The sequence below is a fragment of the Micromonospora sp. CPCC 205554 genome (assembly GCF_036902745.1).
Classification (GTDB): Bacteria; Actinomycetota; Actinomycetes; order Mycobacteriales; family Micromonosporaceae; genus Micromonospora; species Micromonospora tulbaghiae.
In genome coordinates this window covers 57,672-114,483 of record NZ_JBAKHP010000017.1, presented here as the reverse complement: position 1 = coordinate 114,483, position 56,812 = coordinate 57,672, and the positions used below count along the sequence as shown (strand labels likewise).

Annotated in this window: 52 protein-coding genes and 1 pseudogene (2 of these 53 only partly in view); 17 read left to right on the top strand and 36 right to left on the bottom strand. The window is 74.7% G+C overall.

Annotation, left to right across the window (positions count from 1 at the left end; genetic code table 11):
* Together V6U82_RS20800 and V6U82_RS20795 are read left to right on the top strand one after the other, a co-directional pair.
* Positions 1-124: the final stretch of an aldo/keto reductase gene (locus V6U82_RS20800; RefSeq protein WP_334463669.1), read on the top strand. The gene continues 743 nt to the left of window position 1, outside the view; the window shows 124 of its 867 coding nt (coding positions 744-867); its start codon lies beyond the left edge, outside the window; it ends in the stop codon at positions 122-124.
* 95 nt (positions 125-219) lie between these two features.
* Positions 220-1,815 carry a GMC family oxidoreductase gene (locus V6U82_RS20795; protein WP_334463667.1) on the top strand — a complete coding sequence of 532 codons (1,596 nt, stop codon included), beginning with the start codon at positions 220-222 and terminating at the stop codon, positions 1,813-1,815.
* A 103-nt stretch (positions 1,816-1,918) separates the two neighbouring features.
* Here the strand turns inward: V6U82_RS20795 and V6U82_RS20790 are convergent, their stop codons facing one another.
* From V6U82_RS20790 to V6U82_RS20775, 4 genes are all read right to left on the bottom strand, one after another.
* Positions 1,919-2,722: a lipase family alpha/beta hydrolase gene (locus V6U82_RS20790; protein ID WP_334463664.1), complete on the bottom strand. Its 804-nt coding sequence runs from the start codon at positions 2,720-2,722 to the stop codon at positions 1,919-1,921.
* A 167-nt stretch (positions 2,723-2,889) separates the two neighbouring features.
* Positions 2,890-3,153, bottom strand: a complete 264-nt coding sequence (locus tag V6U82_RS20785) for a DUF6244 family protein (protein WP_013287536.1) — start codon at positions 3,151-3,153, stop codon at positions 2,890-2,892.
* Between the two features lie 169 nt (positions 3,154-3,322).
* Complete coding sequence (locus V6U82_RS20780; protein WP_334463661.1) at positions 3,323-4,102, bottom strand: hypothetical protein; 780 nt, start codon at positions 4,100-4,102, stop codon at positions 3,323-3,325.
* A 238-nt stretch (positions 4,103-4,340) separates the two neighbouring features.
* Positions 4,341-6,860 (bottom strand): FtsK/SpoIIIE domain-containing protein, encoded by a 2,520-nt coding sequence (locus V6U82_RS20775; RefSeq protein WP_334463659.1) that lies wholly within the window; start codon positions 6,858-6,860, stop codon positions 4,341-4,343.
* Positions 6,861-7,044: 184 nt separating this feature from the next.
* Here V6U82_RS20775 and V6U82_RS20770 point away from each other — a divergent pair, with 184 nt between their 5' ends.
* Entirely contained in the window at positions 7,045-8,457 is a 1,413-nt protein-coding gene (locus V6U82_RS20770) for an alkaline phosphatase PhoX (RefSeq protein ID WP_334463656.1), read from the top strand.
* A 190-nt stretch (positions 8,458-8,647) separates the two neighbouring features.
* Here V6U82_RS20770 and V6U82_RS20765 read toward each other — a convergent pair whose 3' ends face one another.
* Positions 8,648-9,241: a TetR/AcrR family transcriptional regulator gene (locus V6U82_RS20765; RefSeq protein ID WP_128138487.1), complete on the bottom strand. Its 594-nt coding sequence runs from the start codon at positions 9,239-9,241 to the stop codon at positions 8,648-8,650.
* 262 nt (positions 9,242-9,503) lie between these two features.
* Here V6U82_RS20765 and V6U82_RS20760 point away from each other — a divergent pair, with 262 nt between their 5' ends.
* Positions 9,504-10,964 (top strand): MFS transporter, encoded by a 1,461-nt coding sequence (locus V6U82_RS20760; RefSeq protein WP_334463649.1) that lies wholly within the window; start codon positions 9,504-9,506, stop codon positions 10,962-10,964.
* Between the two features lie 210 nt (positions 10,965-11,174).
* Here V6U82_RS20760 and V6U82_RS20755 read toward each other — a convergent pair whose 3' ends face one another.
* From V6U82_RS20755 to gltB, 4 genes are all read right to left on the bottom strand, one after another.
* Entirely contained in the window at positions 11,175-13,853 is a 2,679-nt protein-coding gene (locus tag V6U82_RS20755) for a hypothetical protein (protein WP_334463646.1), read from the bottom strand.
* 115 nt (positions 13,854-13,968) lie between these two features.
* On the bottom strand, positions 13,969-14,754 hold the full coding sequence (locus V6U82_RS20750) for an SGNH/GDSL hydrolase family protein (RefSeq protein WP_334463644.1): 786 nt from the start codon (positions 14,752-14,754) through the stop codon (positions 13,969-13,971).
* Positions 14,755-14,977: 223 nt separating this feature from the next.
* Positions 14,978-16,483, bottom strand: coding sequence for a glutamate synthase subunit beta (locus tag V6U82_RS20745; protein ID WP_334463641.1), 1,506 nt, complete (start codon positions 16,481-16,483; stop codon positions 14,978-14,980).
* Entirely contained in the window at positions 16,476-21,143 is a 4,668-nt protein-coding gene (gene gltB, locus V6U82_RS20740; protein WP_334463639.1) for a glutamate synthase large subunit, read from the bottom strand. The genes V6U82_RS20745 and gltB overlap by 8 nt, the downstream gene beginning before the upstream one ends.
* A 145-nt stretch (positions 21,144-21,288) precedes the next feature.
* Between gltB and V6U82_RS20735 the strand changes: the two genes are divergently transcribed.
* Entirely contained in the window at positions 21,289-22,131 is an 843-nt protein-coding gene (locus tag V6U82_RS20735) for a GNAT family N-acetyltransferase (RefSeq protein WP_334463635.1), read from the top strand.
* Positions 22,132-22,222: 91 nt separating this feature from the next.
* Here V6U82_RS20735 and V6U82_RS20730 read toward each other — a convergent pair whose 3' ends face one another.
* Both V6U82_RS20730 and lgt read right to left on the bottom strand, forming a co-directional pair.
* Positions 22,223-23,410, bottom strand: a complete 1,188-nt coding sequence (locus tag V6U82_RS20730) for an FAD-dependent oxidoreductase (RefSeq protein WP_334463632.1) — start codon at positions 23,408-23,410, stop codon at positions 22,223-22,225.
* Positions 23,411-23,421: 11 nt separating this feature from the next.
* Positions 23,422-24,633, bottom strand: a complete 1,212-nt coding sequence (gene lgt, locus V6U82_RS20725; RefSeq protein WP_334463629.1) for a prolipoprotein diacylglyceryl transferase — start codon at positions 24,631-24,633, stop codon at positions 23,422-23,424.
* 102 nt (positions 24,634-24,735) lie between these two features.
* Between lgt and V6U82_RS20720 the strand changes: the two genes are divergently transcribed.
* The gene (locus V6U82_RS20720; protein ID WP_334463627.1) at positions 24,736-25,287 is read left to right on the top strand and encodes an NUDIX hydrolase; all 552 of its coding nucleotides are present in this window, start codon (positions 24,736-24,738) and stop codon (positions 25,285-25,287) included.
* Positions 25,288-25,489: 202 nt separating this feature from the next.
* Here the strand turns inward: V6U82_RS20720 and trpA are convergent, their stop codons facing one another.
* The 3 genes from trpA to trpC are packed head-to-tail and all read right to left on the bottom strand — an operon-like array spanning position 25,490 to position 28,362.
* The gene (trpA, locus tag V6U82_RS20715; RefSeq protein WP_334463626.1) at positions 25,490-26,293 is read right to left on the bottom strand and encodes a tryptophan synthase subunit alpha; all 804 of its coding nucleotides are present in this window, start codon (positions 26,291-26,293) and stop codon (positions 25,490-25,492) included.
* A 4-nt stretch (positions 26,294-26,297) separates the two neighbouring features.
* A complete protein-coding gene (trpB, locus tag V6U82_RS20710; RefSeq protein WP_128138752.1) occupies positions 26,298-27,524 on the bottom strand; it encodes a tryptophan synthase subunit beta in 1,227 nt (408 codons plus the stop codon).
* Positions 27,525-27,558: 34 nt separating this feature from the next.
* A complete protein-coding gene (trpC, locus tag V6U82_RS20705; RefSeq protein ID WP_194801305.1) occupies positions 27,559-28,362 on the bottom strand; it encodes an indole-3-glycerol phosphate synthase TrpC in 804 nt (267 codons plus the stop codon).
* A 444-nt stretch (positions 28,363-28,806) separates the two neighbouring features.
* Between trpC and V6U82_RS20700 the strand changes: the two genes are divergently transcribed.
* Entirely contained in the window at positions 28,807-29,082 is a 276-nt protein-coding gene (locus V6U82_RS20700; RefSeq protein WP_302907751.1) for a hypothetical protein, read from the top strand.
* Here the strand turns inward: V6U82_RS20700 and V6U82_RS20695 are convergent.
* From V6U82_RS20695 to V6U82_RS20675, 5 genes and pseudogenes are all read right to left on the bottom strand, one after another.
* Positions 29,075-29,632: a Trp biosynthesis-associated membrane protein gene (locus tag V6U82_RS20695; protein ID WP_334463623.1), complete on the bottom strand. Its 558-nt coding sequence runs from the start codon at positions 29,630-29,632 to the stop codon at positions 29,075-29,077. The genes V6U82_RS20700 and V6U82_RS20695 overlap by 8 nt on opposite strands.
* Complete coding sequence (locus tag V6U82_RS20690) at positions 29,629-31,182, bottom strand: anthranilate synthase component I (protein WP_334463621.1); 1,554 nt, start codon at positions 31,180-31,182, stop codon at positions 29,629-29,631. Before V6U82_RS20690 ends, V6U82_RS20695 begins: the two co-directional genes overlap by 4 nt.
* A complete protein-coding gene (hisI, locus tag V6U82_RS20685; RefSeq protein ID WP_334463693.1) occupies positions 31,179-31,592 on the bottom strand; it encodes a phosphoribosyl-AMP cyclohydrolase in 414 nt (137 codons plus the stop codon). Before hisI ends, V6U82_RS20690 begins: the two co-directional genes overlap by 4 nt.
* Positions 31,593-31,772: 180 nt before the next feature.
* Positions 31,773-32,423 (bottom strand): annotated as a pseudogene (locus V6U82_RS20680) (phosphoribosyl-AMP cyclohydrolase); the annotation flags it as partial.
* Positions 32,424-32,585: 162 nt separating this feature from the next.
* Entirely contained in the window at positions 32,586-32,975 is a 390-nt protein-coding gene (locus V6U82_RS20675; RefSeq protein WP_013287558.1) for a MerR family transcriptional regulator, read from the bottom strand.
* A gap of 110 nt (positions 32,976-33,085) precedes the next feature.
* On the opposite strand from V6U82_RS20675, the gene V6U82_RS20670 reads away from it, so the two are divergent.
* The 3 genes from V6U82_RS20670 to V6U82_RS20660 are packed head-to-tail and all read left to right on the top strand — an operon-like array spanning position 33,086 to position 35,153.
* The gene (locus V6U82_RS20670) at positions 33,086-33,808 is read left to right on the top strand and encodes an ABC transporter ATP-binding protein (protein ID WP_334463618.1); all 723 of its coding nucleotides are present in this window, start codon (positions 33,086-33,088) and stop codon (positions 33,806-33,808) included.
* Positions 33,805-34,560: an ABC transporter permease gene (locus V6U82_RS20665; RefSeq protein ID WP_334463615.1), complete on the top strand. Its 756-nt coding sequence runs from the start codon at positions 33,805-33,807 to the stop codon at positions 34,558-34,560. The genes V6U82_RS20670 and V6U82_RS20665 overlap by 4 nt, the downstream gene beginning before the upstream one ends.
* Positions 34,557-35,153 (top strand): TetR/AcrR family transcriptional regulator, encoded by a 597-nt coding sequence (locus tag V6U82_RS20660; RefSeq protein ID WP_334463613.1) that lies wholly within the window; start codon positions 34,557-34,559, stop codon positions 35,151-35,153. The genes V6U82_RS20665 and V6U82_RS20660 overlap by 4 nt, the downstream gene beginning before the upstream one ends.
* A 52-nt stretch (positions 35,154-35,205) precedes the next feature.
* Here the strand turns inward: V6U82_RS20660 and V6U82_RS20655 are convergent, their stop codons facing one another.
* Positions 35,206-35,937 (bottom strand): DUF2470 domain-containing protein, encoded by a 732-nt coding sequence (locus V6U82_RS20655; RefSeq protein ID WP_334463611.1) that lies wholly within the window; start codon positions 35,935-35,937, stop codon positions 35,206-35,208.
* A 67-nt stretch (positions 35,938-36,004) separates the two neighbouring features.
* Between V6U82_RS20655 and rpsD the strand changes: the two genes are divergently transcribed.
* Positions 36,005-36,613 carry a 30S ribosomal protein S4 gene (rpsD, locus tag V6U82_RS20650; RefSeq protein WP_128138294.1) on the top strand — a complete coding sequence of 203 codons (609 nt, stop codon included), beginning with the start codon at positions 36,005-36,007 and terminating at the stop codon, positions 36,611-36,613.
* 28 nt (positions 36,614-36,641) lie between these two features.
* Here rpsD and V6U82_RS20645 read toward each other — a convergent pair whose 3' ends face one another.
* On the bottom strand, positions 36,642-38,423 hold the full coding sequence (locus tag V6U82_RS20645; RefSeq protein WP_334463610.1) for an ABC transporter ATP-binding protein: 1,782 nt from the start codon (positions 38,421-38,423) through the stop codon (positions 36,642-36,644).
* On the bottom strand, positions 38,420-40,288 hold the full coding sequence (locus V6U82_RS20640; protein ID WP_334552789.1) for an ABC transporter ATP-binding protein: 1,869 nt from the start codon (positions 40,286-40,288) through the stop codon (positions 38,420-38,422). The genes V6U82_RS20645 and V6U82_RS20640 overlap by 4 nt, the downstream gene beginning before the upstream one ends.
* A 193-nt stretch (positions 40,289-40,481) precedes the next feature.
* Between V6U82_RS20640 and V6U82_RS20635 the strand changes: the two genes are divergently transcribed.
* From V6U82_RS20635 to V6U82_RS20625, 3 genes are all read left to right on the top strand, one after another.
* Positions 40,482-41,111 carry a TIGR03085 family metal-binding protein gene (locus V6U82_RS20635; RefSeq protein ID WP_128138296.1) on the top strand — a complete coding sequence of 210 codons (630 nt, stop codon included), beginning with the start codon at positions 40,482-40,484 and terminating at the stop codon, positions 41,109-41,111.
* Positions 41,112-41,239: 128 nt separating this feature from the next.
* Positions 41,240-42,190, top strand: coding sequence for a terpene synthase family protein (locus V6U82_RS20630; RefSeq protein ID WP_334463605.1), 951 nt, complete (start codon positions 41,240-41,242; stop codon positions 42,188-42,190).
* Positions 42,191-42,328: 138 nt separating this feature from the next.
* Positions 42,329-44,155 carry an AMP-dependent synthetase/ligase gene (locus tag V6U82_RS20625; RefSeq protein ID WP_128137452.1) on the top strand — a complete coding sequence of 609 codons (1,827 nt, stop codon included), beginning with the start codon at positions 42,329-42,331 and terminating at the stop codon, positions 44,153-44,155.
* Between the two features lie 63 nt (positions 44,156-44,218).
* On the opposite strand, the gene V6U82_RS20620 is transcribed toward V6U82_RS20625, so the two are convergent.
* Both V6U82_RS20620 and yczR read right to left on the bottom strand, forming a co-directional pair.
* Complete coding sequence (locus V6U82_RS20620; protein ID WP_145751842.1) at positions 44,219-45,490, bottom strand: low temperature requirement protein A; 1,272 nt, start codon at positions 45,488-45,490, stop codon at positions 44,219-44,221.
* A 114-nt stretch (positions 45,491-45,604) separates the two neighbouring features.
* A complete protein-coding gene (yczR, locus tag V6U82_RS20615; protein ID WP_145751839.1) occupies positions 45,605-47,056 on the bottom strand; it encodes a MocR-like transcription factor YczR in 1,452 nt (483 codons plus the stop codon).
* Between the two features lie 59 nt (positions 47,057-47,115).
* Here yczR and yczE point away from each other — a divergent pair, with 59 nt between their 5' ends.
* Entirely contained in the window at positions 47,116-47,751 is a 636-nt protein-coding gene (gene yczE, locus V6U82_RS20610) for a membrane protein YczE (protein WP_091420707.1), read from the top strand.
* Between the two features lie 116 nt (positions 47,752-47,867).
* Entirely contained in the window at positions 47,868-48,329 is a 462-nt protein-coding gene (locus V6U82_RS20605) for a hypothetical protein (RefSeq protein WP_128137455.1), read from the top strand.
* Between the two features lie 8 nt (positions 48,330-48,337).
* Here the strand turns inward: V6U82_RS20605 and hisF are convergent, their stop codons facing one another.
* The 12 genes from hisF to hisD all read right to left on the bottom strand — a co-directional run bounded on the left by hisF (position 48,338) and on the right by hisD (position 56,470).
* On the bottom strand, positions 48,338-49,105 hold the full coding sequence (gene hisF, locus V6U82_RS20600) for an imidazole glycerol phosphate synthase subunit HisF (RefSeq protein WP_128137456.1): 768 nt from the start codon (positions 49,103-49,105) through the stop codon (positions 48,338-48,340).
* 87 nt (positions 49,106-49,192) lie between these two features.
* Positions 49,193-50,194 carry an NADP-dependent oxidoreductase gene (locus tag V6U82_RS20595; RefSeq protein ID WP_128137457.1) on the bottom strand — a complete coding sequence of 334 codons (1,002 nt, stop codon included), beginning with the start codon at positions 50,192-50,194 and terminating at the stop codon, positions 49,193-49,195.
* Positions 50,191-50,616, bottom strand: coding sequence for an organic hydroperoxide resistance protein (locus V6U82_RS20590; RefSeq protein ID WP_091045350.1), 426 nt, complete (start codon positions 50,614-50,616; stop codon positions 50,191-50,193). Before V6U82_RS20590 ends, V6U82_RS20595 begins: the two co-directional genes overlap by 4 nt.
* A gap of 1 nt (position 50,617) precedes the next feature.
* Positions 50,618-51,064 (bottom strand): MarR family winged helix-turn-helix transcriptional regulator, encoded by a 447-nt coding sequence (locus V6U82_RS20585; RefSeq protein ID WP_120568842.1) that lies wholly within the window; start codon positions 51,062-51,064, stop codon positions 50,618-50,620.
* A 78-nt stretch (positions 51,065-51,142) separates the two neighbouring features.
* On the bottom strand, positions 51,143-51,529 hold the full coding sequence (locus V6U82_RS20580; protein ID WP_334463589.1) for a RidA family protein: 387 nt from the start codon (positions 51,527-51,529) through the stop codon (positions 51,143-51,145).
* Positions 51,530-51,564: 35 nt separating this feature from the next.
* Entirely contained in the window at positions 51,565-52,293 is a 729-nt protein-coding gene (priA, locus tag V6U82_RS20575; protein WP_018785235.1) for a bifunctional 1-(5-phosphoribosyl)-5-((5-phosphoribosylamino)methylideneamino)imidazole-4-carboxamide isomerase/phosphoribosylanthranilate isomerase PriA, read from the bottom strand.
* 19 nt (positions 52,294-52,312) lie between these two features.
* Entirely contained in the window at positions 52,313-52,633 is a 321-nt protein-coding gene (locus V6U82_RS20570) for a hypothetical protein (protein WP_334463581.1), read from the bottom strand.
* 46 nt (positions 52,634-52,679) lie between these two features.
* A complete protein-coding gene (hisH, locus tag V6U82_RS20565; RefSeq protein ID WP_302907729.1) occupies positions 52,680-53,300 on the bottom strand; it encodes an imidazole glycerol phosphate synthase subunit HisH in 621 nt (206 codons plus the stop codon).
* Positions 53,300-53,461, bottom strand: coding sequence for a hypothetical protein (locus V6U82_RS20560; protein WP_216936508.1), 162 nt, complete (start codon positions 53,459-53,461; stop codon positions 53,300-53,302). The genes hisH and V6U82_RS20560 overlap by 1 nt, the downstream gene beginning before the upstream one ends.
* A gap of 5 nt (positions 53,462-53,466) precedes the next feature.
* Positions 53,467-54,078 (bottom strand): imidazoleglycerol-phosphate dehydratase HisB, encoded by a 612-nt coding sequence (hisB, locus tag V6U82_RS20555; RefSeq protein WP_334463577.1) that lies wholly within the window; start codon positions 54,076-54,078, stop codon positions 53,467-53,469.
* Positions 54,075-55,148, bottom strand: coding sequence for a histidinol-phosphate transaminase (locus tag V6U82_RS20550; RefSeq protein WP_334463575.1), 1,074 nt, complete (start codon positions 55,146-55,148; stop codon positions 54,075-54,077). The genes hisB and V6U82_RS20550 overlap by 4 nt, the downstream gene beginning before the upstream one ends.
* Positions 55,145-56,470 (bottom strand): histidinol dehydrogenase, encoded by a 1,326-nt coding sequence (gene hisD / locus V6U82_RS20545; RefSeq protein WP_252449271.1) that lies wholly within the window; start codon positions 56,468-56,470, stop codon positions 55,145-55,147. Before hisD ends, V6U82_RS20550 begins: the two co-directional genes overlap by 4 nt.
* A 108-nt stretch (positions 56,471-56,578) precedes the next feature.
* Between hisD and V6U82_RS20540 the strand changes: the two genes are divergently transcribed.
* On the top strand, positions 56,579-56,812 hold the beginning of the coding sequence (locus tag V6U82_RS20540; RefSeq protein ID WP_120568837.1) for an LON peptidase substrate-binding domain-containing protein. 471 nt of this gene lie beyond the right edge of the window; the window shows 234 of its 705 coding nt (coding positions 1-234); its start codon is at positions 56,579-56,581; its stop codon lies off the right edge, out of view.

Sequence of the window (56,812 nt, the reverse complement as noted above, 5' to 3'; positions counted from 1 at the left end):
CCGGTCGCCGGTGATGCTGCCGATCCCCGGTACGTCGTCGGTGACCCACCTGGAGGAGAACGTGGCGGCGGCCGAGGTGGAGCTGACCGACGACGAGTTCGAGGCGCTGGCGAAGGCCGCCTGACCCGGACGCCGCCTGACCCGGACGCCGCCCGGCCCTTTCGCGGAATGTGATCGAGCAACTACTGTCAGAGGGATTCTCGCGAGTGGGGGTCCGCTGTGGAGGAGTTCGACTACGTCATCGTGGGGGCCGGCGCGGCGGGGTGCGTGCTGGCGAACCGCCTCACCGAGGATCCGGGGACACGGGTGCTGCTGCTGGAGGCGGGCGGCTGGGACCGCAGCCCGTACGTGCGGGTGCCGAAGGCGTTCTCCCGGCTGATGGACGACCGGCGCACCGCCTGGCACTACCCGGCCACCACCGGGCCGGGCCGCCGGGAAATCTGGCAGCGCGGACGGATGATCGGCGGCTCGACGTCGGTCAACGGCATGATCTGGAGCCGCGGCGCGGCCCGGGACTGGGACGCCCTCGCACCGCTGGGCTGGGGCTGGTCCACCATGTCGCAGGTGTTCCCGCGGCTGGAGGACCACCCGCTCGGGCCCGCCCCGCACCGGGGCACGGGCGGCCCGGTGCGGCTGTCCATCGCCACCGGCACCGACCCGCTCGCCGAGGAGATGGTGGCCACCGGCGCCGAGCTGGGCTGGCGCCGCGCCGACGACCTGGACGCCCACGACGACGACGAGCGGATCGGCTACCCCACCGCCACCATCCACGCCGGACGCCGGGTCAGCGCCGCCGACGCCTTCCTGCACCCGGTGCGACGCCGGCCCAACCTGACCGTCGAGGTCGGCGCCGTCGTCCTGCGGGTGCTCGTCGAGGGCGACCGGGCGACCGGCGTACGGGTGGCGCACGGCGGCCGCGAGACCGAGTACCGGGCGGCCGGTGAGGTGATCCTCGCCGCGGGCGCCCTCGCGACCCCGCACCTGTTGCAGGTCTCCGGCATCGGGCCGGCGGACACGCTGCGCGCGGCGGGGGTGCCGGTGCTGCTGGACCGGCCTCGGGTCGGCGCGGGGCTGCGCGAGCACCGCTCGATCGTGCTCCAGTACCGCCTCGCCGAACCCGGCGGCCACAACATGACCATCGGCAGCCCGCTCGGGCAGGCCCGGGCGGCGCTGCGCTGGCTGCTCACCCGGGGCGGGCCGCTTGCCCTGCCGGTGCTGGACGTGGCGGCCCACCTCAAGTCCCGCCCGGAGCTGGAGCGCCCGGACGCGCACCTGTTGATGGCGCCGTTCTCGGCCGCCCCGCCGCGCCCCGGCAAGGCGCTGGAACTGGAACGGGAGCCGGGCGTGATGTGCCTGGGCACCGTCACGCGGCCGGACAGCGAGGGCAGCCTGACGATCACCGACGCGGACCCGCGTACGCCGCCGGCCATCGTGGCGAACTACCTCACCACCGGGCACGACCGGCGGGTGGCGGCGGACCTGTTCCGCCGGATGCGGGAGTTCTTCGGCACCGGCCCGATCGCGAAGCGGATCCAGGCCGAGACGGTGCCCGGGACGGCGACCTCGACCGACGCGGAGATCGTCGAGGCGGCCGTGGCCCGCGGCTACTGCGGCTACCACGCGATCGGCACCTGCGCGATGGGCGCCGGCGACGAGCACGTGGTCGACCCCGAGCTGCGGGTGCGCGGCGTGGACGGGCTGCGGGTGGTCGACGCGTCGGTGCTGCCGGTGATGGTGGCCGGCTGGACCAGCGCCCCGGTGACCGCGCTGGCCTGGCGGGCCGCCGGCCTGATCACGGGACGGGACGCGGACTGAGCGCCGGCCCCGACGCCGCACCGCGCGGGGATCCGGCCGGCCCGCGCGACGGGTCCGGCCGGACGTGCCCGGGTCCGCGCGGCGGCGGGCCCGGGCACGTGTGTCAGACCGCGAAGCAGTTGGGCCGGACCGCGGCGCCGGCGAGCACCTGGCGCACCGCCGTGTACGTGGTGCCGTCGAGCACCAGCCCCAGGTGACCGACGACCCGCAGCGGGCACCACGCCTGCACCAGGATGTTCGTCGCGCCGTCGGCGAGCACTGCGTTGTCGACCGGCCGGACCAGCTCGTCCTGCCAGGTGCGCACTGTCGACCAGCGCACCGGACCGGGCGTGTCGTCCCCGGCGTTCAGGTCGGCCAGGAAGCTCGACCCGATCGTCATCTGCTGGCAGGCGATCACCCCGGCACAGCTGCCCAGCCCGAGGAAGGCGACCAGGTTCGCGACGTACGTGCCGTACTGCGGGCTGCCCAGGCTGACGTACTGGTCGACCGTGGTCGCGCCGCCGAGGTACTTGACGTACCAGCGGCTGACCAGGCCGCCCTCGGAGTGGCCGACCAGGTCGACCCGGGCCGCGCCGGTGGCGGCGCGTACCCGGTCCACGTAGGACGACAACGCCCGGGCGGACTCGCGGATGTCACCGAGGCCGAGGTTCGGCAACTGGAAGATCGAGACCCGGTAGCCGTCGGCGCGCAGCCGGGCGGCGATCGGCTCGTACGCGATGGAGATTCCACTCAGGCCACCGACCACGATCACCGGGTCGGCGGCCGCGGCGGCGGCCCGTTCCGCGGCGGTGGCGACGGTGGCCGTGTTCGACGGGGCGGCGGGTTCGGCGGCGGCGGCCTGGGCGGCGGCCGGGACGAGCAGGACGGTGGCGGCGGTGGTGGCGGCCAGGATCGTTCGGAGCAGCATGGGCTGCACCTCCGGGGGGAGGCACCCGGGCGGGCCCGGGGGGACGGGTGGGATCCGATCGATCGTGGACACGATGATGCGTGTCCGATTTCACACACGTCAATGAAAAGTTACGCGGCGGTAACCCTTGTCGCGCCCTCAGCGCAAACCGGCATGCCGGACCGGGCTCAGTTGCCCAGCGCCTGCACCTTCGCGATGGTCTCCTGCACGTGCTGACGGGCCGGCTCCCCACCCTGCGCGGCCTGCGCCAGCGCCTGCCGGTACGAGTCGATGACCCCGATCAGCGGGCCCGCCGTGGCCCCCTCCAGCGCGCCCGCCACGAGCGCCCGCGCCTCGGCCGCGTCCTGTGCGGCAGCGGCGGTGCGCGCCTTGGCCTCGTCCAGCTTCTGTGCCGCCGCCGCCAGCCTGGCGATGATCTCCGCCGCGCTCACACGCCCTCCCCCAGCTCACCCACCCGCGCGAAGCCTACCGCCCCGTCCCGCCCCACCGCCTTCGCGATCTTGCGCTTTCCGCCCGCCCGAAAGCCACAAGTGCCGCTCCCCCGGGGCCGGAACTCCATGATCGACGCAGCGGTGGGGCGAGGGCGGGCGGGGAGGGGGGTCAGCGGAGGAGGCGGAAGAGGAGGAGGTAGAGGCAGAAGAAGGACGGGGAAACCAGCGCGCAGATCACGAAGCCGAGCGGCACGTACCGTCCGGCCGGTGGCGCGTCGCCCTCCACCACCGGGCGGCCCCACCGGGCCAGCACCACCTGACCGGCCACGAAGGACATCAGCGGCACGCCCGCGCAGCTCAGCGCCGCCACCAGGTCCAGCCCGGTCACCGGCAGCGACGAACCCACGATCGCGATCAGCATCAGCAGCGAACCGGCGAGCGCGCAGCCCGCGTACACCACCACCGCCCGGGCCGGCGCGGACCACGTGGGCAGCAGCACCGGTGTGCGGGCCAACGCGTCGGCCTGCTGCCCGTACCCGTCGGCCTCCTCGGCGAGCCGGCCCGCCGCCGCCAGCTCCGCCGTCGGGTCGCCGGCCCGCGGCGCGGGAACACCCCCCGAGGGGTACGCCCCGACGTCCGGCCGCCCCGGCGCGTCGGCTGCGCCGCCGGTCACCCCGTCCCCCGGTCCGGGGGCGCGGCCGGGCGCTCCCCCACCGGCCACCGTCGCCGGAGCCGGCGCCTCCGCCGGGACCGACGTCATCGGCACGCCGATCGCCTGCCCGAGCCGGTCGAGGTGCTGACCCTGGGCGGCGAGCCGCTGCCCGAGCGTGTCGACGGCGGTCTGGAGGCCACGGCGGCGCTCCGCCTCGGCGGCGATCTCCCGTTCCCCGCCCCGCTGCCGGGTGGACAGCTCCCGCAGCAGCGCCGCGTACTCGTCGAATCCACTCATGCTGGACCGTCTTCCGTTCGCGACTGCGGGGCTCGCAGAACCGGCTCACTCCTCGCGCTCACAAGGCCGTCTTCCGTTCGCGACTGCGGGGCTCGCAGAACCGGCTCGCTCCTCGCGCTCACAAGGCCGTCTTCCGTTCGCGACTGCGGGGCTCGCAGAACCGGCTCACTCCTCGCGCTCACAAGGCCGTCTTCCGTTCGCGACTGCGGGGCTCGCAAACCCGGCTCACTCCTCGCCCTCACGGGGAACCATCACTCCCGGCGGCGAACGGCACGATCAGCGCGGTGCGGTGCTCGTGCCGGTCGACGAGCAGGGCACGGCCGTCGCGCGGGACGTACGCCAGGTCGTGCACGCCCAGGTGCAGGCCCAGGTCGGCGGCGGGGACGTTCAGCGCGACCAGGCCGGTCACGTCGTCGCGGTGCCCGCTGCCGCCGAGGTCGTCGGCGAGCCGGCGCAGCCCGCGCCACCAGCCGAGCACGTGTACACCGCGCGCGGGGCCCTGGCGCAGCACGGCGCGCAGGTCGTCGTACCCGGAGCGGAACGTCGCCGGGTCGGAGGCGGCGAGCGTCGTGGCGGCGGCGTCCATCCCGAACACCACCAGGTAGGTGCGCCCGGCGCTCGGGGCGTCTCCGGTCGCGGCCTCGGCGAACTGGGCCCGCAGCGCGCCGGCGTCGAGGCGCCGGACCGGGTGCCCGGCGGCGGCGAGCGTCATGGCCAGGTCGTCGGCGGTGTCGGTGGTGCCCGGTGCCAGCGGCGCGAACAGGAACCGGGCGGTGCCGGGTGCGTGCTGGCGGGCCAGCGACAGGGTGGCCGACCGGAGCACGTCCGCGCCGGCCGAGGCGGTGCCGACCACCGCCAGGTGCCGGCCGGGGCTGCCGTCGAGCGCGAACCCGGCCGGGTTGCCGGGGACGTCGACCACGCGGCCGACGAGTGCGTACGGCGGGTCGGCGCCCGGCGTCAGCGCCGTCCAGGCGGGGTCGTCGGTGAGCCGGGGCGTCTCGTGTCCCCGGAAGACGGCAGGCGGGCGCGCCCCGGCGGGGCGGGCCGCGTGCAGCTCGTGGCGCAGGGCGGCGAGGTCGGCCGAGGCGGCGTGCGCGTCGGGGAACCGCACCTCGACGTCCGCGCCGGGTGCGCCCGCGCCGGTGTTCACCACGGCGGCGCCGACGGTGAGTCCGCGTGCGGCGTCGTTGCGGGGATCCAGCACGGCGTCGCCGCCGGGCAGCGCGATCCGCAGCGGGAACTGCCCGAAGATGGCCTCGGCCCGGCCGTAGAGCGCCTCGATCCCGGTGGTGCTCTGGCTCGCCAGCACCAGGTGCAGGCCGTACGAGCGGCCCTTGCGGGCCAGCTCCTCGATCAGGTCGACCGCCTGCCGGGCCAGCGCGTCGTTGCCGGCGAACAGCACGTGGAACTCGTCGACGACTGTGACGATCCGGGGCGGCCGGGCGTTCGGCGGCAGGTCCGCGAGGCGGCTGACCCCGTGCCGCTTCAGCAGGTCGGCGCGGCGGCCCAGTTCGGCGCGCAGCTCACGCAGGACCGCCACGCCGTACTCGCGGTCCGACTCGATGCCCACCGCGTCGGCGTGCGGCAGCCAGGACGGGTCACGGTCGGTGGGCACGAACTCGGTGAAGCTGACGCCCTCCTTGAAGTCGAGCAGCATCAGCCGCAGCTCCGCCGGGGAGTAGCGGGCGGCCAGCCCGTAGAGCACGTCGAGCAGCAGGACCGTCTTGCCCGCGCCGGTCCGCCCGCCGACCAGCCAGTGCGGGGTGGCGTCGTCGAACGCCACGCTCAGCGGCCGGCGGCCGGCCCGGCCGAGCACGGTACGCAGCCCGGAGGCGGCGGACCCGGTCCAGCGCTGCGCCGGGAGCAGGTCGGCGAACGTGACGACGTCCTGGCCGGCGGCCTCGGCGTACCGGCGGGCCAGCGCGGTGACGGTGGCGTGCGACGGGTCGCCGTCGAGCACCACGGGCGCGGCCAGCCCGCTGCCGTCGGTGCTGAACGGGCGCCCGGGCGGGTCTCCGACGAGCGTGTACCGCTCGGTGACGCGCAGCTGGGTGGTGGCGCCCAGCGGCGGCGCGGCGGACGGCCCGGCCGGTGGGTGACCGGCCAGCAGCACGCAGACCGCGGCGGCCGGGCCGGCGTGGGTGAGCGCGGCGAGCCGGGCCAGTTCCCGGGGCGGCGGCGCGGACGCGGCGACCACCACCAGCAGTTCGCGGTCCTCCGGTGCTGATCGCTGGGCGGTACGCGCGTGCCGCTCGGCCGCGTCGAGCAGGGCGGTCGTCTCCGCCTCGGTGGTCGCCGTCGCGGCGAGCACCCCGGCGTCGTGCAGCGGGCGCAGCGGCAGGAACGCCGCGCCGAAGGCGGCCTGGTCGATGCCGGCCACCCGGATCGCGCCGGCCGGAGCGGCGGTCAGCAGCCGCACCACCACCGCCCGCAGCAGCTCGCCGACGCGCGGGTCGCGGGCGTCCGCGTCGACCGCCAGGTGCGCGCCCGCGCCCACCGGCACGAGCACCGGGAACGCGCCGTCGACTGTGGTCGCCGCGCCGAGGCGTACCGGAACGGGGTGGGTCGCGACGCGGGCCGTGCCGGGCACCGCAGCGGCCAGCTCACCGCCGAGCCGGGCCAGCCGCGCGACCAGCTCGGGGCTGCCCACGGGCGCCGGGCCGGCGGCGCCCAGCAGCCGCCGGGCCGCCTCCCAGTGCCGCACCGCCCGTCGATGCCGATCGACCGCCTGCCGGTACGCCGCCGCGAGTCTGCCCACCGTCCGCCCTCCGACGTTTTGCGATCGAGGGGAACCCTAACGGACCCGCGCCGCACCGGCACGGGGCGCTCCGCACCGGGGATTCGTCCACTGTTCACCCGACGTCGGGCGGGCGCGCCGCCCGCCGTTCCCCCGGCCCGGCTTGCCTTCCCTCAGCGAACCGTGCGCACAGGAAGGCGACGACGTGACCACCTCACCTCTCTCCCGGCGGTCCCTGCTGCGCGGCGGCGCGGCCGGCGGACTCGGCATCGTGGTAGCCGGCAGCCTGGAGGCCATCGCCGGACCGGCCGCGGCCCGGCCCGTGTGCCGCCCGGCAGTCGGCTACGGCGATCTGGTGCCGGACCCGGCCGGCCTGCTGGCGCTGCCGCCCGGCTTCTCGTACACCGTCGTCGCGCAGGCCGGCGCGACGCTGCTGGAGTCCGGGCAGCCCACCCCGAGCGACGCGGACGGCACCGGCTGCTTCCGCGGCCCGCACGGCTCGGTGCTGGTGAACAACCACGAGATCGGCGGCGACGAGCCGTACCCGGTGCCGGCGCTGCCCGGTCTCACCTACGACCCGGGCGCCCGCGGCGGCACCACCACCATCGAGGTGGACCGGCACGGGCGGCGGCTGCGCGAGTACGTCAGCGTGGCCGGCACGCACAACAACTGCGCCGGCGGCATCACCCCGTGGGGCACGTGGCTGACCTGCGAGGAGACCGAGCAGCGGGCCGGTGGGCGGTACCTGAAGGACCACGGGTACGTCTTCGAGGTCGACCCGCACGACCGGTCCGCGAACACCGACCCGATGCCGCTGACGTTCCTCGGGCGGTACTCCCACGAGGCGGTGGCGGTCGACCCGTACACCCACTCGATCTACCTGACCGAGGACGCGAGCGGGCCCAACGGCCTCTACTTCCGGTGGACGCCGCCGCCCGGCTTCCGGGCCGGCAAGGGCGCACTGCGGGCGCTGGCCCAGCGGCCCGACGGCGGGACCGCCGGCAGCCTCGCCGCGATGCGCTGCCTGCGCGGCGACACCCACGTGGCCGACCTGTCCGAGGCCACCACCCCCGGCACCCGGTACCGGGTGGAGTGGGTCGAGGTGCCCGACCGCGACGCGCGGACCGTGTCGGTACGCAAGCAGTTCACCGACGCCGAGGTGACCCGCAGCCGCAAGCTGGAGGGCGCCTGGTGGGGCGACGGGGGCGCGTACTTCGTGGCCAGCTACGCCCGCCACGGCGACGGCAGCGCCAACGAGCACGACGGGCAGGTGTGGTTCTACGACCCGCGCCGGCAGACCGTGACGCTGAAGACCATCTTCGGGGTGAACACCGACCCGGAGGCCGACAACGGCAACTACGACGGGCCGGACAACATCACCGTCTCCCCGTACGGCGGGGTGATCCTGGCCGAGGACGGCGAGGGCGTGTCGCACCTGGTCGGCGTCACCGAGCAGGGCAAGGCGTACCCGCTGGCCCGCAACGAGCTGAACGACAGCGAGTTCACCGGGCCGACGTTCGGCGCGGACGGGAAGACGCTGTTCGCCAACATCCAGTCGCCGGGGTACGTGTTCGCGATCACCGGGCCGTGGGGGCGGCCGAGCAACGCACACCGCTGAGCGGGCGGCCGGCGGTTCCCGGGCGGGAACCGCCGCCCGACCCGCCTCACCTCGGCGATCTTGCTCTTGCGGCCCCGAAGGATGGGTGCATAAGCCGCAGTTCGCCGACCGAAAGTGCAAGATCGGCGCGCTGGACCGCGCCGACGATTGTCCGCGCGACGCTCTCGGCGATCGCGGAGCGTGGCGGGTATCAATTCATGCTCGCCGGCGGGCGCAGGCCGTCCAGCGCGATGGCCAGGACGCGGTCGCGCTGGGCCGGGTCCGGGAACTGGTACGCGGCCAGCCCGCTGATCAGCCGGATCACGTCGTCGAAGCCGGCGTCCGTCCGGGCCGCTCCGGCCTCCTGCGCGCGGCGCAGCAACGGCTCGCCGGTCGCGTAGATCTCGGTGCGGCAGCTGCGGAACACCTCGGAGTCGTGCACCAGTTCCTCGGCCAGCGCCCGTTTGGTGGCGACGTAGGCGACGAACCGGTGCAGCCAGCCGACCAGGGCGTCCCAGGGCGGCTCGTCGGCCAGGTCGGCGGCGGAGGCACTGAGTGCGCGTACCTCCTCGACGTAGACCGCCTCGAACAGGTTCCGCCGCTGGGGGAAGTTGCGGTAGAGCGTGCCGATGCCCACGCCCGCCCGGCGGGCGACCTCCTCCAGCGACGCGCCCGCGCCGTGCTCGCCGAAGACCTCGCGGGCGGCGGCGATCAGCGCGTCGTAGTTGCGGCGGGCGTCGGCCCGTTTCGGGCGGCGCGCGAAGACCTCGCCGGACACGTCGGCGTCGGTCATGACGCGTGTCACCCCTTCCGCCTTGCAACCGGAGGCACCCCTCCGCTAGGTTAATGGAGGCAAGCCTCCGGTTACTGACCGGAGCCACCCCTCCGGATAGCTTACTCCGGACTTCCGGCCGCCATCCGGCCCCGCGATCCTCGCGCCCCGACACGGACCCGGGAGGTCCCACCATGCCCGCCGACCGCTGAGCGCCCGCACGACCCGGCCGCCACCGCCGCACGACTGCGCGAGCGGCCACCAGTCTCGTACCGACAACGGGGAGTTCTCCCACATGATCCACTCATCAGGGCACGGTTCACGCCGGCTCACCTTCCTCGTGCTGGCCGCCGGCACCGGATTCTTCGCGATGCTCCAGTCGCTGATCACGCCGGTGCTGCCCACCATCCAGCACGACCTGCACACCTCGCCCAACACGGTGACCTGGGTGCTCACCGCGTACCTGCTCTCCGCGTCCGTCTTCACGCCGATCATCGGCCGCATCGGCGACATGGTCGGCAAGGAGAAGACACTCGTGTTCTCGCTCGCCGCGCTGGCGCTGGGCTGCCTGCTGGCAGCCGTCGCCCCCAGCATCGGCGTGCTGATCGCCGCCCGTGTGGTGCAGGGCATCGGCGGCGCCGTCTTCCCGCTGTCGTTCGGCATCATCCGCGACGAGTTCCCGGCCGCCCGGGTCAGCTCGGCGGTGGCCTCGATCTCCGCGGTCGTGGCCGTCGGCGGCGGGCTGGGCGTGGTGCTGGCCGGGCCGATCGTGGCCACCCTGGGCTACCGGTGGCTGTTCTGGATCCCGCTGGTGGTGGTCGGGCTGACCGCGCTCGCCGCGCACCGGTTCGTGCCGCGCTCACCGGTACGTACCCCGGGCCGGATCAACTGGCTCAGCGCCGTACTCCTGTCCGGCTGGCTGGTGGCGCTGCTGCTGCCGGTCAGCAAGGGCGCCGCGTGGGGCTGGGGTTCCGGCCGGGTGGTCGGGCTGCTGATGCTGGCCGCGGTGCTCGCGGCCGCCTGGCTGGCGACCGAGGCCCGTGCCGCGAACCCGCTGATCGACCTGCGGATGATGCGCCTGCCCGCGGTCTGGACCACGAACCTCGTCGGGTTGCTCTACGGCGCCTCGATGTTCGCCGTGTACGCGTTCCTGCCGCAGTTCGCGCAGATCCCGACCAGCGCCGGCTACGGCTTCGGCGCCAGCGTCACCCAGGCCGGGCTGCTGATGCTGCCGATGCTCGTCGGCATGTTCGTGGCCGGCCTGCTGGCCGGACGGCTGCAGTCCCGGTTCAGCGCCAAGGCGCAGCTGAGCACCGGCGCGGTGTTCAACGTGGCGGCCGCCGCCATGCTGACCGTCGCGCACGACACCCGCTGGCAGGTCGGAATCGCCGGCGGTCTGGTGGGCCTCGGCATCGGGCTGGCGTTCGCCTCGATGGCCAACCTGATCGTGGCGAACGTGCCGGCCGGGCAGACCGGCGCGGCGACCGGCATGAACGCCAACATCCGTACCATCGGCGGCGCGATCGGCGCGGCGCTCGCCAGCGCCGTGATCACCGCGAACCCGCAGCCGAGCGGGCTGCCCCGGGAGGCCGGTTTCACGGCGGGCTTCCTGCTGCTCACCGGCATCTCGGTGGCCGCGGCGCTGGCCGCGCTCGCCGTACCCTCCGGCCGCCGCCGGTGGCCCCGGCGGCGCATCGGCCCGGCGGTGCCGGACCTGGCGCCGGCGCCGGCCGCGGAACTGGCCCCGGCCCGCTGACCTCAAGGGGTACGAGCAGACGAGAGCCCCGCCCGGCGTCGTGCCGGGTGGGGCTCCGCGATGTCGGCGACTGCTCTGCCGGCCGTCGTAGCTGTCGCTGACCCACAGCTCTCCACGTGCGTCACCGGGGCATGAAAGCTGAGCCCTCTCGTTCCGTGGATCTTGGTACGCGGGCGCCCCGTGCGGGGCGTGGGCGTACCAAGATCTCGCCTAGCGTGGGGCGAGGCGGCAGCCGGGGTCGGGGCCGGTGTCGGCCACGCCGCAGTGGAACACCTCGACCGGGGCGGCGTCCACGTCGGGCACCTTCGCGACGGTGAGCAGCGCCAGCCGCTTCGCGACCGGTTCGCCGGAGTCCGGGGCGTACCGGATGAGGCCGCTGACCCCCGGGTAGCCGCCGGCGGCGTTCTGCCGCAGCACCTCGGCGTGCACCCCGACCGGGTTGACCGAGCGGGGCTCCCAGCGTCGGCCGGTGTCGGCGTGGCGCAGCCGGGCGGCGAGGCTCTCCAGCGCGCGTACCGTCATCATGGTGGCGTCGTAGGCCAGGCTGACCCGCTCGCCGACCGGCGGGCCGGCCCCGGCGCGGCAGCGAGGCGGGTCGAGCAGGCCGTCCGCGCCGATCCAGGTGAGGAAACTGCCGCGGGCGTCGTCGCGCCCGGCCTGCGCGGCCCGCAGCGACGCGCAGGTGGCCAGCGCGGCCTTCGACACGTACGTGACCGGCAGGTTGCCCGGCGCGCTGGCGCGTAGCCCCGGGTTGGCCATGTAGCGGTTCACCGAGTCGTCGGCGACCAGGTGCCGGGGCGGGTTCGCGCCGCACTCCTTGAGCGCGCGCATGAACCCGTCGAACTCCGACCAGCGGCCGGCGAAGAAGAGCATGCCGGGGTAGCCGCACTCCTGGGTGAGCCGACGCCCGCTGCGCCACTCGTCGAGCCGGGTGATCCGGTCGCCGAAGCGTTCCCGCAGGCCGTCGACGAGGGTGGCGACGTACAGGTCGTCGGTGAGCGAACTGCGGTCGCCGGTGGTCCAGTAGACGTGCGCCTCCCCCACCCGCAGCACCTGCCGAGCGTACGCCTCGACCATCCGGGCCTGGTCCCGGTTCGGCGCGGACATGGCCAGGTAGAGGCTGGAGTTGGCGTCCATCCGGTCGGCCGACAGCGTGGGGGCGAGCACCGGCAGGCCGACCCGGTTGAGTTCGCGCAGCGCCGCCGCCGTGCTGGTGCGACTGTCCACCAGCCCGACCACGCCCAGCACTGTGGGGTCGTCGCGGGCCAGCCCTTCCAGCATCCGCACCGCGTCGCCCGCGTGCCGCATCTGCCGCCCGGCGTTCGCCACCACGATGTGCAGCAGCGCCGCGTCGTCCGCCGCCGCCGACTCCTGCAGCAGGGCGTACTGGGCGGTGGCCATGCCCTCCAGTTCCTCCCGCTCGGAGACGTAGGACTCCTCGTCCGCGCGGGTCCGGTTGCCGGTGAGGCTGCCCAGGTAGACCAGGGTCAGGTAGGGACGGCGGTGCTCGCTGCGCCGCCACACCTCCTCGGCGGCCCGGTTCTGGGCGAAGATGCGCCGCTGCACGGCGCGCAGCCGGTCCTGCCCGGGTTCGCTGTTGAAGACCTGCCCGGCGGTGTCGCTGTAGCCGACGCACTCCCCGGCCACGAGCCGGACGGCGACCCGGTCGGTGGGCCAGGGGCGGCAGTCCGGCGCCCACCGTCCGTGCGCCCACACACCCAGCCCGGCGACGAGCGCCAGGGCCACCGCGGCGGGCAGGAACCGCCGTGCCCACCAGGGCGGGTCGGGCGCGACCAGGGCCGGCGGGACGCCTCCCACCGGTGCGTCGACGTCCCGGTCGTCCGCCTCCAGCAGCATCAGCCAGGCGCCGGGGCGGCGCAGCCGGCGGTTCTCCGGCAGCGCCTCGGCCCACTCCTCGTACGCCTCCTCGGCCTCGGCCAGCGGCCGGGCCGCAGCCGGTTCCGGCGGCGGGCCGGCGGCGACCGCGACGACGAGCAGCGGGTCGTTGCGGCCGGTCTCGTTGCGCACCTCGTCGACGAGCCGGACCAGCGTGTGCCCGACGTTGTCCGGCCGAGCGCCGTCGAGCACCAGCACCGGATAGGCGGTGCGGCGCCAGTCCCCGGGCCGCCAGAACCGCCGCCGGTACGCCAGGCGCAGGTCCTCCAGGAACGCGTGCAGCAGCAGCTTCTCCACCTGGGCCGGGTGTTCGCCGTCGCGCCAGCCGGCGGTGAGCCGCTCGGCGAAGCCGAGGAACGTCACCGACTGCCGGGGCGCCAGGTACTGCTGGCGCATGAACCAGCGGTACTGCCGCCCGACGAGCGGCACCCGGCCGGAGACGGCGATCCGGAACACGACGCTGGGTACGGCCCGCCACAGCAGCCAGAGCAGCAGGTGCAGTGCGGTGCCGAGGCCGGAGTCGCCGCCGACCTGGGGGTCCTCACCGGCCCGTCGCCCGCGCCAGTCCCGCAGCCGGCGCACCAGCGCGGCCCGGCCGCTGTCGGCGGCGTCCAGGTCCACGGCGAGCGTCTGGTGCATCAGCCAGTCGGCCAGCGGGTAGTGCCGGAACCGCAGCCGGGGCGCGCCGAACGCCTCCACGGAGAGCTGCCGGTGCAGCTCGCGCAGCACGGCCGCGACGTCGTCGCCGGCGGGCCGGCCGGTCAGGTCCAGCACGGCGTGCGGTACCCGCCGCCCGGCCCGGCGCGCCGCGAAACGCCGCAGCAGGGCCGCGACGGCACCGTCCCCGGCGGGCCGGACCAGCCAGAGCAGCGGGAGCCGGCGATCGCCGCGGCGGGGGCGCCGCAGCAGCCGGGCCAGCAGGGTGAGCAGTTCCGGGCCGCCGGCCGGGAGCTGCTCACGGACCGGCCGCGGCCGGGTCACCGGTTCGCGCATGGTCACCTCCGGGTCACACGCGGCGTCGCACCATTGTCGACGCTCGATGCAACCCGGCAGGGCGGGGCCCCGCTCGACGGACGGGTGTCGAGCGGGGCCCCTCCTCACATGCGGATCAGCCGATGGCGGCGGTCAGCGCGGCCAGGTAGCCGTAGCGGTAGCCGCTGGCGTTCGGGTGGTACGCCTCGATGACGCCGCTGACGTCACGGATCCACGGGTCGGCGGCGCACACGCCGTGCCCGGCGAAGAACGGCCGCGCGTCGACGAAGGTGCCACCGGCCGCGGCGGCCCGGCCGGAGATGACGCCGTTGAGCGTGTCGGCCGCCTGGTTGAGAATGGTGCGCTTGTAGCTGCTCATGGCGAGCAGTCCACAGGAGCCGGTCTCGAACAGCCGCGGGTAGCCGAGCACCACCAGCCGGGCGTTGGGGGCCCGGTTACGGATCGCGGTGTACGTGGCGTCGAGCCGGCCGGGCAGCGTCGCGGTGGCGAACGCCTTGGACTCGTTGACCGCGCTCTCGCAGCTCGACGTGCTGCCGAAGCGGCAACTGGTCATCACGTCGGCGAAACCGGCGTCGTTGCCGCCGATGGTGATGGTGACCAGCGTGGTGCTGCTGCTGAGCTGGCCGACCTGGTTGTTCAGCACGTCGGCGGTGACCGCGCCGCCGCAGGCCGGGAACTTGAAGCTGGTGACCGAATGGGCCGCGGCCCAGAGCGGGGCGTACGACTTCTGGCTGCGCAGGCAGGTGGACAGGTCGTACGGGCCGGCGCCGACCCCGGAGGAGTAGGAGTCGCCGAGAGCGACGTAGTTGACGGTGGCGGCCCGGGCGGCGCCGGGCAGGAGCACGGCGCCGAGAACGGCCGCCAGTACGGCGGCGAGCGCGGTACGGACGCGACGGGACATGGCAGAGCCTCCACGGGGCAGGGGTGGTGGAGCCCGTTGACCGCGCGCGTGGCCGAGGGATCGGTGCTGTTACTGGTCAGTAATGCTATCGAAACATTCGCAAGAATTGAATAGCCGAGATCGGCCGGACGGGACAGACACGTTCACATGCGTCGATCGTTCGAGGCGCAGGGCGTCGCCGGCCGGGCCGCCCTGCGACGAGGGCGGCCCGGCCGGTGCGGGGTCAGCGCGCGGCGAGCGGCTGGCGGGCCGGGTCGACCGGGGCGGGCAGCTCGCCCACCCCGCCCAGGTACGTGTGGATCGCCGCCGCGGCGGCGCGTCCCTCGGCGATCGCCCAGACGATGAGCGACGCGCCCCGGTGCATGTCACCGGCGACGAAGACGCCGTCGGCGGCCTGCCAGTCCGGGCGGGCGTCGACCGCGCCGCGGGCGTTGCGGGTCACCCCGAACTGGGCCAGCAAGGGCTGCTGCTCGGTGCCCTCGAAGCCGATGGCGAGCAGCACCAGATCGGCCGGGATCTCCCGCTCGGAGCCGGGCAGCGGGGTGACGATGCGGCGGCCGTCCACCTTCTCCACTGTCACCTCGGCGATCCGGACGGCGCGGACCTGGCCGGTGCCGTCGTCCACGAACTCCTGCACCGCGACGGCGAACACGCGCTCGCCGCCCTCCTCGTGCGCCGGGTAGTTGCGCAGCAGCCACGGCCAGGTCGGCCACGGGTCGCGGGCGGCGTCGCGCTCGGTGGGCGGCTGCGGGTAGAGGTCGAGCTGGTGTACGCCGGCCGCGCCCTGCCGGTGCGCCACACCGAGGCAGTCCGCCGCGGTGTCGCCACCACCGATGATCACCACGTGCTTGCCGGCGGCGTCGATCGGCGTACCGTCGGGCAGCGTCGCCAGCGCGGGCCGCCCGTCCCCGGCGGCGGCCACGACCCGGTTCGCGGCCACCAGGTGCGCCATCGCCTGGTGCACGCCACGCAGCGCCCGGCCCGGTGTCTCGGGGGTGTCCCGGCCCTGCAACGCGCCGCAGGCCAGCAGCACCGCGTCGTGCTCGGCGCGCAACTGCTCGGCGGTCACGTCGACGCCGACGTCGACGCCGGTCCGGAACCGCACACCCTCGGCGGTGAGCTGGGCCAGCCGCTTGTCGATGTGCTGCTTCTCCAGCTTGAAGTCGGGGATGCCGTAGCGGAGCAGACCGCCGATCGCGTCGTCGCGCTCGTACACGGTGACCGTGTGACCGGCGCGGGCGAGCTGCTGCGCGGCGGCCAGCCCGGCCGGGCCGGAGCCGACCACGGCGACCGACCGGCCGGTCGGGGCGGAGGCGGGCCGGGGCCGCAGGCCGTCGCGGGCCACCGCCGCGTCGGCGATCTCCACCTCGACCTGCTTGATGGTGACCGGCTGCTGGCCGCCGAGGCCGAGCACACAGGCCGCCTCGCACGGCGCCGGGCAGAGGCGGCCGGTGAACTCGGGGAAGTTGTTCGTGGCGTGCAGCGACTCCACCGCGGCGTCCCAGTTGCCGGTGCGGACCAGGTCGTTCCAGTCCGGGATGCGGTTGCCCAGCGGGCAGCCGTCGTGGCAGAACGGGATGCCGCAGTCCATGCACCGGGTGGCCTGCTCGCGGATCAGCTCCTCGCCGGCCGGCGGGTACACCTCGCGCCAGTCGGAGATGCGCACCGGCACCGGACGGCGGGCCGGCAGCCGCCGGTCGTAGCGCAGGAAACCGTTCGGGTCAGGCACGAGCCACCTCCTGGGCGACCGCCCGGGGCGCGGGCGGTACCGGCGCGGCCGACGGCACGCTGAGCGCGCTCATCACCGCGTCGTCGACGTCTCGGCCGGCGGCTTCGGCGGCCCGCATGATCTCCATGACCCGGCGGTAGTCCCGGGGCACCACGGCGGTGAACTCCTCCACCGCCTGCGGCCAGCGCTTGAGCAGATCCTCGGCGACCGCCGAGTCCGTCTCGGCGAAGTGCCGCTGGACCAGCTCGTGCAGCCGGTCGCGCTCCTCGTCGCGCAGCGGCGACAGGTCGACCAGCTCGGCGTTGACCAGCCGCTGGTCGAGCCGGTGCACGAACGCGGTGCCGCCGGACATGCCGGCGGCGAAGTTGCGCCCGGTCGGCCCGAGCACCACGACGGTGCCGCCGGTCATGTACTCGCAACCGTGGTCGCCGAGGCCCTCGACCACCGCCACCGCGCCGGAGTTGCGGACGGCGAACCGCTCCCCCACCCGGCCGCGCAGGAACACCTCGCCGCCGGTGGCGCCGTACAGGATGGTGTTGCCGGCGATGATCTGGTCCTCGGCGCGGCGGCCCGGCGCGGCGTCCACGCCGACGAACGGCGCGTCGGCGTCCGGCCGGACCACGATCCGCCCGCCGGACAGTCCCTTGCCGACGTAGTCGTTGGCGTCGCCGTACAGGCGCAGCGTGACCCCGCGTGGCAGGAACGCGCCGAACGACTGACCGGCGGTGCCGCGCAGCCGGAACTCGATCGTGTCGTCGGGCAGGCCGGTGCCGCCGAAGCGGCGGGTCACCTCGCCGCCGAGCATCGCGCCGACGCTGCGGTGCTCGTTGCGGACCTCGACCTCGACCCGGACCGGGGTACGGTCGCGCAACGCCGGCCCGGCCAGCTCGATGAGCCGGTTGTCCAGCGCCGCGTCGAGGCCGTGGTCCTGGGCGCGTACGCCCCGCCGGGCCGCGCCCTCGGGCAGCTCGGGCAGGTGCAGCACGCGGCTCAGGTCGAGCCCGTGGCCCTTCCAGTGGTCGATCGCGCCGGCCACGTCGAGCAGCTCGGTGTGGCCGATCGCCTCGTCGATGCTGCGGAAGCCCAGCTCGGCCAGGTAGCCCCGGACCTCCTCGGCGAGGAAGAGGAAGAAGTTCTCCACGAACTCGGGGCGGCCGGTGAAGCGCTCGCGCAGCACCGGGTTCTGGGTGGCGATGCCGACCGGACAGGTGTCCAGGTGGCACACCCGCATCATCACGCAGCCCTCGACGATCAGCGGCGCGGTGGCGAAGCCGAACTCCTCGGCGCCGAGCAGCGCCGCGATCAGCACGTCCCGGCCGGTCTTGAGCTGGCCGTCGACCTGCACGGTGACCCGGTCGCGCAGCTTGTTGAGCAGCAGCGTCTGCTGCGCCTCGGCCAGGCCCAGCTCCCACGGGGTGCCGGCGTGCTTGAGCGAGTTGAGCGGGGACGCGCCGGTGCCGCCGTCGTGCCCGGAGATCAGGATGACGTCGGCCTTGAGCTTGGCCACGCCCGCCGCGACGGTGCCCACGCCCACCTCGCTGACCAGCTTGACGTGCACCCGGGCGGCCGGGTTGACGCACTTCAGGTCGTGGACGAGCTGGGCCAGGTCCTCGATGGAGTAGATGTCGTGGTGCGGCGGCGGGGAGATCAGGCCGACGCCCGGGGTGGCGTGCCGGGTCCGGGCGATCCACGGCCAGACCTTGTTGCCGGGCAGCTGCCCGCCCTCGCCGGGCTTCGCGCCCTGCGCCATCTTGATCTGGAGGTCGTCGGCGTTGACGAGGTATTCGCTGGTCACACCGAACCGGCCGCTGGCGATCTGCTTGACCGCGGAGCGCCGGGCCGGGTCGTGCAGCCGCTCGACGTCCTCGCCGCCCTCGCCGGTGTTGGACTTGCCGCCGAGCCGGTTCATCGCGACGGCGAGCGTCTCGTGCGCCTCCGCCGAGATCGAACCGTACGACATGGCGCCGGTGGCGAAGCGCTTGACGATCTCCGAGGCCGGCTCGACCTCGTCCAGCGGCACCGCCGGGCGTACGCCGGTGCGCAGCGTGAACAGCCCGCGCAGCGAGCCCGCCTGCGCGGCCAGCTCGTCGACCTTGGCGGTGTACTGCCGGAACACGTCGTACTGGCGGCTGCGGGTGGCGTGCTGGAGCAGGAAGACGGTCTCCGGGTTGAACAGGTGCAGCTCACCCTCGCGGCGCCACTGGTACTCGCCGCCGACCTCCAGCCGGTCGTCGGCCTGCGCGCCCGGCGCCGGCCAGGCCTTAGCGTGCCGGGCCGCCACCTCGGCGTGGATCTCGGCCAGCCCGATGCCGCCGATGGTGCTCGGGGTGCCGCGGAAGTACCTGTGGACCAGGCGGGTGTCCAGGCCGACGGCCTCGAACACCTGCGCGCCACAGTACGAGGACACGGTCGAGATGCCCATCTTGGACATGATCTTCAGGACGCCCTTGCCGAGCGCCTTGACGTAGTTGCGGACGGCCTTCACCCGGTCGACGCCGGTCAGCACGCCGGTGGAGATCATGTCCTCCACCGACTCGAAGGCCAGGTACGGGTTGACCGCCGCCGCGCCGTACCCGATCAGCACCGCCGCGTGGTGCACCTCGCGGCAGTCGCCGGACTCGACGACCAGCGCCACCTGGGTACGGGTCTGCTCGCGGACCAGGTGCTGGTGCACCGCGGCGGTGAGCAGCAGCGACGGGATCGGGGCCAGGTCGGCGTTGGAGTCCCGGTCGGAGAGCACCAGGATGCGTACGCCGTCCTCGATCGCCTCGGAGACGTGCCGGCAGATCTCGGTCAGCCGGGCCTTGATGCCGGCGCCGCCGTCGCGGATCCGGTACAGGCCGGAGACCCGGACCGCCTTGAAACCGGGCAGGTCGCCGTCCTCGTCGATAGAGAGGATCTTGGCCAGCTCGTCGTTGTCGATCACCGGGTACGGCAGCACGATCTGCCGGCAGCTCGCCGGGCCCGGGTCGAGCAGGTTGCCCTCCGGCCCGATGGTGGACGCCAGGCTGGTCACCAGCTCCTCCCGGATGGCGTCCAGCGGCGGGTTGGTGACCTGGGCGAAGAGCTGATGGAAGTAGTCGTAGAGCAGCCGCGGCCGGGTGGACAGCGGGGCGATCGGGGTGTCGGTGCCCATCGAGCCGATCGGTTCCGCGCCGCTGCGGGCCATCGGGCCGAGCAGGATCTTCAGCTCCTCCTCGGTGTAGCCGAACGTCTGCTGGCGGCGGCGTACCGAGTCGTGGGTGTAGACGGTGTGCTCGCGCGGCGGCAGGTCGTCCAGCTCGATCAGTCCGGCGTGCAGCCACTCCTGGTACGGCTGCTCGGCGGCCAGCTCGGTCTTGATCTCGTCGTCGGAGACGATCCGGCCGTTGACGGTGTCGACGAGGAACATCTTGCCCGGCTGGAGCCGGCCCTTGGCGACGACGGTGGCCGGGTCCAGGTCGAGCACGCCCGCCTCGCTGCCCAGCACCACCAGGCCGTCGGCGGTGTGCCACCAGCGGCCCGGGCGCAGGCCGTTGCGGTCCAGCACCGCGCCGACGATCTCGCCGTCGGTGAACGCGACCGACGCCGGGCCGTCCCACGGCTCCATCAGGCTGGCGTGGAAGCGGTAGAACGCGCGCTTGTCGGCGCGCATGTCCGGGTCGTTCTCCCACGCCTCGGGGATCATCATGAGCACCGCGTGCGGCAGGCTCCGCCCGGCCAGGTGCAGCAGTTCCAGCACCTCGTCGAAGTTGGCCGAGTCGGAGGCCGCCGGGGTGCAGACCGGGAAGACCCGGCGGATGTTGCCGGGGATGCTCGGGCTCCGGAGCAACGCCTCCCGGGCCTGCATCCAGTTGCGGTTGCCGCGAATGGTGTTGATCTCGCCGTTGTGCGCGATGAACCGGTACGGGTGCGCCAGCGGCCAGGACGGGAACGTGTTCGTGGAGAAGCGGGAGTGCACCAGCGCGATGGCGCTCACCACCCGCTCGTCGGTCAGCTCCGGGTAGAACGCGGGGAGCTGGTCCGGGGTGAGCATGCCCTTCCACACCATGGTGCGGCCGGACAGCGACGGGAAGTACGCCGGTACGCCCCGCTCGGCGGTCTCCCGCTCGACCTGCTTGCGCAGGCAGAACGCCACCCGGTCCAGGTCGAGCCCGGTCAGCGGGGAGCCGGCCGGGCCGTCCGGCGAGCCGGTCAGCCGGTGCGCGGCCACGAACAGCTGCCGGACCCGGGGCATCGCCGCGAGCGCGGTCTCGCCCAGGCCGGACGGGTCGGTCGGCACCTCCCGCCAGCCGAGCACGTCGGCGCCCTCGACCAGCGCGTACTTGTCGACCACCTGGCGGGCGCGGGCCTCGGCCGCGTCGTCGTCGGGCAGGAACACCAGGCCGGTGGCGTACTGGCCGGCCGGGGGCAGCGGGAAGTCGACGGTGGCGCGCAGGAACGCGTCCGGCACCTGGATCATGATGCCGGCGCCGTCCCCGGTGTTGTGCTCCGCGCCCCGGGCGCCCCGGTGGTCCAGCCGGCACAGCGCCCCGAGGCCGTTCGCGACGACCTGGTGCGAGCGCCGCCCGTGCAGGTCGGCCACGAAGGCCACGCCGCAGGCGTCGTGCTCGTACGCGGGGTCGTAGAGCCCGGTCGCCTGTGGGGCCGACTGCGGGCTGTGAGGGTACGGAAAGGCCACCGGGCCTCCTGTCGTCACTCAGGATGGATCATGATGGGGACGACGTCGGCCCTCTGCGGTTTATTGAGTCTACGTTAGGGCTTCCGGCGCAAGGCCAGTTCAGATTGATCACACTTCCAGATGCTGGGACGTGTAGTCTCGCGCGGTGGATCTCGCACGCGCTGACGTACTCGACCGGTTGGAGCGGTTCTACGACGCGGTGCCCCGCGACGGGGCCCGGACCGAGGATCACGGCGCCCTGGTGCTGTTCGTCCGGGACGGCGCCGGATGGCCGTTCTACGCCCGGCCCCGGCTCGACGCCGACGAGGCGCCCACGCTCGCCGACGTGACAGCCGTGCGCGCCCGGCAGCGGGAACTGGGCCTGCCGGAGGCGTTCGAGTGGGTGCACGAGCACCAGCCGGACCTGCTCGCGGTGGCCCGCTCGGCCGGGCTCAGCGTGCTGGAGGCGCCGCTGATGCTGCTGGAACCGGAGCGGCTGCCCGACCCGGAGACGTTCAGCGACGTACCGGTGCGGGTGCTCGACCCCGCCGACCCCGGCTTCGCGTCGGACATCGCGCTGCGGCGCGCCGTCGCGGCGGTCGGCTTCGCCAACGGCGGCACCGCGCGCGGCGACGCCGGACCGGCCGAGCGGGACGCCGCCCTCGCCCAGCTGGACGTGGCAGCGCTGGAGGAGGAGGCGACCCGGGTCGCCGACGGGCGGCGCGTCTCGGTGCTCGCCGGGACGCCCGGCGAGGGCGCGCTCGCCAGCGGGATGGCGATGCGGGTCGACGACGTGGCGGAGATCGCCGGCGTGGCCACGCTGCCGTCCGCCCGGCAGCGCGGGCTGGGCGCGGCGGTGACCGCAACCCTCGCGCGGGAGCTGCGCGCCGCCGGCACCGACCTGGTCTTCCTCAGCGCCGGCAGCGAGGACATCGCCCGCGTCTACCTGCGGGTCGGGTTCCGCCGGGTGGGCACCGCCTGCATCGCCGAGCCCGCCGCCGTCATCTGAGCACCGGCGCGGCCCGCCCGCCCGGGGACCGGGCCGCTGCGGGACGGCCGCGCGCGGACGGGCCGCTGAGGAACGGGCCGCACGCGGACGGTCAGGACGGCGGCTGCCAGGCGGCGGCCGCCGCGGCTGCGGTGTTGCGCAGCCGCGGGCTGATCGTGCCCAGGGCCGCGTCCCGGGCGCGCAGCGCCAGCCGGCCCCGGGCCTGGAGCACCGCCGACATCCGCCGGGTCTGCCGGACCATCGTGGCCGCGCGAGGGCGGCGCAACCTGTCGTACGCGGTCACCGCGTCCGGCAGCCGCGATTCCCGCAGCAGCCCGGCCAGCGTCGCCGCGTCCTCGAACGCCAGGCAGGCGCCCTGCCCGAGGTGCGGCGGCATGGCGTGCGCGGCGTCGCCGAGCAGCACCACGCCGCCCGGGCCGGCCGGGAACCCGTACGCCTTGGGCAGCGGCCGCAGCTCGCGGATCTCCTGCTGGACGACGTCCTCCGGGTCGGTCGCCTCCAGCAGCGTCCCGATCGGCGCGGGCCACCCCGCGAACCAGCGTTTGAGCAGCGCGAGCTGGATCTCCGGCGGCTCCGGGCGGGGCGCGCCGGCGGCGGTCGCGACCCAGTAGACGCCGCCCCGGCGGGACGCGCCCGCTGTGCCCCGCTCGCCGAGCGAGGCGGCCAGGAAGCGGTACCCGGCGCCGAGCGTCTCGCCGTGCACCGGCTGGTCGTCCGGCAGCTGCGGGGCCCGGTACCAGGGGATGACCGCCCGCCAGGCCGCGCACCCGGAGCTGACCACGGCGGTCTCCGGGGCGAGGTGCCGGCGGATCTCGCTGTCCGTGCCGTCGGCGGCCACCACCAGGTCCGCCTCGTAGGTGTGCCGGCCGTCGCCCACCGCCGGTCGCTCGCCCGACGCCGCGCGCACCGTCCGCACGGCCACGCCGGTACGCAGCTCGACCCGGTCGCCCAGGCCGGCGATCAACGCGTCGTGCAGGTCCTCCCGGTGCACCACCACCGGCATCCGCTCGGCCGGCGTGGACCGGGCCTGCACCAGCCAGTGCCCGTCCGGGCGGCGCACACCCCCGTCGGGCAGCGGGGTGGCGATCGCGTCCAGCCCGTCGCCCAGGCCCAGGGCGCGCAGCGCGCGTACCCCGTTGGGCCAGAGCACCACGGCGGTCGGCTCCGGGCGGACCCGGTCGGCGCGTTCCAGCAGCGTGACCTGCCAGCCCGATCGGGCCAGCACACCGGCCGCCGCCATTCCGCCGAGGCCGGCGCCGACCACCACCGCGCTGCGCATGACTCCCCCGCTCAGCTGTCCCGGTCCGCCGGGCGCCCGCCGCCGTCGGCCCGGCCGGCGTTCGTGCGCTCCGCGTCCGCCCGCTCCGGTTCCGCGTCGTCGCCGTCGGCCCGGCCGGCCTTCGCGCTGTCGTCGCCGTCCGTGCCGCCCGTCGCGTCGCCGTCGGCGGCCTCGGCCCGTGCCGGTTCGTCGTCCGCCGCCGGCTCGGGGGGCAGCACGCCGGTCTTCCGGTACGCGTCGAACTGTTCCTCGGTCACCACCCGGTAGCCCTCGGGCGCGACCGGCCGTGCGGCGGCCTCCCGGGCGGACAGGTCGACCTGGGACACGTCGCCGGCCGGACCGGCCACGGGAGCCGGCTCGCCCACCGGCACCAGGTACTCGCGGGGACCGCGGACCCGGATGAAGTAGGCCAGCGCGCCGAGGAAGACCAGCGCGGCGGTCCAGACGTTGAGGCGTACGCCGAGGATCAGGTTCGCCTCGTCGGTGCGCATCAGCTCGATCCAGAACCGGCCCGCCGTGTAGCCCATCACGTAGAGCGCGAACGCCCGGCCGCGACCGAGCCGCAGCTTGCGGTCGAGGAACAGCACCAGCGCGGCGACGCCGACGTTCCAGAGCGCCTCGTAGAGAAACGTCGGATGGTAGAGCCCCGGCTGGAGCACCGGGTTGCCGGCGTCGTCGCGCAGCGCGTGACCGGGGTTGTCCTGGTCCATCACGTGCACTTCCAGGCCCCACGGCAGCGTGGTCCGCCCGCCGTACAGCTCGTTGTTGAACCAGTTGCCCAGGCGGCCGACGGCCTGCGCCAGGGGCAGCCCCGGTGCCAGCGCGTCGGCGACGACGGTGAACGGGATGCCGAGCTGCCGGGCGGCGAGCCACGCGCCGACCGCACCACCGGCCACCGCGCCCCAGATGCCGAGACCGCCCTCCCAGATGTAGAGCGCCTTGATCGGCTCGCCGCCGGCGCCGAAGTATTTCTCCGGCGAGGTGATCACGTGGTAGATCCGCGCGCCGATGATGCCCGCGGGCACGGCCCAGACGGCGATGTCGAGCACCGCGCCCGGCGCCACGCCTCGGCGGCGCAGCCGGTACTCGGTGACCACGCAGGCCACCACGATGCCGAGGATGATGCAGAGCGCGTACGCCCGGATCGGAACCGGACCGAGCTGCCAGACGGCGGTGCTGGGGCTGGGCATGGTCGCCAGTGGGGTCATCGGGGCGAGGGTCACGGGTGCACACGGTACCGGTGCGGACCGTGTGTGCGGCACCCCGGGCCGCCTGCCGCGCGGGTCGGATGACTTCTGGTTTGCACGGTCGTAGGCTCTTTGTCCATGAGCCCGCTCACCTGGGCGGTCGCCGCTGTCGTCACCGACGGGTCCGGCCGGCTGCTGCTCTGCCGCCGGTCCGAGGGGGCCCGCCGCTGGGGGTTGCCGGGCGGGCGGCTGCGCCACGACGAGAGCCCGGCGGACGCCGCCGTCCGGGCGGTCCGCGCGGAGACCGGCTGGGCGGTGGAGCTGACCGACCTGGTCGGCCTCTACCGGGTCACCGGTCCACCGGCGCCCGCCCCACCGGCCGGGCGGTGCCGCTCGCACCCCGACGTGCTGGTGCACGTGTTCCGCGCCGAGCCGGCCGACGCCGGGCCGCCTGACGAGCCGGCGGCCGGGTGCCTGCCGCGGTGGTGGCCGCCGCAGGAACTGCCCGACGTGCTGACCCCCACCACGCGCGCGGCGATCGCGGACGCGCTCGCCGGACGCCGCGGCGTGCTGCGCCACACCACCGCCGCCGACGCGCTCACGCCGCCCGGCGACGGGCCGCCCGGAGACGGGCCGCCCGCCCCGCCCGGCCAGCGCCCATCCGAGCAGGCCGACAGCAGTAGGCGCTGACCACCCTCCCGCTCACGCGGAACGCCTTCAAGATCTTGGTAGGTTTCGGCCCCTGTGAGGGCCGTTTCGTACCAAGATCTCGGACGGCCGGGTCGCGCTCGCGCATGATCGACACCAGTTCGCCGAAGTGGCGGGGTCCTGGCGTCTGTGACCACGCCAGCTCGGCGTAATGGAGTCGATCAAGGGCATGGCGAGCCGACCGTCAGCGAGCGGGGTTGCGGACCCCGTCGGCCAACTCGGCGCTGAGCCTGCGCAGCGCGGTCAGGCCGGCGGCCTGGTCCGGAGCGTCCAGCACGCAGCGGACCAGCGCGCTGCCCACGATCACCGCGTCGGCGTACCCGGCGACGGTGGCGGCCTGCGCGCCGGTGCCCACGCCCAGCCCGACGCCGACCGGGATGTCGGTGACCTCGCGCAGCCGGGAGACCAGGACCGGCGCCGCCTCGGAGGTCTGCGCGCGGGCGCCGGTGACACCCATGATCGCGGTGGCGTACACGAATCCGCGGCAGTGCTCGGCGGTCATCCGCAGCCGCGCGTCGGTCGAGGACGGGGACACCAGGAACGTGCGGTCCAGGCCGTGCGCGTCGGAGGCGGCCAGCCACTCGGCTGCCTCGTCCGGGATCAGGTCCGGCGTAATCAGGCCGGTGCCACCGGCGGCGGCCATGTCACGGGCGAACGCGTCCACGCCGTACTGCTCGATGGGGTTCCAGTAGGTCATCGTGACCACGCTGGCCCCGATCGCGGCGACCGCCTCGACGACGCGCAGCGCGTCCGCGACGCGGACACCGCCGGCCAGCGCGATGTCGCTCGCCTTCTGGATCACCGGGCCGTCCATCACCGGGTCGGAGTACGGGATCTCCACCTCGATGACGTCCACGCCCGCCTCGACCATGGCCTTCATGGCGGCGATGCTGCCCTCCACGGTCGGGAAGCCCGCCGGCATGCAACCGACCAGCACCGCCCGCCCGTCCGCCCGCGCCTTGTCGAAGGCGACCCCGATGCGGCTCACGCTGTCACTCCTTGTCGAGGATGCCGAAGTACGCGCCGGCGGTGTGCACGTCCTTGTCGCCCCGGCCGGACAGGTTGACCACGATCACCGGCTCCCGGCCCAGCTCCTCGGCGAGCCGGGGGGCGACGGCGCGGGCACCGGCCAGCGCGTGCGCGCTCTCGATCGCCGGGATCACGCCCTCGGTGCGGCAGAGCAGCTCGAACGCGGCCATCGCGTCGGCGTCGTCGACCGGCAGGTAGGTGGCCCGGCCGGTGTCGTGCAGCCAGGCGTGCTCCGGGCCGACGCCCGGGTAGTCCAGGCCGGCCGAGATCGAGTGCGACTCGATGGTCTGCCCGTCGGCGTCCTGGAGGACGTACGTACGGGTGCCGTGCAGCACGCCGGACGAGCCGCCGGTGATGCTGGCGGCGTGCCGGCCGGTGTCGACGCCCTCGCCGCCGGCCTCGAAGCCGTAGAGCCGGACCCCGGTGTCCGGCACGAACGCGTGGAAGATGCCGAGCGCGTTGGAGCCGCCACCGACGCAGGCCGCGACCGCGTCCGGCAGCGCGCCGGTCAGGTCCAGGCACTGCCGGCGGGCCTCCTCGCCGATGCCGCGCACGAAGTCCCGGACCATCTCCGGGAACGGGTGCGGGCCGGCGGCGGTGCCGATCAGGTAGTGGGTGTCCTCGACGTTGGCGACCCAGTCCCGCATCGCCTCGTTCATCGCGTCCTTGAGCGTGCGCGAGCCGGCGGTCACCGGGACGACTGTGGCGCCGAGCATCCGCATCCGCGCCACGTTCAGCGCCTGCCGCTCGGTGTCCACCTGGCCCATGTAGACGACGCACTCCAGGTCGAACAGCGCGGCGGCGGTGGCGGTGGCGACGCCGTGCTGGCCGGCGCCGGTCTCCGCGATGACCCGCCGCTTGCCCATCCGCTTGGTGAGCAGCGCCTGGCCCAGCACGTTGCGGACCTTGTGGGCGCCGGTGTGGTTGAGGTCCTCGCGCTTGAGCAGGACCCGCGCGCCGATCTGCGCGGAGAACCGCCGGGCCTCGTAGAGCAGCGAGGGCGTGCCGGCGTAGTCGCGCAGCAGCGCGTCGAACTCGGCGAGGAAGTCCTCGTCGCCCATCGCCTTCCGGTACGCCGCGTCCAGCTCGTCCAGCGCGGCGACCAGCGCCTCGGGGACGAACCGGCCGCCGAACCGGCCGAAGTGACCGGCGGCGTCGGGAACCTGGCCGGCTGCGGGTGCGGCGCTCATCGCGGGCGTCCTCTCGGATCGGGTGCCCGGCGGCTCAGCGCACCGGGCGGGGCGTGGCCGGGTGGTTACCGGCGTTGACCAGCTCGGCGACCGCTTCACGCGGGCTCTTCTGGGTGACCAGGCCCTCGCCCACCAGCACGGCGTCGGCGCCGGCGGAGGCGTACCGGATCAGGTCGTGCGGACCGCGCACCCCGGACTCGGCGATCTTGACGACGCTGCTCGGCAGGCCGGGCGCGATCCGCTCGAACACCGAGCGGTCGACCTCCAGGGTACGCAGGTCGCGGGCGTTCACGCCGATCACCTGCGCGCCCGCCTCCAGCGCGCGGTCCGCCTCCTCCTCGGTGTGCACCTCGACCAGCGCGGTCATGCCGAGCGACTCGATCCGCTCCAGCAGCCCGACCAGCGCGTTCTGCTCCAGCGCGGCGACGATCAGCAGCACCAGGTCGGCGCCGTGCGCGCGGGCCTCGTGCACCTGATAGCTGGAGACGACGAAGTCCTTGCGCAGCACCGGCACGTTCACCGCGGCCCGCACCGCCGCCAGGTCGTCGAGCGACCCGCCGAACCAACGGCCCTCGGTCAGCACACTGATCGCCCGCGCGCCACCCGCGGCGTAGTCCCCGGCCAGGTCGGCCGGGTCGGCGATCTCGGCCAGCCGCCCCTTGGACGGCGACGAGCGCTTCACCTCGGCGATCACGGCCACACCGGGGCGGCGCAGGGCCGCGTACGCGTCCAGCGGTGGCGGCGCGGCGGCGGCCAGTTCCCGGATCCGCTCCAGCGGAACCTGCTCCTGGCGCCGGGCCACGTCCTCGCGCACACCGGCCAGGATCTCGTCGAGCACCCCTGCGGACGGCGCCGCTCCGGCGTCGTCCCCCTCCGCGTGCGCATGCTCAGCAGTCACCAACGGACTCCCCTCTCCGGGCGTCATGGGCCGATGCTAGGGGGCGCCACCTGGCGACGAGTGCCGGGGGGTATGGCGCACCTCACGACATGGGCTGTGGCATGATGGCCGACTTCCGGTGAACGCCATGTCACGCAGCGCCACCGCTGGCATCGACCGTCACCCATCCCCTATCTCACCACGATCGTTCCGGGCCCGCAGGACGGGTTCCGGCGGCCGCTGTGACCAAGCTCAAGGACCTCCGGCCCTGCCCAGGTCGTCCCCGGTGCGACAGCGTTGACCTGTGCTTCACGGCGGCGAAACGTCCGCCCGGAAGCATCGTCGTCGGGCACACTCGACGCCGGCGGCTGCCGACCGTCGCCAACGATCTCGTATGGGGTGACCATGAGCGCCAACGGGCCGACCCAGACCATCGGCTTGACCACCATCTCCCGTACCGTCGCCTCGCTCGCCGTCGGCGTAGTTCACACGCTCGAACGCGCGGTGGCCGGTGACGGCCGGATGCGTACCGCCCGGGGCAACGCCTGGGAGGCGGTCTGCGCCGACCGGGCCCGCGCCGCCCAGCGCCGCGAGCTGGAGCGGCTGGTGGCCGAGCTGGCCGCCGCGCGGGCCGCGGCCCGGCAGCGGCGCGACGCCCGCGAGGCGCAGCCGGTCAGCTGACCGTCGGGTCCTCGCCCCGGTCCAGCGCGTCCCACGCGTCCCGGGTGCCACGCTCGACCGCCGGCCGGCCGGGCTCGTCCGCCGGGGCGGACCGCCGCTCGTACCGGGCGCCCATCGCCGGCCAGCCGTCGCCGCGCAGCGCGGTGAACGCGCCGCCGGCCGCCAGGGCCAGGCCGCCGGCCAGCACCAGCGCGGGCCACTGCCGGCTCACCCCGGTCTCGGTCAGGCCGATCCCGCCGCCGACCGTCACGGCCACGCCGACGGCGGCCAGCAGCACACCCAGCAGCCGGCGCAGCCGGCCCCGGGTGGCGAGCACCGCGCCACCGCCGGCGAGTCCCACGTACGTCAGCGCCAGCACCCAGGGCAGCAGCTCCGTACCGGTGCGCCCGGCCCGCCCGGACGGCAGCGACCCCCGGGCGGTCACCTCGACCGCCCAGGTCCGGGTCACCGCCCAGCAGGCCAGGCCCGCGCCGACCAGGCAGAGCAGCACCGCGTACGCGAGTTCGCGCCGGCCGCGGGCCGCGGGCGCGGTGGTGCCGGGCGCTCTCACCGGGCGGCCCGCAGCGTCTCGGCGGCGGCGATGGCGGCGAGGACGGCGGCGGCCTTGCTGCGCGTCTCCTGGTCCTCGGCGGCGGGGTCGGAATCGGCCACGATCCCGGCGCCGGCCTGCACGTAGGCGCGGCCGTCGCGGATCAGCGCGGTACGGATCGCGATGGCCATGTCCAGGTCGCCGCCGAAGGCGAAGTAGCCGACGGTGCCGCCGTAGACGCCGCGCCGCACCGGTTCCAGCTCCTCGATGATCTCCATGGCCCGGACCTTGGGCGCGCCGCTGAGCGTCCCGGCCGGGAACGTCGCGGCCAGCGCGTCGAACGCGGTGCGGTCGTCGCGCAGCTCGCCGACGACCGTGGAGACGATGTGCATGACGTGGCTGTAGCGCTCGATGGTGGCGAACTCGGGCACCTCGACGGTGCCCGGCCGGCACACCCGGCCCAGGTCGTTGCGGCCCAGGTCGACGAGCATCACGTGCTCGGCGCGTTCCTTGGGGTCGGCGAGCAGTTCGGCGGCGAGCTTCGCGTCGCCGTCCGGGGAGCCGCCGCGTGGCCGGGTGCCGGCGATCGGGTGCAGCAACGCCCGCCGCCGCCCGTCCGGGCCGGCGCTGACCTTGAGGTGCGCCTCCGGTGACGAGCCGACGATGTCGAAGCCGTCGAAACGCAACAGATACATGTACGGGCTGGGGTTCGTGGTGCGCAGCACCCGGTAGACGTCGAGCGGGTCGGCGTCGGTGGGGCGCTCGAAGCGCTGGCTGAGCACGATCTGGAAGCACTCACCGGCCCGGATCGCCTCCTTGGCCGCCTCCACCGCCTCCGGGTAGCCGCCCTCGGGGGTGCGGCTGACCACCTCGCCGACGCCGGGCCGGTCGACTGTCGAGACCATGGGCGGAATCGGCCGGGACAACGCGGTGGTCATCGCGTCGAGGCGGCCGACGGCGTGGTGGTAGGCGGCCTCGACCCGCCCGGCCCGGTCGGGGTCGTCCAGCGGCGGCAGCACCGCGTTGGCGACCAGGATCGCGGAGCCCTCGTAGTGGTCGAGGACCACCAGGTCGGTCGCGAGCATCATGCCCAGCTCGGGCACGTCCAGGTCGTCCTCGGTCAGCTCGGGCAGGCGCTCGAAGCGGCGGACCAGGTCGTACCCGAGGTAGCCGACCAGGCCGCCGGTCAGCGGCGGCATGTCGCCGGCCGGATCCCAGCCCGGCCCGGCGAGCGCGGCGACCGTCTCGCGCAGCACGGTGACCGGGTCGCCGCCGGTGGGCACGCCCGCCGGTGGCGTGCCGGTCCAGTTCGCCGCGCCGTCGCGCTCGGTGAGCGTGGCGCTGCTGCGCACGCCGATGAACGAGTAGCGCGACCAGGCCGTGCCGGCCGAGCCGACGCCCTGTTCGGCGGACTCCAGCAGGAACGTGCCGGGACCGCCGGCCAGCTTGCGGTAGACCCCGACCGGCGTCTCCGCGTCGGCGAGCAGCCGCCGGGTCACCGGCACGACCCGCCAGCGGGCGGCCAGGTCGGCGAAGGTGGACCGGTCCGGGCTGACCGTGCCGTCGGTCACGGGGTCGCCTCCGGAGCGCTGACCGGCAGCTCGGTGAAGAAGCAGGTGCGCTGCCCGGTGTGGCAGGCCGCGCCGACCTGCTCGACGCTGACCAGCAGCGCGTCGCCGTCGCAGTCGAGCGCCACCGAGCGCACGTACTGGTGGTTGCCCGAGGTGGCGCCCTTCACCCAGTACTCGCCGCGGCTGCGCGACCAGTAGGTGGCCCGGCCGGTGGTGAGCGTGCGGTGCAGCGCCTCGTCGTCCATCCAGGCGACCATCAGCACCTCGCCCGAGTCGTGGGCGCGGACCACGGCGGCGACCAGGCCGTCCGGGGTGCGGCGGAGCCTGGCCGCGATGGCCGGGTCGAGCCGGGACGGACGGGCCGGTCCGGGAGCGGGGGCGCCGGTCAGCGGCGCGTCAGGGGCGGGCACGGTTGACCATTCTCCCGCACGCGGCCCGGGCACCGCCGACGTGTCCCGGGAGGCGGGCGTCACCGTCCCCAGCGCCCGGCCGAGCCGGCCGAGGTAGCGGTCCACCCGGCCGTCGACCAGTGCCTCGGCCAGGTCCGCGCCGTGGGTGGCGGCGATCTCGCCGGCGTACGGGCGGATCAGCGGGAGGATGCCGGTGACCAGCCGTCCGGCGGCGGCGCCGACCTCGGCCGGGTCACCGGCGCGCAGCCCGAGGCAGAGCAGCATGTCGTGGCGGTAGCCGGGCGGGGCGACCGGCAGGTCCAGCGCGGCGGTCAGGGCGGCCCGGCGGGACACGACGCGCACGGTCGGGTTGGCCGGCCGCAGCACCGAGGGGCAGAGCCGGGCCAGGTCGGCCGCGGCGAGCCGGACCCCGATCGGGTCGTCGGCCACGCGGGCCGCGGCGACCTTGCCCAGCGTCGCGATCAGCTCCTCCAGGCGCGGCTCGTCGGCGGGCTGGCAGAGCACCGGCAGGTCGATCCGGCGGCGCCACTCCGGCGCGGCCCACAGCAGCCGGGCGGGCGCGGTGACCGGGAGACCGAACGCCCAGTCGGCGGGCTGGCCCAGGCGGCGCACCCAGGAGCGGACGTCGCGGGCGGCCACGGAGACGTGCACGAGGCGGCCGCCGAACTCGGTCAGGTACGCCCGCCGGGCCGCGTACGGCGTGCCGCGGCGGGACGTCGTCTGCCGGGCCCCCGCGCCGGCGGCCCGTCCGTCGTCGGCTGCCACGAGCACGTCCACGTCCACGTCGCTGTGCTCGGTGGCGGCCCGCCGGGCATGGCTGCCGCGCAGCATGATCCCGACGACCGGCCGGTCGGCGGCCTGCCGCAGGCGGGCGGCCCAGTCGTCGAGGAATGCGGTGTCGGGCAACTGCGCTGGACCCACGGCGTCATGGTGCCGAAATCCGATCTTCACCGCAATGACCGTTGCCGGACCCGCTGTCCGCCGCTGGGGTTTTCAGCCTGATTCCTCCTCCGCCCGGCGGTACGCGTCGATCTTGTGTTCGAGGACCTTCAGGTCCTCCTCCAGCTCGGCCATCCGGGCCAGTACGCGGGCCCGGTGCGCCTCGAACAGCGCCCGTCGCGCGCCGAGCGTGCTGTCCCCGTGCCGGGCCAGTTCGGCGTAGCGGCGCATGTCGCGTACCGGCATCCCGGTGCGCCGCAGCCGGGTGAGCAGGAACAGCCAGTTGACGTCGGACTCGGTGTAGCGCCGGCGGCCCGACGAGTCCCGCCCGACGCGGCCCACCAGGCCCTCCTGCTCGTACCAGCGCAGCGTGTAGGTGGTCAGGCCGACCCGTTCCGCCGCCTCACCCACGGTGAGGCTCATCTCCCGCGTGCTGATGTCCACGTCCTCCAGGCTTCCAGTTCGAGCGCACTCGAAGTCAAGTCCCTCGTTGCTCTCGGGAAGGAATTCACCTACCGTTGAGTTCAACAGGTGATGAATTGACGGAGGCGAGCATGGACGACGCAGTGTCGGTCCGCGACCTGGTGGTCGACCGGGGCGGGCGGCGGGTGCTGCACGGCATCACGTGCGCGGTGCCCCGGGGCACCGTCACCGGGTTGCTCGGGCCCAGCGGCAGCGGCAAGACCACGCTGATGCGCGCGGTGGTCGGCGTGCAGACGGTCGGCTCCGGCGCGGTCGACGTGCTCGGCCTCCCCGCCGGCTCGGCCGACCTGCGCCGCCGGGTGGGTTACCTGACCCAGGCACCGAGCGTCTACGCCGACCTGACGGTGCGGGAGAACGCCCGCTACTTCGCGGTGCTCCAGGGCCGGGGCCGCGCCGAGGCCGACCGCGCGGTGGCCGACGTCGGCCTGGCGAGCGCGGCCGACCAGCTCGTCGGCACGCTCTCCGGCGGCCAGCGCAGCCGCGCCTCGCTCGCCTGCGCGCTCGTCGGCGAACCGGAGCTGGTGGTCCTCGACGAACCCACTGTCGGCCAGGACCCGGTGCTGCGCGCCGACCTGTGGGCCCGGTTCCACGCCATGGCCGCGAACGGCACCACGCTGCTGGTCTCCAGCCACGTGATGGACGAGGCGGCCCGCTGCGACCGGCTGCTGCTCATCCGCGACGGCCGCCTGGTCGCCGACGACACCCCGGCCGCGGTCCGCGCCGCCACCGGGACCGACGACCTGGAGGAGGCGTTCCTGCGCCTGATCCGCGACGCCGAGGGAGAGGTGCGATGAACGGACGGATCCTGGCCGCCACCACCGGGCGCATCCTGCGCCAGCTGCGGCACGACCGGCGGACCGTGGCGCTGCTCGTGGTGGTGCCGTCGGTGCTGCTCACGCTGGTCTACTTCATGTACGTCGACCAGCCCGCCCCGCCCGGCGGGCCCAGCACGTTCGACCGGGTGGCCCTGATCATGCTGGGCTTCTTCCCGTTCATCATCATGTTTCTGGTGACCAGCATCGCCATGCTCCGCGAGCGCACCACCGGCACGCTGGAGCGCCTGCTCACCACGCCGCTGGGCAAGCTCGACCTGCTGTTCGGGTACGGCATCGCGTTCGGCCTGGCCGGGGTGCTCCAGTCCACAGTCGCCTCGGTCGTCGCGTACCGGGTGTTCGGGCTGGAGACCGCGGGCAGCGCGTGGCTGGTCGTGCTGATCGCCGGGGTGAACGCGGTGCTCGCGGTGGCGCTCGGGCTGTTCTGCTCGGCGTTCGCCCGCACCGAGTTCCAGGCGGTCCAGTTCATGCCGGTGGTGGTGGCCCCGCAACTGCTGCTCTGCGGCCTGTTCGTGCCGCGCGACCAGATGGCCGGCTGGCTCCAGGCGGTCAGCGACGCGCTGCCCCTGTCGTACGCGGTCGAGGCGTTGCAGGAGGTCGGCGCGCACGCCGAACCGACCGGGACGATGTGGCGGGACGTGGCGATCGTGGCCGGGGCGGCGGTGGCGGCGCTGGTGCTGGCCGCCGCGACGCTGCGCCGGCGCAGCGGGTGAACGCGCGGCGCACCGGGCGGCGGCCCGGCACCCCGGACACCCGTGAGGCCATCCTCGCCGCGGCGCGGGAGGCGTTCGCCGAGCGCGGCTTCGACGCCGCGTCGATCCGGGCCATCGCCGCGGCGGCCGGCGTGGACCCGGCGCTCGTGCACCACTACTTCGGCGGCAAGGAGGAGCTGTTCCGGGCCGCGACGGCGTTCCCGGCCGACCCGGGACGGCTGCTACCGGCGGTGCTCGCCGGCGGCCCGGACGCGACCGGCGAGCGGATGGTCCGCATGTTCCTGGAGGTCTGGGACTCCCCCACCGGCACCGCGGCGGTGGCGCTGCTGCGCTCGGCGGTCAGCAACGAATGGACCGCGCGCCTGCTGCGCGAGTTCCTGGTCACGCAGGTGCTGCGCCGGGTGCTCGACCAGCTCGACGTCGACCCGGCGCAGCGCGCGCTGCGCGGCGGGCTGGTCGCCACCCAGCTCGCCGGGCTGGCCATGATGCGGTACGTGCTCCGTCTCGACGCCGTCGCCACCGCCGAACCGGCGACGCTGGTGGCCGCCATCGGCCCGACGGTCCAGCGTTACCTCACCGGCGACATCACCTGAGCCGTCGAGGCCGGCGTGCCGCCCGCGCCGAGGACCGGGCCGGCGGTGCCGCTCAGGCCGCCGCCCGGGGGCAGAGCATCGGGTGCAGCAGGCGGGACAGCTCCGCCACGTCGGCGACGGGCCGGGGGAAGGCGAGCCGGGCCCGCCGGGCCGCGCCGGGCCGCCCGTGCGCGACCAGCAGCCCGTACCTGTCGATCCGGACCACCCGGGGAACCTGGTCGCCGGGCAGGTCCAGCCGCCGCCGCAGGTAGTCGCCGACCTGCTCGGCGTGGTGATCCGTCAGGTCGGCCAGCAGGTCGGCCTCGACCGGGTGCAGCGGGTCCGGCTCGGCCTCCGCAAACGCCTCCGGGTCTACCCGGCGCACGCGCCCGGCGTGCTCCCAGCGGGCCTCGGCCACCTCGAAGCGGTGCAGGTGGAACCGGCTGCCCACGTCGAGCAGGTCGCCGGCCGGGTCGGTGGCGGCGAAGTCGACTGCCGCGTCGCGCGCCGCGTCCCCGTCCAGCCGGGCGGCCCAGCCGGACACCCAGGCCCGGCCGAGCGAGGGCGCCCCGGCGGCCGGCGGCAGGTCGAGCACGTCGAGCACGGTGGCCACGTCGGTGTCGCCCGCCGGCGGCACGAGCGCCGCGGCGAGGTCACTGACCACGGGTACGAGCAGCAGCACCCGCCCGTCCGGGTCGACCGCATGCCGGACCTGGTGCGGGCCGGGATGCCGGGCCAGGTGGACGAGGGCGGGCAACCGGCCCGCGACCAGGGTTCGCACGATCTCCGCCGGGCTGGGCCGCATGATCCCGACCTCCTCAATGTAGGTTAGGCTTACCTAAGAAGCAGGCTAGACGATCGGAGACGTCGACGTGAACCACCCCCGGCCCAAGGCCCGGCTCTCCCGCGCCCTCGGTATCCCGCTGACCCGCAAGTGCGTGCGGTACTTCGAGCGGCGCCCCTATCCCCCGGGCGTGCACGGCCGGTCCCGCCGCACCACGTCCGACTACCAGGTGCGGCTGCTGGAGAAGCAGCGGCTGCGCCACCAGTACAACGTCAGCGAGGCCCAGCTGCGCCGGCTGTTCGACGAGGCCGCCCGGGGTGCCGGCAAGACCGGCGAGACGCTCGTCGCCCTGCTGGAGCGGCGTCTCGACGCGGTGGTGCTGCGGGCCGGGCTGGCGCGCAGCATCTACCAGGCCCGCCAGCTCGTCGCGCACGGCCACATCACAGTCGACGGGCGCAAGGTCGACCGGCCGTCGTACCGGCTGCGTCCCGGCCAGGTGGTCGGCGTACGCGAGCGCAGCCGCGCGCTGCCGCCGTTCCAGCTCGCCGCCGCCGGCGCGCACGCCGACGCCCAGCCCCGGCCGTACCTGTCGGCGCAGCCGGCCGAGCTGCGCGCCACGCTGGTGCGCGAACCGGCCCGGCGCGAGGTGCCGGTGGTCTGCGACGAACAGCTGGTGGTGGAGTTCTACTCCCGCTGACCGGCGTCCTCGAGCAGACCCGCCAGGATCAGCGGGTCTGCTCCAACCAGGAGGCGTACAGCAGGCCGTAGACCGAGTCGGCGTCGCGGACCAGATCCTCGTGCGGGCCGCGCTGCACGATCCGGCCCCGGTCCACCACGATCACCTCGTCCGCCGCCTGCGCGGTGGACAGCCGGTGCGCGATGGCGAGCGTGGTCCGGCCCCGGGTCACCGCGTCGAGCGTCCGTTGCAGGCGGACCTCGGTGGCCGGGTCGACAGCGCTCGTCGCCTCGTCCAGCACCAGCAGGTCCGGGTCCGCGACGTACGCCCGGGCCAGCGCCACGAGCTGCCGCTCCCCGACGCTCAGCGCCTCCCCGCGCTCGCCGACCGGCGTGTCCAGCCCGGACGGCAGCCCGTCCAGCCAGTCGGACAGGCCCAGCTCGGCGAACGCGGCGGTGAGCCGCTCGTCGGTCAGGTCGGGACGGGCGAAGCGGACGTTCTCCCCGACCGTGGCGTCGAACAGGAAGCCGTCCTGCGGCACCATCACCACCCGGGAGCGCAGCGAGTCGAAGCGCACCTGCCGCAGGTCGACCCCGGAGAGCAGCACCGCGCCCTCGGTCGGGTCCATCAGGCGGGTGAGCAGCTTGGCGAACGTGGTCTTGCCGCTCCCGGTCTCGCCCACCACCGCCACCCGGCTCTTGGCCGGGATGTCCAGCGTCACGTCGTGCAGCACCGGCGGCCCGCCCGGGTAGGCGAACGTCACGCCGGCGAACCGGGCGTCCAGCGGCCCCGGCGGCAGCTCCCGCCCCTGCTCGCCCGGGTCGGCCACGTCCGGGGAGACGTCCAGCACGTCCAGCACCCGGCGCCAGCCGGCGATCGCGTTCTGCGCCTCGTTGAGCACCTCGGTGGCGATCTGCACCGGCTGGATGAACAGCGTGACCAGGAACAGGAACGCGGTGAGCTGGCCGATCGTCAGCGTGCCGTCGACGCCCAGGCTGACCCCGACCACCACCACGCCGGCCAGCGCCAGCCCGGCGGCCAGTTCGCCCACCGAGCTGCCCATGATGCTGATCCGGATCGCCCGCTGCTGGGCCACCCGCTGACCGTCGATGGCCGTGTCGAGCCGCCGCGCGGTGCGCCCGGCGATGCCGTAAGCCCGGATCACCGGCGCGCCCACCACGCTCTCGCCGATCGCGCCGAGCAGCGTGCCGGTGCGCTGCCGCACCAGCCCGTACGCCCCGGCGAGGCGGCGCTGCAACTGCCGGATCACCAGCACCGCGGGCGCGAACGCGACGAGCACCACGAGCGTCAACTGCCAGGAGTACGCGAGCATCACGGCGGTGGTCACCAGCAGCTGGCCCAGGTTGACGATGAGGATCACGCCGCCCCACTGGAGGAACTGGGTGATCTGGTCGACGTCGCTGGTGACCCGGGAGACGAGCGACCCGCGCCGCTCGGACTGCTGGTGCAGCATGGACAGGTCGTGCACGTGCCGGAACGCCCGGGTGCGCACGCCGGCCAGCGCGGTCTCGCTCACGGTGAACAGCCGGCGCATCATCAGGTACCCGCAGGCGGTGGTGACCACCAGCACCCCGGCGGTGATCGCCACGGTGAGCGAGATGACGTTCAGGTCGAGCCCGCCGACGATGCCGTGGTCGATGCCGCGCTGCACCGCCACCGGCACGGCCACCCGGCCGACCATGTAGACCAGGGCCAGCGCCAGCGTGCCGGCGAGGCCGGTGCGCAGCTCCGGGGAGAGCGCCAGCCCGCGCCGCAGCGTCCGCCAGGTCGACTCGGTGGTCTCGGTGTTCTCCCCCGTGGTCGTACTCACCGGTCCACCTCCAGGCCCGAGGGCAACGGCGTGACCTCGTCGTACGTCCGATTCTGCTCGCGTTCCTGCTCGGCCTGCTCGTACGCGGTGACCAGGTCGGCGTAGCCGGGCACGGTGGCGAGCAGCTCGGTGTGGGTGCCGCGGGCGACCACCCGGCCCTGCTCCACGTAGATCACCTCGTCGGCGAGCGCGATGGTGGCCCGGCGGTACGCCACCACCAGGATCGACGCCGGGGCGCCGCCGTCGGCGGGTGAGCGCAGCCCGGCCAGGATGGCCGCCTCGACCCGCGGGTCGACAGCGCTGGTGGCGTCGTCGAGCACCAGCAGCCGGGGTCGACCGGCGAGCGCCCGGGCGAGCGTCAGCCGCTGGCGCTGCCCGCCGGACAGCGACGTGCCCCGCTCGCCGACCATGGTGTCCAGCCCGTCCGGCAGGGCGGCCACGAAGCCGTCCGCCTCGGCCAGCCGCAGCGCCGCCCACACCTCGTCGTCGCCGATGCCGGCGCGGTCGAGCGCGATGTTGGCCCGGACCGTGTCGTCGAAGACGAACGGCACCTGCGCCACGAGCGCCACCGTGCCGGCGAGCGAGGCGGCGGTCAGCTCCCGCACGTCCACGCCGTCCAGCGTGACCCGGCCGGCCCCCGGGTCGACCAGGCGCACCGCGAGCGACGCGATCGTCGACTTGCCCGCGCCGGTGGGACCGACCAGCGCGACCGTCTTCCCGGCCGGCACGGTGAACGTCACCTCGCCGAGCACCTGCGCGCCGGGCAGGTGCGCCTCGGCCGGCTCGTACGCGAAGTGCACGTCGTCGAAGGCGAGCGTGGCGGGCTCGCGGGTGGCCGGGTCGAGCGTCGCGGTGCCGTACGGCATCTCGCCGGTGGCGTCCAGCACCCGGCGGACCCGGTCCCACCCGGCGACGCTGCGCGGCAGTTCGGCCAGCACCCAGCCGATGGCGCGTACCGGGAACGCCAGCACGGTGAACAGGAACGCGACGCTGACCAGCTCGGTCACGCTGATCGCGCCCTGCCGCAGCCGGATCGCGCCGACCACCAGCACGGCGAGCGTGCCGAGACTGGGCAGCGTCTCCAGCATCGGGTCGAACACGCCGCGCAGCCGGCCGACCGAGATCAGCGCGTCGCGCAGCTCACCGGCGCGGGAGGCGAAGCGGTCCGTCTCCTGGGCCTCGCGGCCCATCGTCTTGACCACCAGCGCGCCGTCGAAGCTCTCGTGCGCGATGCCGCTGACCTCGGCCCGCAGCCGCTGCGCCCGGGCCTGCCGGGGCGCCATCCGGCGGGAGTAGACCACGTTGAGCGCGAACAGCGCGGGGAACACGGCGAGGCCGACCAGGGCCAGCGCCCAGTCGGTGAAGAACAGCGAGGCCACCGCGCCGACGAGCATCACCAGCGTGCCGACCGCGAACGGCAGCGGCGCGATCGGGTACCAGGCCGCCTCCACGTCGGAGTTGGCGTTGGACAGCAGCGTGCCGGTGGAGTTGCGGTGGTGCCAGGCCAGCGGCAGTTCCAGGTAGCGGCGGGTGACCCGGCGACGGTAGGCGGCCTGGAGCCGGTACTGCATGTAACCGGCGCCGAGCCGGCGGCCGAAGATGCCGACGACCCGCAGCACGCTGATGCCGAACAGCGCCGTCGCGGCCAGCGCCAGCGCGCCGCCGGCCACCTCGCCGCGCTCCACGGCCGGCACGACCACGTCGCCGACCACCGCCCCGACCACGTACGCGCTGGCGATCACCAGGAGGCCGAACAGCACGCTGCCGCTGACCGCGACCGCGAAGATCCGTGGCTGTTCCCGGATGGCCCGGCCGAGCACCCGTAGCCCTCTGCCGAGCACGTCCCGACTTGTCCCGCTCGCCACGCTCTCCCCCGCCGTAAGCCACAGTTTTCTCCCCCATCCTTACCGCTCGCCGCCGGTCCCGCCGACCCGGCCGGGATATGTCCGCCGTCACGTTCCCGCCGGACCCGGGTGGAGGGCGGCCGGAAGCGGTCCGGCGGGGCGGTCCCGCCGGGCGTGGCGCGCCGATCGGCCGGAACGGGCCTACGATCGGGCCATGCCGCGGTACGCCCGAGCGGAGCGCGAGGCGCTCGCCGACCTGATGCTGGAACTGGGACCGGACGCGCCGACTGTCAACGAGGGGTGGACCACCCGTGACCTGGCGGCGCACCTGCTGGTGCGGGAGCGCCGGCCGGACGCGGCGGGCGGGATCCTGCTGCCGCCGCTGCGCGGCTACGGGGAGTCGGTCCGCCGGCGGATCGCCGCCGGGCCGTACGCCGACCTGATCGCCCGGGTACGCCGTCCCCCGGTGTGGAGCCCGGTGAGCAACCCGCTCACCGACGAGCTCGCCAACGGGATGGAGTTCTTCATCCACCACGAGGACGTGCGGCGTGCCCGGCCGGGGTGGCACCCGCGCGACCTGCCCGCCGGGCAGCAGTCGGTGCTGTGGAAGCGGGCGTCCCTGCTGGCCCGGATGGCGCTGCGGCGGTTCCCGGCCGAGGTGCTGGTGCAGGCCCCGGGGCACGGCGAGCTGCGGGCCGGCGGTGGCGGCGAACGGCTGCGGGTGGTGGGCGCACCGGGCGAGCTGGTGCTTTTCCTCACCGGACGGCAGCGGGTGGCCCGGGTCCAGGTGGACGGTCCGGCCGACCGCGCCGAGCGTCTGCGTACCGCCGAACTGGGCTTGTGACCGAGGGTGTGCAGCCGGTCGCCGTTCGACGGTGGACAGTGGACACCCGGACTTCGATGACGGTCACGGCCTCCCGTACGCTCCTGCGCGGCGGCCCCACCCCTCGGGGCGGCGGACAGGGGACGACGATGCGCGACTTCGCCCTCTCGGCACTGCACGAGCCGCCCTTTCCCTCCCGGCGTCACCCCGCCGTCGACCAGGCGGCCGCGCAGAGCGCCGGCTGGGTACGCGACTTCGGCCTGGTCGACAGCCGGGCGGGGCTGCGCCGGCTGGCCGGCGCACACGCCGCCGAACTGGCCGGACGGGCCTGCCCGGAGGCGTCGCCGTCGGGGCTGCGCCTGCTCACCGACCTGATCAACTGGCTGTTCGTGGTGGACGACGCCTGCGACGACGACGGGCTGGGGGCGGCGCCCACGCTGCTCGCCCCCACGCTGGCCGCGCTGCTGGCGGTGCTCGACCGGCACGGCGACCCGGACGCGCCCGCGCCGGCCGACGGCGGGCCGATCGCCCTGGCGCTGCACGACCTGTGCCGGCGGGCCCGCGACCGGGGCCGGCCGGCCCACCTGCTGCGCCTGGTCAGCCAGTTGCGGGAGTACCTGCTGGCGCTGCTCTGGGAGGCCGCCAACCGGGAGCGCCGGCGGGTGCCGGGGGTGGCCGAGTACATGCAGATGCGCCGCCACACCGGCGGGGTGCGCCCCAGCTTCACGGTGACCGACCTGGCCCGCCCGTCCGCGCCCCGCGCCGACCAGCGGGTCGCCCCGGCGCTCACCGTCCTGGACACCCTCGCCACCGACCTGGTCTGCTGGTGCAACGACCTGTTCTCCTACGGCAAGGAGCGTGGCGCGGCCCCGGAGGCGCACAACCTGGTCACCACGATCGCGGGTGAGACCGGGCAGGACGAGTCGGCGGCGCTCCACGCGGCGGCGGACCGGTTCAACGAGGCCCTCGCCGCGTACGCGGAGCGGGACGCGGCGCTGAGCGCCGTGGCCGACGAGGGGATGCGGGTCTTCCTGGACACCCGCCGGGACTGGATCAGGGCCACCTACGACTGGTCCCGCGCGGCCAGCCGGTATGCCTGAGCGGTTCCAGCAGGCGGGACCGCCGACGACTCGACCGATCGGGGCTAGCCGCTGGCCGGGTGCAGGCAATACCCTTCGGTAACCGCAGACCGGCGTGACCCCCGTCACGTCCCTCCACCCCTGAAGGCGGCTACAGCGATGGCTCTCGATGTACCGTACCGTTCCGTACCGGACATGTTCCTCAAGCGCGTGGCGGACTCCCCCGACCGGCACGCCTTCGCCCACCCCGCCCCCGACGACTCGGGCCCGGTCTGGCTGACGTGGGAGCAGGTCGGGCAGCGCGCCAAGGCGATCGCCGCCGGGCTGCACGGGCTCGGTGTCGGCCTGGAGAACCCGGTCGCGATCCTGGCCAACACGCGCCTGGACTGGGTGCTCGCCGACTTCGGCATCATGTGCGCCGGCGGGGCCACCACCACCGTCTACCCCACCACCGAACCCGACGACGCGGTCTACATCATCGCCGACTCCGGCTCGAAGGTGCTGTTCGCGGAGAACCCGGCCCAGGCGGCGAAGATCGCCGGGGCCGACCTGCCCGCACTGACCCACGTGGTGCTCTTCGACGGCACGCCCGACCCGGCGGCGGCCGTCCCGCAGCTCACCCTGGCCGAGCTGGAGGAGCGCGGCGCCGCGGCGCTGAGCGCCGAGCCGGACCTGATCGACATGCTCGTCGCCGGCATCGGCCCGGACCACCTGGCCACGCTGATCTACACCTCGGGCACCACCGGCCGCCCGAAGGGCGTGGAGCTGCTGCACGGCGGCTGGTGCTGGGAGGGCGTGGCGCAGGCCGAGCTGGGCCTGCTGCGCGTCGACGACCTGCAGTACCTGTGGCTGCCGCTGTCCCACTCCTTCGGCAAGACGCTGCTCTGCGGCGCCACCCACGTCGGCCTGCCCACGTACGTCGACGGCCGGGTGGACAAGCTCGTCGACCTGCTGGGCGTGGTGCAGCCGACGCTGATGTGCGGCGCGCCCCGGGTCTTCGAGAAGGTCTACAACAAGGCGGTCACCACCGCGCAGGGCGCGGGCGGCGCCAAGGCCAAGATCTTCGCCTGGGGCGTCGGGGTCGGCAAGGAGAAGGTCGCGCTGGAGCAGGCCGGCAAGCCGGTCCCGGCCGGGCTGCGGATGAAGTACGCGCTGGCCGAGAAGCTCGTGTTCAGCAAGCTCCAGGCCCGGCTGGGCGGCCGGATGCGGGTGCTGGTCTCCGGCGCGGCGCCGCTGAGCAAGGAGATCGCCACCTTCTTCGCCGCCGCCAACCTGCCCATCTCGGAGGGCTACGGCCTGACCGAGACCAGCGCGGGCGCGTTCGTGAACCCGCCCGGCGGGCTGAAGATCGGCAGCGTGGGCCGGGCCATGGGCGACCTGGAGTGCCGGATCGACACCGACGGCGAGGTCCTGATGCGGGGCAAGCCGGTCATGCGGGGCTACCACAACCTGCCCGAGGAGACCGCCGCCGCGTTCACCGAGGACGGCTTCTTCCGCACCGGCGACATCGGCACGCTCGACGACGACGGCTACCTGCGCATCACCGACCGCAAGAAGGATCTGGTCAAGACGTCCGGCGGCAAGTACGTCGCGCCGTCGCACATCGAGGGCATGTTCAAGGCGGTGTGCCCGTACACCTCGCAGGCCGTGGTGATCGGGCAGGCGCGCAACTACTGCACCATGCTCGTCACGCTGGACCCGGACGCGATCAAGGGCTGGGCCGCCGGCACGCCGCTGGAGGGCAGCGACTACACCACGATCGTCACCTCCCCGCAGGCACGGGAGATGGTCGAGGGATACGTCGCCGAGCTGAACGCCAAACTCAACCGCTGGGAGACGATCAAGAAGGTGACGATCCTCCCCCGTGACCTCACCATCGAGGACGGCGAGGTCACGCCGTCGCTGAAGATCAAGCGCCGCAGCGTGGAGACGAACTTCGCCTCCGAGATCGACAAGATGTACGAAGGCACGCTCGCCGAGCTGTAGCCCGCACCGCCACACCGTCGCGCCGGCCGTGCCCCACCGTCCCGGGGCACGGCCGCGCGCCGTTCACAGGTGCTGCTGCCGCCAGCGGCTCTGCTCGGCCTCGGCGGCGATCTGCTCCTCCAGCGCGAGCTCGCGTACCCGGCGCCGGTGGCCGTCCTCGGAGCGTGTCTCCCAGGTGATGCCCGCGCCGGTGACGACTGCCAGCACACCGAGCGCGACCAGCTCCGGGATGCGGAAGACGAACGGGCCGACCACGGCCAGCGCCACCACCGCGGCCAGCAACGGCCAGTGCACCTCGCGCAGCGCGAGCCACCAGCACCCGGCGAGGCTGAGCAGGTACAGACCCACCCCGCCGAACAGGATCGCGCCCCAGAAGTCGCCCAGCGGCAGCCCCCACGTGGGCGTGGCCGGGTCGGCGGCCTCGGCCAGCAGGTCCTTGAGGCCGAGCGCGTAGAGGATGGTCCCGGCGACCATCGGCAGGTGCATGAACGTGTACACGTCCCGGGTGAGCCGGACTCGGGTGGCCTCGTCCCGGGCGTGGTGCAGCGCCTGTTCCAGCGCGAAGGCGAGCGTGTCGAAGTACGCCCACCACAGCGCCGCGACGACCGCGATGCCGAGCAGCGCCGACACCGCCACCGGCCCGGTCAGCGGCAGCCCGTGTTTCGGGCCGAACCCGAGCGCGATGATCGACTCGCCGAGCGCGACCAGCACGATCAGCGCGTGCCGTTCGGCCCAGTGCCCGGCCGAGACCACCACCCACCACTGGCGGGCGAGCGTCACCCCGCCGACGTACTCGACGAGCAGCGCCAGCGTCCAGAGCGCCAGTTGCAGCGGGATCGCGAACCGCTCCTGCGGCAGCCGCGTCGGCACGGTTCCGGCGATGACCAGCAGCACCGTGGCGGCGGCCGGGAACGCGGCGCGCAGCAGCAACCGGCGGCGCCGGACCGGGTCGGCGCGGTCCACCCAGCCGAAGACCGTGAGCTGGGCCATCCGGATCACGAAGTAGCAGCCGGCGAAGACCAGCGGGCCGGGCAGCCCGCCGGGGAGGTCCTCGAACGCGCTGGGCTCGCTGAGCACCAGCATGAACGTCGCCGCCACGGTGACGAAGCCGACCAGCGGCAGCACGCCCTGGTCGGCGCGGAAGAAGTTGCCCATCCGGGCGAAGCCGGTCCACGACCACCAGAGCAGCGCCAGCACCAGCAGGAAGCGGTAGAGGTTGGCCGGTGTGAGCTCCGAGGCGGTGAGCGTGGTGACGTTCAGGAACGCGAAGACGAAGACCAGGTCGTAGAAGAGCTCGAGCCGGGTGGTCCGGGAGCCAGGCGCGCTGCGCCGCACCCTCCACGACCACCGGACTCCCCTCCCGTTCCCCACCCGGGCAGTCTGCGGGCGCCGGCCGGTCCGGAGCCGCGCTTCGGACCGATCACCACCGGATCGGGCAGCCGGACCGGGTCAGGCGATGACGCTCGGCTCGCGCCACTGCGGGCGGCTGGTGCGGTCCAGGTCGTAGCGGACCGCGGCGAGGCGCCCGACCGCCTCCACCAGCTCGTCGGCGGGCAGCGTGAAGGGCAGCCGCAGGAAGCGCTCCAGCGTCCCGTCCAGGCCGAACCGGGGGCCGGGCGCCAGCCGTACGCCGACCTCCTCGGCCGCGCGGGCCAGCGCGCTGGAGATCGGGCCGTCCAGCTCGGCCCAGAGCGTGACGCCGCCGCCCGGCACGCGTACCCGCCAGTCGGGCAGCCGGTCGGCGAGCGCGGCGACCAGGGCGTCCCGCTGGGCGACGAGCTGGGCCCGGCGGGCGGCCACGATGGCCGGCGCCTCGGTGAGCAGGTGCACGGCGACGAGCTGGTCGAGCACCGGGCTGGCCATGTCCACCCCGACCCGGGCCGCGGCCAGCCGCTGCACCTGGGGCGCGGAGGCGCGTACCCAGCCGATCCGCAGCCCGCCCCAGTAGGGCTTGCTCATGCCGCCGATGCTGATCACCCGGGAGTGCCGGTCGAAGACGGCCACCGGTGGCGGCAGCGTGGTGTCGTCCAGCGGCAGGTCGACGAAGGACTCGTCGACCACCAGGTCGGTGCCGGCCGCGTGGGCCGTGCCGACCAGCCGCTCGCGCAGGTCGGCGGCCATCAGGTGGCCGGTCGGGTTCTGGAACTCGGGGATCACGTACGCGAGCTTCGGCCGGGTCTGCCGGAGGCTGCCGAGCAGCAGTTCGGCGTCCCAGCCCTCGTCGGACAGGCCGTGCGTGGCGATCCGGGCCCGCCGGGCGGACAGCGCGGCCAGCGCGTTGGGGTAGGTGGGCGACTCGACGAGCACGCCGCCGCCGGGCGAGAGGGCCAATCGCAGCACCAGATCCAGCGCGTGCTGGGTGCCGCTGGTGACCATGATCTGTTCCGGGCTGGTCGGCAGACCGCGCTCGGTGTAGGCGCGTGCCACCGCCTCGCGCAGCTCGATGATGCCGGTCGGGTGGTAGCCGGCGCCGCCGAGGTAGCGGGGAAGATCCTCGGCCGCGGCGCGGGCGGCCGGGACGAGCTGCGGGGGCGCGGACAGCGCGGCCACACCGAGGTCGATCATGTCGCGGTCGTCCAGCGGCGTCCACAGCCCGGTGCTGGCCACCCGGTGCCCGCCGGGCAGCATGGTCCAGCTCCCCGCGCCCCGGCGGCTGGCCAGGTGGCCGCTCTCCCGCAGTTCCCGGTACGCGGCGGTGACAGTGGTCCGGCTGATCCGCAGCGCCTCGGCCAGCTCCCGCTCGGCCGGCAGGCGTACCCCGAGGGGCAGCCGCCCGTCGGCGAGCAACCCGCGGACGGCGCCGGCGAGCGCGGCGTAGTCGGGGCTGCGCCGGCGGCCCGGCAGGGCGTGCCACTGGCCGAGGAGTCGCGCCAATTGGACGCCGCGCACCTGGCTGGTCATGGCCACACCTCCGAAATTGGCACCCTTGACGACCGCGATTGGACCCTAGGGTGGCATGCATGGCACAGCTTGGCAATCTCCGGCACCGGCCGGCACGGCGACTCACCCAGCTCTACGCCGGGCTCGTCCTGTACGGCGTGAGCATGGCGCTGATGATCCGGTCGGAGCTGGGACTGGACCCGTGGGACGTGTTCCACCAGGGGCTCGCCCGGCAGACCGGCCTGTCCTTCGGCACCGTCACCATCGCCGTCGGCGCCCTCGTGCTGCTGCTCTGGATCCCGCTGCGGCAGCGGCCCGGCCTCGGCACGGTCAGCAACGTCGTGGTGATCGGACTGGTCGTCGACGCCACCCTGGCCGTGCTGCCGCCCGGGGAGGGTATGCCGGCGCGCGTCGCGCTGCTCGTCGCCGGGATCGTCGCCAACGGCGCCGCCACCGGCCTCTACCTCGGCGCCGGGCTCGGCCCCGGCCCGCGCGACGGGCTGATGACCGGCTTCGTCGCCCGCCACCCCCGGTTCTCGGTCCGGCTGGTCCGCACCGTCATCGAGATCACCGTGCTGGCGCTCGGCTGGCTGCTCGGCGGCACCGTCGGCCTCGGCACGGTGGCCTACGCGCTGACCATCGGCCCGCTGGCCCAGTTCTTCATCCCGGTCTTCGCGCTGCCCGCACGACCGGCGGCCGGCGCCTACGCTACGTGACCGCGGCCGGGCCGACCGCCACGGCCCGGCCCGAGCCGCAACGCGCTGAGCTGCGACGACGCAGAACCGTGAAACCAGGTGTTTCCTCCGCCGTCGCCGCCGGGCATCATTCCTGCATGGGGGAGAACGGATGGCGTTGGAGCGACGCCTGGATCTTCGTCGCGTTGGTCATCGCCAGTGGCGCCGGCCGGCACCGGCGGGCCGCCGCGACACGCCGCCCCGAAGGCGTACGGCTGGCCGACGTCCTCTCCACAGCCGACCACCTCAACCAGGCCATCCCGGAACGACACGAGGTGGAGGGTGCGGTCCGGCGGCTCGTCGGCGCGGGCCTGGTCAGCGTCGCCGACGGCTGGTTCCGGGTCACCCCGGACGGTGAGCGGCTCTGGCGCACCCGGCCCAGCGCCGGGCTCGGCACCACAGTCGACACGGTCCAGGGCGTGCTGACCCGGCGGCACCCGCCCGCCGAGTCCGAGTGGCAGCTCGCCGAGGACGACCACGCCGCCGCCGTGCAGGAGTACGTGGTCCGGTCGATCCCGATGCCGCGCCGCTCCCCCGAGGGGCACTCCGGCCGGCAGTGACCGCCGCGTCAGCGCACCGGGTGCCCGGCCCCGCGCAGCGCGTCCTTGACCTCGCCGACTGTCAGTTCGCCGAAGTGGAAGACGCTGGCCGCGAGCACCGCGTCCGCCCCGGCGCCGACGGCCGGCGGGAAGTGGGCCACCTCGCCCGCGCCGCCGCTGGCGATCACCGGCACGTCGACCACCTCGCGGACCGCCTGGATCAGCGCCAGGTCGAACCCGGCCTTGGTGCCGTCGGCGTCCATCGAGTTGAGCAGGATCTCGCCCGCGCCCAGCTCGGCGCCGCGCGCCGCCCACTCGACCGCGTCCAGCCCGGTGCCCCGGCGGCCGCCGTGCGTGGTCACCTCGAAGCCGCTCGGCGTCGTGCCGGCCGGTGCGCGGCGCACGTCCAGCGAGAGCACCAGGACCTGGCGGCCGAACCGGTCGGCGATCTCGGCGATCAGCTCCGGCCGGGCGATGGCGGCGGTGTTCACGCCGACCTTGTCCGCACCGGCGCGCAGCAGCGTGTCGACGTCGGCGACCCGGCGTACGCCGCCGCCCACGGTGAGCGGGATGAAGACCGACTCGGCGGTGCGCCGCACCACGTCGAGCATGGTGCCCCGGTCGCTGGACGAGGCGGTGACGTCGAGGAAGGTCAGCTCGTCCGCGCCGGCCCGGTCGTACGCCGCCGCCAGCTCCACCGGGTCGCCGGCGTCGCGCAGGTCGAGGAAGTTGACCCCCTTGACCACGCGCCCGGCGTCCACGTCCAGACACGGGATGACCCGTACCGCCACCGTCATGCCCCGAGCCTAACGAACGCGCGGGCGGTGGCGACCCGCCGGTGAGGCCGGTCACCACCGCCCGCGGCGGGAGTGCGTTCGCGCCGGTCAGAGACGGACCAGCATCTTGCCGAGGTTCTCGCCGCGCAGCAGGCCGAGGAACGCCTCGGGGGCCTGCTCGATGCCGTCCACGATCGTCTCGTCGTACGACAGCCGGCCCTCGCGCAGCCAGCCCGCCACCTCCTGCACGAACTGCTCCCGCAGGTGACCGTGGTCACCGACGAGGAAACCGCGCAGCGTCAGCCGCTTGCCGATCACCAGCGCCAGGTTGCGCGGCGCGGCCGGCGGTTCGGTGGCGTTGTACTGCGCGATCATGCCGCAGATGGCGGCCCGGCCGTGCAGGTTCATCGCCCCGATCGCGGCCTCCAGGTGATCGCCGCCGACGTTGTCGAAGTACACGTCGACGCCGTCCGGGGCGGCGGCCCTGAGCTGCTTGTACACCGGGCCGTCGTGGTAGTCGAAGGCGGCGTCGAAGCCGAGCGCGGTGAGGCGCTCGACCTTCGCCGGGGAACCGGCGCTGCCGATCACCCGGCCGGCGCCACGCAGCTTCGCGATCTGGCCGACCATGCTGCCCACCGCGCCGGCCGCGCCGGAGACGAACACGGTCTCCCCCGGCCTCATCGCGGCCACGTCGAGCAGCCCGGCGTACGCGGTCAGCCCGGTCATGCCGAGCACGCCCAGGTACGCGGTGACCGGCGCCAGGCCGGGATCGACCTTGCGCACGCCCTTGGCGTCCACCAGCGCGTACTCGCGCCAGCCGAGCCCGTGCAGCACCGTGTCGCCGGGCTTGACGCCGCCGGCCTCGCCCGCCACCACCTCACCGATCGCGCCGCCGTCGAGCGGGGCGTCGAGCGCGAACGGCGGCACGTACGACTTGACGTCGTTCATCCGCCCGCGCATGTACGGGTCGACGGACATGAACCGGTTGCGGACCACGACCTGCCCGGGGCCCGGCGTCGGCACCTCGGTGGTGACCAGGCGGAAGTTCTCCGGCGTCGGCCAGCCGTCCGGCCGGGACACCAGGTGGATCTCCCGGTTCATCCCGCTCATCGGGCCTCGCGGACCGTGCGGGTGACCTCGACGTTGCCACGGGTCGCGTTGGAGTAGGGGCACACCTGGTGGGCCGCGTCCACGAGCTGCTCGGCGGCGGCGCGCTCGACCGCGGGCAGATCCACCACGAGCGTCACGGCCAGGCCGTAGCCGCCGCTGCCGTTCGGGCCGATGCCCACTTCGGCCTCGACGACCGAGCCGGAGACGTCCGCCTTGGCCTGGCGGGCCACCACGCGCAGCGCGGAGTGGAAGCAGGCCGCGTAGCCGGCCGCGAAGAGCTGCTCCGGGTTGGCCGCGCCGCCGGCGCCGCCCATCTCCTTCGGTACGGCTAGGTCCAGCTCGACCGTGCCGTCTGAGGTCCGGACGTGACCGTCGCGGCCGTCGCCGGTGGCGCGGGCGGAGGCGGTGTAGAGCACCTGCATGTCACTGCTCCTTCTGTCGGTGGATCGTCTCGGTGACCCGGGTGAGGATGCCGTGGAGGAAGACCAGTTCGGTCTCGGTGAGCCCGGTCGCGGTGGCCACCCGCCGTGGCACGTCACCCATCCGCTCCCGCAGCGCCCGGCCCCGGTCGGTGAGGCCCACCTCGACCCGGCGCTCGTCGGCAGCCGAGCGGGTACGCACCACCAGACCGGCCGCCTCCAGCCGCTTGAGCAGCGGGGAGAGCGTGCCGGAGTCGAGCCGGAGCTGACCGCCGAGCTCGGAGACCGTGGGGGCGTCGTCGTCGTGCTCCCAGAGCACCAGCAGCACCAGGTACTGCGGGTAGGTCAGCCCGTGCTCGTCGAGGATGGGCCGGTAGACGTCGGTCAGGGCGCGCGACGCCGCGTAGAGCGCGAAGCACACCTGCCGGCGCAGCACCAGATCATCGGTCACGCCCTGAACCGTAGCGTGCAATCAAGTTGTGCACAACTTATCGGGCGACGAAGCGGCGCCGGCCACCGCGGGTGCCGCTCAGCGGTCCGGCAGGTACGCCTCCAGCTCGACCTCGACCAGGAGATCCGGGTCGATCAGCCCGGCCACCACCACCATCGTGGCGACCGGGCGCACCAGGCCGAACACCGCGTTGTGCGCCCGGCCCACCTCGTCGGCGTAGATCCGGTCCGTCACGTACATCCGCGTCCGCACCACGTCAGCCGGCCCGGCGCCGACCTCGGCCAGCGCGTCCAGGCCGATCCGGATCGCCTGCGCGGTCTGCGCCGCCGCGTCACCCGCGTGCGCCACCCGCCCGTCCACCGTGGAGGTGCAGCCGGCGGTGATCGCCAGCGAGCCGGCCCGGACCACCCGGGAGTAGCCGTACAGCGCCTCCCACGGGCCACCCGAGCCCAGCCGGGTCACCACCCCGGCATCCACGGGCGTCCGGGCCGGCTCGGCCGTCACGCGCCGGCCCGCAGCGTCGCCAGCGCCTCGGCGACGGTGAACGCGCCCGCGTAGAGCGCCTTGCCCGCGATCACACCCTCCACACCCACCGGCTCCAGCGTGGCCAGTGCCCGCAGGTCGTCCAGCGTGGACACGCCGCCGGAGGCGATCACCGGGGCGTCGGTGCGGGCGCACACCTCGCGCAGCAGATCCAGGTTGGGCCCGCGCATGGTGCCGTCCTTGGTGATGTCGGTGACCACGTACCGCGCCGCCCCGGCGGCGTCCAGCCGGGCCAGCACCTCGTAGAGGTCACCGCCGTCGCGGGTCCAGCCGCGCGCCGACAGGGTACGGCCGCGCACGTCCAGCCCGATCGCCACCCGGTCGCCGTACTCGCCGCAGATCCGGTCGCACCACTGCGGGTCCTCCAGCGCGGCGGTGCCGATGTTGACCCGGGCCGCCCCGGTGCCGAGCGCCGCCCGCAGCGACTCGTCGTCGCGGATGCCGCCGGACAGCTCCACCTTCACGTCCAGCTTGCCGACCACCTCGGCGAGCAGCGCGGCGTTGGAGCCCCGCCCGAACGCGGCGTCCAGGTCGACCAGGTGGATCCACTCCGCGCCGTCGGACTGCCAGGCCAGAGCCGCGTCCAGCGGGTCGCCGTACGCGGTCTCGCTACCGGCGGCGCCCTGCACGAGCCGGACGGCCTGGCCGTCGGCGACGTCCACGGCGGGCAACAGGGTGAGGCTCAACGCTTCTCTCCTCGGATCCTCAACGACGGTCCAGCGCGATCACCACGATCGCGGGCAGGACCAGCAACAACAACACGACCAGCACCAGCCGCAGCGCGAGGTCGTCCACCAGATTCCAGATGGCGACCACCGCCACCACGGTGAGCACCAGGATCGTCGCCCGCTCGCGGCGGGTGTGCCGGCGCAGCCGGCCGGTACGCCCGCGCCGCAGCGACGGCGTCAGCCGGCGTACCAGGGAACGACGCCGTTCCCGGCGCGCCACCCGGCGGGCGCGGGCGGCGCGCGCCCGCTCCTGCTCGGCCTCGCGCTCCGCGCGCCGGCGGGCCCGCTCCTTGCTCACGCGAACACTCGCGGACGCCCCGCCCGCGTGCCCCGGACCGGTCCGGTCACAACGTGCCGAGCCAGTTGCGCAGCAGTGCGGCACCGGCGTCGGCGGACTTCTCCGGGTGGAACTGCGCGGCCGACAGCGGCCCCCGCTCCACCGCCGCGACGAAGTCCGTGCCGTGGTGCGCGGTGGTCACCGTGGCGCCCGCCTCGGCCAGCGCCGCCGGGTCGGTCACGCCGTAGGAGTGGACGAAGTAGAACCGGGTGTCGCCCGGCAGCCCGGCGAACAGCGTCGAGCCGGCCGGCGGCCGCACGGTGTTCCAGCCCATGTGCGGCAGCCGCCGCGCGGGCAGCCGGGTCACGCCGCCGGGCAGCAGCCCCAGCCCCTTGGTGACCACGCCGTGCTCCTCGCCGTGCCCGAACAGGATCTGCATGCCGACGCAGATGCCCAGCACCGGCCGCCCGGCGGCGACCCGGTCGGCGATGACCGGCCCGGCACCCAGCGCCTCGATCCCGGCCATGCACGCGGCGAACGCGCCCACGCCCGGCACCACCAGGCCGTCGGCCGACGCGGCGGCGTCCAGGTCGTCGGTGACTGTCACCTCGGCGCCGGCCCGCGCCACCGCGCGCTCGGCCGAACGCAGGTTGCCCGAGCCGTAGTCGAGCACCACCACCCGTGCCATCAGCTCTCCCCCGGCAGCAGCCAGAGCACCCCGGCGACGGTGGCCAGCACGGCCAGCAGGCCGGTGATCACCACAGCGGCGCGGGGCGCGCCCTGCTTGAGCAGCGACCACGTCCCGCCGACCAGCAGGCCGGCCAGGATCAACAGAAGTGTGGGCAGCACCTTCATCACAGGGCGCCCTTCGTCGACGGCACCACGCCCGCGTTCCGCGGGTCCAGCGCGGTGGCCTCGCGCAGCGCGCGGGAGACGGCCTTGAACTGCGCCTCGACCACGTGGTGGGCGTCCGGGTGGCCGCCGGGCCGGGCCGCGCGCAGCACGTCCACGTGCAGCGTGATCCGGGCCGACTGGCCGAACGACTCCCAGATGTGCCGGGTCATGCTCGTCGGGTAGACCGGCCCGATGTACGGGGCCAGCACCGGCTCGTCGTGCACCACGTACGGGCGGCCGGACAGGTCGACGGCGGCCCGGACCAGCACCTCGTCCATCGGGACTGTCGCCGAGCCGTACCGCCGGATGCCGGCCTTGTCGCCCAGCGCCCGGTCGAACGCGGCGCCCAGCGCGAGCGCCGTGTCCTCCATCGTGTGGTGCGCGTCGATCTCCAGGTCGCCGACGGTGTGCACGGTCAGGTCGAAGCCGCCGTGCCGGGCGATCTGGTTGAGCATGTGGTCGTAGAAGCCGACGCCGGTCTCGATGTCGGCCTTGCCGGTGCCGTCGAGGTCGATCTCGACGAGCACCTTCGTCTCGTTGGTGACCCGCTCGATCCGGGCGATCCGGCTCATGAAACTGTCTCCATCGCGGTGAGGAAGGCGTCGGTCTCGGTCGGGGTGCCCGCGGTGACGCGCAGCCAGCCGGGCAGGCCGACGTCGCGCACCAGCACGCCGGCATCGAGCAGGGTACGCCAGGCCACCGCCTGGTCCCCCTCGACGGCGAACAGCACGAAGTTGGCGTCGCTGTCGGCCACCCGGTGGCCCCGGGCGCGCAGCTCGGCGACGATCCGGTCCCGCTGCTCCTTGATCGCGGCCACGGTGCCGAGCAGGGCGTCCCGGTGCGCCAGCGCCGCGCGGGCGGCGGCCTGGGTGAGCGCGGACAGGTGGTAAGGGAGCCGGACCAGCTGCACCGCGTCCACCACCGCCGGGTCGGCGGCCAGGTAACCGAGCCGCCCGCCGGCGAACCCGAACGCCTTGCTCATGGTGCGGGTCACCACCAGCCGGGGGTGGCCGGGCAGCACGGCGAGCGCGCTGACCGTGCCGGGCCGGGCGAACTCGGCGTACGCCTCGTCCACGACCACCATGCCGGGCGCCTCGTCCAGCACCGCTGCGACCACGGCCGGGTCGAGCGCGGTGCCGGTCGGGTTGTTCGGCGAGCAGAGGAACACCACGTCCGGCCGGTGCTCGCGGACCTGGGCCACCGCGTCGCCGGCGGTGAGCCCGAAGTCCTCGCCGCGCCGGGCGGGCACCCACCGGGTGCCGGTGCCGAGCGCCAGCAGCGGGTGCATCGAGTACGCCGGGGTGAAGCCGAGCGCGGTGCGCCCGGGACCGGCGAACGCCTGGAGCAGCTGCTGCTGGATCTCGTTGGAGCCGTTCGCCGCCCACACGTGGTCGGCGGTCAGCCCGTGACCGAGGTAGCCGGCCAGGTCGGCGCGCAGCGCCACCGCGTCCCGGTCCGGGTAGCGGTTGAGGTCGCGCAGCTCGGCGGCGACCGCCTTGCCGATCGCCTCCACCACCGGCTCGGGCACCGGGTAGGAGTTCTCGTTGGTGTTCAGCCGCACCGGCACGTCGAGCTGCGGCGCCCCGTACGGCGTCCGCCCGCGCAGGTCGTCGCGGATCGGCAGATCGTCGAGCGTGGTCACGACGCGCCGCCCTCGGGGAACCGGACGCTGACCGCCTGGCCGTGCGCGGGCAGGTCCTCCACCGTCGCCAGCGTGACCACGTGCGGCGCCACCTCGCGCAGCGCGTCCTGCGTGTATTCGACCAGGTGGACGCCGCGCAGGAAGGACTGCACGGACAGCCCGGAGGAGTGCCGGGCGCAGCCGCCGGTGGGCAGCACGTGGTTGGAGCCCGCGCAGTAGTCGCCGAGCGACACCGGCGACCAGGCGCCCACGAACACCGCACCGGCGTTGCGCACCCGCAGCGCCCACTCGCGGGCGTTCTCGGTCTGGATCTCCAGGTGCTCGGCCGCGTACGCGTCGACCACCCGCAGCCCCGCCTCCAGGTCGTCGACCAGGACCACGCCGCTCTGCTCGCCGCGCAGCGCGGTGCCGATCCGCTCGGCGTGCTTGGCCGCCGGCGCCTGCCGGGCCAGCTCGGCGTCGACCGCGTCGGCCAGCGCGGTGGACGGGGTGACCAGCACGCTCGCCGCGAGGGGGTCGTGCTCGGCCTGGCTGATCAGGTCGGCGGCGACGTGCGCCGGGTCGGCGGTGTCGTCGGCCAGGATCGCGATCTCGGTCGGGCCGGCCTCGGCGTCGATGCCGACGACGCCACGCAGCAGCCGCTTCGCGGCGGTGACCCAGATGTTGCCCGGACCGGTGATCATGTCGACCGGCTCGCAGCGCTCGTCGCCGGCCGGGTCGACGCCCGCGCCGTACGCGAGCATGGCGACCGCCTGGGCGCCGCCGACCGCGTACACCTCGTCCACGCCGAGCAGCGCGCAGGCGGCGAGAACCCGGCGGTCCGGCAGGCCGTCGTTGTCCTTCTGCGGCGGGCTCACCACCACCAGCGAGCGCACCCCGGCCGCCTGGGCCGGGACCACGTTCATCACCACCGTCGACGGGTACATGGCCAGGCCGCCGGGGACGTAGAGACCGACCCGGTCGACCGGCACCCACCGCTCGGTCACCGTGCCGCCCGGCACCACCGTCGTGGTGTGGTCGGTGCGGCGCTGGTCGGCGTGGACCTTGCGGGCCCGGGTGATCGACTCCAGCAGCGCGGCGCGGACCTGCGGGTCCAGCTCGTCCTCGGCGGCGCGGATCGTCTCGACCGGCACCCGCAGCCGCTCCGGGGAGACGCCGTCGAACCGTTCGCTCGCCTCCCGGATCGCCGGGTACCCATGGTCCCGGACCGCCTCCACGAGCGGGCGGATCCGCTCGACCGCCACGGAGACGTCGAGCTGGGCACGGGGCAGCAGGCGGCGCGGGTCACGTGCCCCGCCGCGCAGGTCGATCCGATTCAGCACGCCTGCGAGTCTAGGCCGCCGCCGGTGTCACCGGCCGGGCCCGCCCGCACGCCGGGACGGTGAGCCGGGACACGCGCGGGCGGGCGGGTTGGCGATACGCTCGATCACGTGAGCGCACGGCTGCCGGTGTTCCCGCTCGGGACCGTCCTCTTCCCCGGGCTGGTCCTTCCGCTGCACATCTTCGAGGAGCGCTACAAGGCGCTGGTGCGCCACCTCGTGGGGCTGCCCGAGGGCGCGCCGCGCGAGTTCGGCGTGGTGGCGATCCAGGCCGGCTGGGAGGTCGCGCCGGCCGGGCCGCCGGGGCGTTCCGGGCCGGCCGGCGGCGAGGTCACGTTGCACGAG

What these genes read in the sequence shown, in the direction of transcription:
- V6U82_RS20730 (WP_334463632.1), bottom strand. Translation starts at nt 23,410, where the DNA reads ATGCGCAGCGCGGTGGTGGTCGGCGCCGGCCTCGGCGGAATGGCGGCG.
- hisB (WP_334463577.1), bottom strand. Translation starts at nt 54,078, where the DNA reads ATGAGCCGGATCGCCCGGATCGAGCGGGTCACCAACGAGACGAAGGTG.
- yczR (WP_145751839.1), bottom strand. Translation starts at nt 47,056, where the DNA reads ATGACCAGCCAGGTGCGCGGCGTCCAATTGGCGCGACTCCTCGGCCAG.
- V6U82_RS20655 (WP_334463611.1), bottom strand. Translation starts at nt 35,937, where the DNA reads ATGCGGCCCAGCCCGGCGGAGATCGTGCGAACCCTGGTCGCGGGCCGG.
- V6U82_RS20760 (WP_334463649.1), top strand. Translation starts at nt 9,504, where the DNA reads ATGATCCACTCATCAGGGCACGGTTCACGCCGGCTCACCTTCCTCGTG.
- V6U82_RS20700 (WP_302907751.1), top strand. Translation starts at nt 28,807, where the DNA reads ATGAGCGCCAACGGGCCGACCCAGACCATCGGCTTGACCACCATCTCC.
- V6U82_RS20590 (WP_091045350.1), bottom strand. Translation starts at nt 50,616, where the DNA reads ATGCAGGTGCTCTACACCGCCTCCGCCCGCGCCACCGGCGACGGCCGC.
- hisH (WP_302907729.1), bottom strand. Translation starts at nt 53,300, where the DNA reads ATGGCACGGGTGGTGGTGCTCGACTACGGCTCGGGCAACCTGCGTTCG.
- V6U82_RS20625 (WP_128137452.1), top strand. Translation starts at nt 42,329, where the DNA reads ATGGCTCTCGATGTACCGTACCGTTCCGTACCGGACATGTTCCTCAAG.
- trpB (WP_128138752.1), bottom strand. Translation starts at nt 27,524, where the DNA reads ATGAGCGCCGCACCCGCAGCCGGCCAGGTTCCCGACGCCGCCGGTCAC.
- V6U82_RS20790 (WP_334463664.1), bottom strand. Translation starts at nt 2,722, where the DNA reads ATGCTGCTCCGAACGATCCTGGCCGCCACCACCGCCGCCACCGTCCTG.
- V6U82_RS20670 (WP_334463618.1), top strand. Translation starts at nt 33,086, where the DNA reads ATGGACGACGCAGTGTCGGTCCGCGACCTGGTGGTCGACCGGGGCGGG.
- V6U82_RS20630 (WP_334463605.1), top strand. Translation starts at nt 41,240, where the DNA reads ATGCGCGACTTCGCCCTCTCGGCACTGCACGAGCCGCCCTTTCCCTCC.
- V6U82_RS20665 (WP_334463615.1), top strand. Translation starts at nt 33,805, where the DNA reads ATGAACGGACGGATCCTGGCCGCCACCACCGGGCGCATCCTGCGCCAG.
- yczE (WP_091420707.1), top strand. Translation starts at nt 47,116, where the DNA reads ATGGCACAGCTTGGCAATCTCCGGCACCGGCCGGCACGGCGACTCACC.
- V6U82_RS20780 (WP_334463661.1), bottom strand. Translation starts at nt 4,102, where the DNA reads ATGAGTGGATTCGACGAGTACGCGGCGCTGCTGCGGGAGCTGTCCACC.
- V6U82_RS20595 (WP_128137457.1), bottom strand. Translation starts at nt 50,194, where the DNA reads ATGAGCGGGATGAACCGGGAGATCCACCTGGTGTCCCGGCCGGACGGC.
- hisF (WP_128137456.1), bottom strand. Translation starts at nt 49,105, where the DNA reads ATGACGGTGGCGGTACGGGTCATCCCGTGTCTGGACGTGGACGCCGGG.
- V6U82_RS20750 (WP_334463644.1), bottom strand. Translation starts at nt 14,754, where the DNA reads ATGTCCCGTCGCGTCCGTACCGCGCTCGCCGCCGTACTGGCGGCCGTT.
- V6U82_RS20755 (WP_334463646.1), bottom strand. Translation starts at nt 13,853, where the DNA reads ATGCGCGAACCGGTGACCCGGCCGCGGCCGGTCCGTGAGCAGCTCCCG.
- V6U82_RS20605 (WP_128137455.1), top strand. Translation starts at nt 47,868, where the DNA reads ATGGGGGAGAACGGATGGCGTTGGAGCGACGCCTGGATCTTCGTCGCG.
- V6U82_RS20635 (WP_128138296.1), top strand. Translation starts at nt 40,482, where the DNA reads ATGCCGCGGTACGCCCGAGCGGAGCGCGAGGCGCTCGCCGACCTGATG.
- V6U82_RS20720 (WP_334463627.1), top strand. Translation starts at nt 24,736, where the DNA reads ATGAGCCCGCTCACCTGGGCGGTCGCCGCTGTCGTCACCGACGGGTCC.